This window comes from Parapedobacter sp., from assembly GCF_035556095.1.
Lineage (GTDB): Bacteria > Bacteroidota > Bacteroidia > Sphingobacteriales > Sphingobacteriaceae > Parapedobacter.
The window spans coordinates 1-48537 of the sequence record NZ_DATMFT010000020.1 but is presented as its reverse complement, the minus strand read 5'-3'; the positions used below and the strand labels follow the sequence as shown (position 1 = coordinate 48537).

Below are 48537 nucleotides of genomic sequence, written 5' to 3'. Positions count from 1 at the left end.
CTTCGATCTCGGTGATCGCCTTTTTGCTGGCTTCCACACGCAGCCCCTGGTCAATATCCTGTTGGTATACGTTGACGAAGAAGGCTTTGTCGCGATCCAGGTCGGCATGGCTGCCATAGCTTTCGCGTATCTGTTTTTTAGCCATTTCAAACTGGTGGAACAACACGTCCACATTACGCTGGTGGAATGCGATGACCTGCTTGAAAGCCGTTATACGGCTTTGGTCGTTGACATGTTCCTTTTTCACTTTATCGCCCGGCCGGGCGATACCGGTATTGGCAACACTGGTCCCTACTGCGGCTGCGCAAATCATGGCGCTTAATACTAACGATTTCATAACTATACGATTTTGTTTTTCCTTTTTGTTCGCTTTTATGGATAAGACGACAAAGGGAAAAAAACGTTGCACCACGCCGTGGTGATAATAGACAAATCGCCGATAATCATCGACCAATGACAGCCCGATTAGACCAAAGGGCATTTTTTATAGATAAACGGTCATTCTTCGCTCCCATGGTAGAGATACAGTGCACCGTATGTCCAATTCGGGCCTTCCAACCCGGGGTAGTTGAATCGATCCATCATCAACGCCACATACCGGAAAGGATAGCCTTCGGGCAGCTCCACCACATTGGGCCAAACGCGCGTACCGGAATCCCCATCCCAAGGGGGGAGATCCATTTTCAGTGTGCCTACTTCCTGAAGGTCTGGATAGGAATAAATGAAAATCGCCCGTTCGCTGCTTCCCGAAAAACAATAAGGTATCCCGCCAATGTGTTGGATGGATGTTCCCGTCGAATTGTGGGCTACCGGACCGGCGATACGCTGGTAATCCCTGTCCCACAAGGCCGATTCTAACATGATCGCTTTATAGCCGCCGTTGTTTTCGCAGATGAGGATACGCCATTTCCCGGCCTTTGCGTCATACAGGATATGGGGGTCTTCGATGTCGCCCACCACCCCGAAAGGCGCGGCCCGCATAACGGAAAACCCGAAGCGGGGGTCTTTCGTACTTTCCACCGCCAGCAGTTGCTTATGCTCCTGTGGGTTGGCGTAGGCACTGAATCCCGTAGTGATACCCCGCCACACCCGATCCTGCCGGTCGTAGAAGATATGGGAAGCCACCTCATTGCGGAGTATCCCATCCGCCCGGTCGAACACGATAACCCCTTCGAACCGGAGGTCGAAGACGGTGGGATCCATGCTGAAAACCCCCTGTACGTGGTGCGGCAGCGCCCGCCCCCGGATGGTCATCGTATACCACAGCCGGCCTTGGTCTAGCAGCGGGCTTCCGTCTTCGTAGGTTATGGCTCGGATATCCGCAAGCCCCATGCCACTGGTCAACGCTGCGGCGGCACCGTTGATTCCCACTGCACCATGCTCCAACTGCACCGATACGCGCGATTGAAAAGCATGGAGGTACCGCTTTTCGCGGAGGTCGAGCTTTTGGCTGAAATCCGATTGGGCAATCGGTTGCGGTAAGCCCTCGTTTTGGAGGTAGAGCGTCAAACCACTGCCCAACAGTTGGAGGATAAGCTTGCCTTGCAGGTGCTCGTCCGGTGGGATATGGGTAGCGATCGATTCATCGGCTATTACGTCGCCATCCTTCACGATCCGAAGCCGTACATCAGCGATGCGGCGCTGTCGATACCGGACGGCTATCGCGAATTGCTCGGCATTTGCAGCGTCTGCAAACTCAAAGCCTACGGCACCTTCCCCTTCGCTTGAGGCGACGTCTATCGTATAGGTCGCAAATGGGTTAAACCCACCGAACCAAACGGCCGTGTGTGTTTCTGAGTCGGAACCGACAAGCAGTCGGCCGTGATCCACGGCCACCCGCGCATGACCGTCCAAATGGTGGGTTACCGGGTACATGGCCGTCATCCCAACCACTTCCGCGGGCTTCAGGGCGGCCAACGGGATGGTGTGCGTAGGATCAAAAACAAACCGCCGGACACCTTGCCGGGTGAAGTTGATTTCGTTGGGGGCTGGCTGGCCTTGCGCAAAGCAAGGCAGCACGGCAGCTGCTATAAAAAACCGGGAAACGACTTGACGTAATGAAACCATATGCGATATATTGGGCATCTAATATAATTAATTTGGGCTACTCCCGTACCGCGGGCTACTTTCAATAAAGTTGCATATCAACACAACATTCACTATGTTTGTGACGGTACACAGCAAGGGGTGCCCCGTAGCGGGGCTGAGATTACACCCTAATTACCTGATTTGGATTATGCCAACGTAGGGATGCAGACCGCACAAGACCACCGTTCTTGTTCCGCTCGCCGTTGGCAATTCCTTGAAGGAGCTGTCCAACACAAAGGCGAATATGATGGAACACGAAAAAACAACACTTGAACTCATCCCCCAGCAGCAGCAGAACTGGCAGAACCGGCCCGAATGGTTTTTCAACAGGGAGCATACCGATACGTATGAGCAGTGGTACGAAGGCCGTTACAAACGTGCCGAGATCTGGCAGAAAAAGGTCATGGAGCAGTTGGTATCGAAAGACCACCGCGTGAAAACGCTGCTCGAATTCGGCTGCGGCACTACCCGCTTTACGCGTTGGTGGAAAGAAATCGGCATCGAAGCCACCGGTGGCGACATCTCGCCGCTCATGCTGTCGCAGGCCATGCACCTCTTCGAAGGCGATTTGGTGATGGCCGATTCGCACCACATGCCCTTCAAAGACCATACGTTCGATGCCCTGGCCTTCATCACCACGTTCGAATATTACCAGGACCCGGTGCGCGTAATCCGCGAGGCTGCCCGTGTGGGCCGCTACGGCATTGCCATGGGCATGATGAACCGCAACTCGCCCAAGGTGGTGCGGCGGCGCGTACAGGAGCTGTTCGGCAAAAATCCGTTCTACCTCACAGCTACGTTCTATACACCCAAGAAACTCAGCGCCATCATCGACATTGCACTCCAAGGCCGCGAATACACCATTGAGTGGACCTGCACCGGCCTCCCCCGGTGGTTCCCCGTACAGCAGTGGGGTGTGCCCTTCGGCGATTTCTTTGGTTTGTATGTCCGTTTTAACGATGTCGGCTGATGGAGAAGCAACTCGGTAAAATAAGCATACCGCTTTTTGACCGCACCGTCGCCACCATGGGCGGCCGCCAACGGCCGGAGGTACGCATAGGGCCCCGCTTCGGCGTGGACGTATCGATGATAGATATCCCCGGCGGTATGACCATGGCCATGACCAGCGACCCGCTTTCGCTCATCCCCTCGCTGGGGCTGGAAGCCTCGGCGTGGCTATCGGTGCACCTCATGGCCAACGATATGGCCACCACCGGCTTCGGCCCCATGTACGGCCAGTTTGTTTTGAACCTGCCCGACACGCTCAGCGAAGCCGACTTCAAGCAATATTGGGCATACATCCACCGGTTCTGCACCGATATCGGCGTAGCCATCACAGGCGGCCACACCGGTTTTGTTGCACACCAGCATTCCACCATCTCCGGTGGCGGCACACTCGTTACCATCGCACCGCGGAATACCATGCTTACGGCCTCGTCGGCCCGCGCGGGCGATGCGATCCTGGTAACCAAGCAGTGTGCGCTGTCATCGGCGGCCATCCTGGCCATGAGCTTTCCGGAAACGGTGAAGAATAAGGCCGGCACGGAAGTACACCAGCTGGCTTGCAATTCTTTCTACCAAACTTCCGCCCTGTCCGATGCATTGATGGCGGTTGACGGCCGGCCCGATGGCGGGCAGGTCAGCGCCATGCACGACGTTACCGAAGGCGGCGTGCTCGGGGCTATCTACGAGCTAACCGTAGCCTCGGGCCACGGGGCACTCATCGATAGCGACAAGCTGCCTGTACACGCCGTGCAGCGGCAGGTATGTCACCTCTTCGGGCTCGACCCCCGCTACTGCGTGGGCGCCGGGGCGATGATCATTGCCTGCCAGCCCACCGCCACAGCAGCCATCATCGATCGGCTGCAGCTCGCAGGCATCCCCTGTGCGGAAGTGGGCCGCCTTACCGATGCGGCACATGGCATCAAGCTCATCGAAGACGGCAGGGCAAAGGACATGCCCTACCACGAGGAAGACCCATACTGGGCTGCATTTGCTAACGCTTATCAAAACGGATGGAAATAATGAAGACACCACGCCCTATCGGCAGGGGGATTTACCTCGTTATCGACCCCGCCATGGACAAGCCGGAACTGTACGCGAAACTAGATGCGGTACTTGCCGAAGGCATCGCTGCCGTGCAAATCTGGGATCATTTCCGTGGCGACGACGATATCCACACGCTGATCGGCGAGGTGTGCCTGCGCTGCCACGCCAAAGACGTACCGGTGCTCATCAATAACCAGTGGGCTTATTTGAGAGACACCCCTTTGGATGGTGTGCATTTCGACACCATCCCCCGTGATTACGAGGTTATCCAAGCCACCATCGGCCGCTCCTTCCGGTGCGGCATCACCTGTACGAACGATATGGAGCCGGTACGGTGGGCGCGCAACTACCACGCGGATTACATCTCGTTCTGCTCCATGTTTCCATCCACTACCGCCGGCAGCTGCGAATTGGTAACCCCCGATTCGGTGCGCCAGGCAAACGCCATCTATGGTGGTGCCGTCTTTCTGGCCGGCGGTATCCGGCCGGAGCATATCGGGAAACTCCGCGAACTCCGTTATACCGGCATCGCGGTCATCTCAGGAATCATGGGCAGCAACTCCCCTGGCCAAGCCGTCCGCCAATATCAAAAACACATCCGTAAATCACGATAATCCAACGACAATGACCATCGAAACCATCCATAAGTTGTGTTGCCCATTCGACCGGGCAGACCTCCAGCTCACCCCCATCCGCACCACCGTAACCGGCGATATCGACGAGGGTTACCTGCTATGCGGGCAGTGCAACCGCATCTACCCCATCATACGGGGTATTCCCATCATGAGCCCGGATGAATACCGGGAATTCGGGCTGGAGAAGCCGCTACTAGACCGGTGGAAAACACACCTCAACGGCAAGACCATCGAGGGATTCCGCTTGGTAGCCGGCGGGGAACCTGAATGATTTTGGAGCCGATTATGGCACCCGATCACGCCGGCGATGGAATTTCAAGTAACTTTAATTAAGTTTGTGATATGAAACTCCATTACAAGCCTATCTGTATCACCATGGTCCTATTGTCTATTGCCAGTACCAGTGGCTGGGCACAGCGGCACGATGTCAATTACGATGAATCGAAAGTGCCCACCTATACACTTCCGGCACTGCTCACCACCGAAAGCGGGCAGCCGGTAACCACGGTTGCACAATGGGAGCAGCAACGGCGGCCGGAGCTGATCAAGTTGTTCAGCACATATATGTACGGACACACACCTACCGATCATGTTGCCGTACGCTACGAGGTGCTCACCGAAAACCCGCAGGCGCTGGGTGGCAAGGCCACAAGCCGTCAAGTCAAGTTGCTATTCGGCAATGGCACCAAAACGTTGGAGGCATTGCTACTGGTGTACCTACCCAACAATGGCGCTAAGAAGGCCCCCATGTTTGTAGGCTACAATTTTAAGGGCAACCACAGCACCACGCTAGACACCACCATCCTGTACTCCAAAAATTTCGCCCTGGTGAAGGAAGAGGGGCATCCTGATTGGGAACGGGGTTGCCAGGCCAGCCGCTGGTCGTACAACGACATCATTGAGCGCGGCTATGGCGTGGCCACCATGTGCTACCACGATATCTTCCCTGATAAAACCGGGTTGAAAGACCACAGCATCGTTTCCCTCTTCCCCGGCTACGGTTCTGGCGATGAGGCGCCGGATGAGTGGCAGGCCATTGGTGCGTGGGCATGGGGTTCCAGCCGGATTGTCGACTATCTGGCCACCGATCCGCGGGTAGATACCGCCCGCATTGCCATCATGGGGCACTCCCGCCAGGGTAAGGCCGCCCTTTGGGCGGGTGCGCAGGATACACGCTTTAAAATCGTCATCTCCAACAATTCGGGCGAAGGCGGTGCCGCGCTGTCGCGGCGCAAGTACGGCGAAACGATCGCCATCGTGAGCTCCATCAAGCCCGCCTGGTTCTGCCCAGCGCTCGATGCCTACCACGGGCGCGAAGAAGACCTCCCCATCGACCAGCATCAGCTGCTCGCATTGATGGCCCCACGGCCCGTTTACGTGGCCAGCGCGGAAGAAGACCGGTGGGCAGACCCCAAGGGCGAGTACCTGAGTGCCTACCACGCGGGCCCGGTATATGCACTCTATGGCCTCGATGGACTTCCCACAGCCACACCGCCAACCATTCACCAGCCCATCATGAATGATGTAGGCTACCACATCCGTGCGGGGAAACACGACGTTACCCAGTATGATTGGCGGTCTTTTCTAGATTTTGCCGATAAGCACTTTAAAAGCCGCAGCAAGTAAATCCGTTCTTCTCAACAACGCCATGGATACACGACGCGCATTCCTGAAAAAAGCCGCATTCCTCGCCGGTGCCGCATCCTTATCAAACACCCTGCCGCCGGCTATAGCGCGGGCATTGGCCATCAACCCGGCATCCGGAACCAGCTTCTACGATGCGGAGCATATTGTACTGCTGATGCAGGAAAACCGGTCGTTCGACCATGCCTTCGGTACGCTGCAAGGCGTACGGGGGTTCAACGACCCGCGTGCCATCATGCAGCCCAGCCGCAATAAGGTATGGCTCCAAACCAATAAAGACGGGCAGACCTTCGCGCCCTTCCGGCTAGCAATCCGAGACACGAAGGTGACGTGGATGGGCTGCCTACCACATGGCTGGACAGACCAAACCGATGCCTACCACAACGGTAAGATGGACCGCTGGCTCGATGTGAAACGGTCGGGCTTCAAGGAATTCTCGGATATGCCCCTCACCATGGGCCATTATACCCGCGAGGACATCCCCTTTTACTATGCCCTGGCCGATGCGTTTACCGTGTGCGACCAGCATTTCTGTTCGAGCCTCACCGGTACCAACCCCAATAGGCTCTACTTCTGGAGCGGCAACATCCGGGAGGAGCTAGCTGGCAAGGCCCTGGTATGGAATGGCGACTCGGAGTTCAGTGGCAAGGCCAACTGGCGCACATTCCCCGAGCGGCTATCCGAACAGGGTGTAGCCTGGAAGGTATACCAAAACGAGATATCGGCCAGCAGCGCCGGCTATTCGGGCGAGGAAAACAGCTGGCTAGGCAATTTTGGCTGCAACGCGCTGGAATATTTCCCCCAGTATGCGGTTAAGTACAGTGCAAGGTACAAATCACTGCTCGCCCAGCAACGCGAAAAGCTGTTGGCCCAACTCGCCGCGCTGGACAGCGGCCAGCGGCAGGGCGACGCCTATGCGAAGCTCCAAAACGCGCTGGCAGACCTGAACGAGGAGATCGCAGCATACGGCGATGCGCAGCTCGATGACTTGCCGCACCATACCCGCGAGCTGCATCGCCGCGCGTTCGTAAACAACGCCGGCGACCCCGACTACATGCAATTGGAAACCATGCAGTACCGCGATGGCGATACGGAGCGGGAACTCCGCATACCCAAGGGCGATATCCTCCACCAATTCCGTGAGGATGTCGCTTCGGGCAACCTGCCCACAGTGTCGTGGCTGGTGCCTCCTCAGCTCTTTTCCGACCATCCCGACTCACCCTGGTTCGGTTCGTGGTATGTGAGCGAAGTGATGGATATCCTCACCCAACATCCAGCAGTTTGGAAAAAGACCATCTTCATCCTTACTTACGACGAAAACGACGGTTACTTCGACCACGTGCCCCCTTTTGGGTCGCCAAACCCGTACCGGAACGATACCGGTAAGGTTTCGCCCGACATCGACGCCCGCCGCGAATTCGTACGGCATGACGAACAGTACCACCCCAATAGTGCGCGCGAGAGCAGTATCGGACTGGGCTACCGCGTACCGATGGTCATCGCCTCGCCTTGGACACGCGGTGGGTGGGTCAACTCGCAGGTATTCGACCACACTTCGCCCTTGCAGTTTCTCGAAAACTTCATCAGCCACAAACTCGGTAAGCCGGTAACGGAAACCAACATCAGCAGCTGGCGCCGGGCTGTGTGCGGCAACCTGACCTCGGCTTTCAGGCCCTACCACGGCGAACAGCTTACGCCGCTTGCCGCACCCGAAAAAGCGCCCTTCATGGCGGGCATCCACCAAGCGAAGTTCAAAGGTTTGCCGGTAGGGTACCGTGCATTGAGCCACGACGAGATCACAGCCATCAACCACAACCCACGCCAGTCGCCCTGGTTCCCCCAGCAGGAACCCGGGGTGCGCAATGCCAATGCGCTGCCCTACGAGCTGTATGTCGATGGACGACATGACCCATCCGGGCATTATCACATCACGTTCCGGTCGAGCCGGTCCTTATTTGGCGATCAAGCCGCCGGTGCGCCATTCAAAGTATATGCACAGGCCCCTTTTGATGGCGAAGATGGGCGCACGTGGGATTATGCCGCGTCGCCTGGTAGTACGGTGGCGGATTCGTGGCCCCTCACCAGTTTTGCTGACGGCCATTACCAACTGGCCGTTTATGGCCCCAATGGCTTCTACCGTCTATTCAAGGGCGGATATAACCGGCCGGCCATCCGGATAAACTGCACCTACCGTACGGAAGCCGATGGCCGTGCAACGTTGCTGCTCACCTGCACCAACACCGGTAACGACGGCTACCGATTACGTGTGGCCGACAACAGCTATGGCGGTAAGTCCCAAACGGTAAATATGCGCGTGGGTAAGGAATCCACTATTGAAATCGACCTATCGGCCAGCTATCGCTGGTATGATGTAAGTGTGGGCTGTGTGGGTGTTGACGGGTTCGAAGAGCGGTTTGCCGGCCGGGTGGAAACCGGTGTCGATGGCATCACCGATCCGCTTATGGGTGTGGGGTAGGAATGTGGCCCCGGGTACGTGATCGGGGTAAAAAAAGAAAGGCTTCCAAACGGGGAGAATGGAAACCTTTACTAACCAATTATAAACCTAAATTATGAAGTCACAAACTTCGCGATATTTTTTCAAACAACTGTACTGCACCCTCCTGCCCTATGGCCGACATTTCGATAGTCCCTCCCCAATGGCCCTTCGGGAATAAAAAATATGGAGCGGAGGTATGGCGGGTTAAGCCTCGGAGCGGGGTAAAAAAGAAAGGTTTCCAAACGGGGAGGATGGAAACCTTTACAAACCAATTATAAACCTAATTATGATATGGCAAATATCGGCATCATTTACCGAACAACCGTTCTGTACTCTCCTGCTCCGGCACCGTTAGTTGCAACCCGCCTGTAGGCCGGCTTTTACGCTTGCCCAAGACTCCCCTGATAGCTCGATATCGTGGGTACTTCCTGAAGGCGTCGTTGCTGTATAGAAGCTATTCCCTTCGGTATAGCAGTATTTCACGGTACCCCCACCGGCATCACAAGAGAAGCAATCGTTTTTGTCTTTCTTTGCACATGAAGACAATCCTGTAGCCAACGACACGGATGCCATCGCGACCACAAAGAGGCTGAGTTTTAATTTCTGGTTTTTCATACGTATTATAATTTTTATGTTTTGACGAGTCAAAACTTCAAATAATTCATCAGCCACAAAATACCCTTCACAGGGTATTTTGGTAAACCTTCCCATTTTTTCGTATCATTGCATATCAAAGCCGATGCGTCATGAAGATTACAATCCCATTGCCCAAGCTAATGAGCACGCTGCTAATCGCCGCCACTTTTTCGTTCCACGCCTGCATGACGGTTTCGTACGTGGGCGACCGCTACCAGCCAACGCAACAAGTAGATGTCTATTATGCAGAAAAAGACGTCAAGGCCCAATACCGGGTCATTGGCCATCTCGCTGAAAAAGTCAGTGGCTTAAAAGGTGAGGAACGTGCAAAGCAGCGGATTGTTGCCAAATGCCGTGAGGTAGGTGCCGATGGCGTTATCATCCTCGGGTTTGAATACGGCGGCACCAAAGAAACCGAGCAATACCAGAAAGCCCAAGCCATTAAATATACCGAGTAAAGGAGGGCGGAGGTCCTACTCCAAAGTCGGGTCAAACGGCCCGCCCCAGTTGCTGTTCTGCTCGATACTCGGATTCCGATCGATTACGCTTTCCTGGACTGGAAAGAAATAATAGGTTTCCGGCACCGAATTCACGCGGACTCCGGACAATGGAACCTGCAGCAGGCTATACTTGAAATCATCCTCTAGCAGCGTATAGGCTGCTGCCTTTGTGCGTGCTTCGGTAATAGACATTTCCGTGCCGTCGTCTTTAATGGCAATCGCTTCCACACCATGCTTGATGGTGCCATCCAGGCGTTCCAGCATCCGCAGTCGTCTCAAGTCCCAGAACCGGTGCCCTTCAAAGCAAAATTCGATATTCCGCTCCGCCAAGATCGCTTCCCGCATTTCCGTTCTCGAAGTGACTGCTATGCCGTAATTACCATCGGCACCGGGTGCTATGCCAGCCCGTTGCCGGATTTCCTTCAGGATCGCCAACGCTTCGTCCATCCTACCCGTTTCATTGGCGGTTTCCGCATAATTGAGCATGACCTCCGCAAAGCGCATCAATACGAAGTCTACATCGTATTGCTGCACTTCTTCCTGTGTTAGCCGCAATAGGCTATTCTTCACAATGAAAAAGCCGCTGTACCGATCAAGATTGGTGGAATTTACGCCTGCACGCGGATTGACGCCGAAGTCATCCAGCTCATGGGCCACGCCGAGTGCCGTATACTGCCGTCGACCGGTTTTTCCGGATACTTCATACAGCTTGCCGTTCCAAACGACCGACTTCTCAAACCGGGGGTCGCGGTCTTCCCAATAGCTTTGCAGGAGTTCATCCTCGGTTTTGTAGTAAGCGCCCGTGGGGTCGTCAAACGCCTTCCCGTCTTTCATCGGAAACATTTTGACGAACTCCCACGTCGGACAGGCATTGGCCGCGCCGCGGCTTTCCGAGCCCGGTCTCACACCGTGGTCCCACACAGCGACCTTGTTGGGGTAGGCGTTGATCACCGCAAAGACCACTTCGGGGCCGCGTTCTACCAGCGCGATGTTTTCATAATCTTCGGTCAGGGCATATCCGTTGGCCGACAGTGTTTCGTATGCCTGCTTATTGACGGTATAAGCCGCGTCCCAATGGGCATTGTCCCAAGGATTTGAAGGATGGAACTGCGGCGAGGCCATATACAGCCGCACCTTGGCTTTAAAGGCTAAAGCAAACATACCATCAATTTTGCCATAATCGGCAGAACTCTTCTCGATTTTTTCCGGCAACTTCGCTATCGCCTCATCCAAGTCTGCAAGGATAAGCTCAAAACACTCGGCCGTCGAATTACGCGGTACATAGAGGTCATCTTCATACCGATCCTGCGGAATCGTTACATACGGCACGCCACCATGGTACATTACCATCTGGAAATAGGCATAAGCACGCATGAACAAAGCTTGGCCGGTGATGCCGTCTTTCACGGCCTGGTCCAGCGATCCGCTATTGACGTCTCTGATGGCTTGATTGATCAGGCGGATACGATTATAATCCCACGACTTATACTCGCCGTTGGAGATCGTGATCCGGTTGGGGTAAAAATGGATACCGATCAGCTGCTCGCTCTGCTGTTCGGCCGTTGTGTTCCAGTTGCCAAACATTTCGTATACATTGGCCATGTAAGCGTTGGCCAGGTTGGCGTCGTTCCAAACCTGATCAGGGTCGTAACTCGTTAAATCGTCAATGTCCAATACATCATTGCAGGAAGTAAAGAGGCTTCCCACTCCAATAAGCATATAAACTATCTTCTTCATCGTCATAAGGGGTTAGAAGCTAACATCCAATCCGAAGGTGAACGTCTTCATGACTGGGTACGAATCGTAATTCTCTTGTTCCGGGTCATGGAATTCGCGCATGGCCGACAGGAAAAACAAATTGGTGCCGTTGAAAAAAACTTGCGCATTGTCTACGCGTAAGGCTGACATCCAGCTTTTGGGCAACGCGTAGGCTACATTGAGTGTGCGCAACCGCAGGTACGCGCCGTTCCGTATCCAGAACGATGAGGCACCGGTGCCCGATTCGTACCAGTTCTGGCCGATCGGCCGCGGGTATTGGCCCCCCGGATTATCCGGCGTCCAAACATCGTCCGATGCCCATATCGGATAATACGGCCGTATCGCTCCGCCGTGTTGACGCATGCCTGCCCCTTCCTGGTTGCTGATGATGCGGTCATATCCCATCACCCCTTGGAAATGAGCCTGCAACGAAAACTGCCCATAATACAAATCAAGCCCAAAGCCATAGTTCATCAGCGGCGTCGCTTTCGTAGACAGGAGCTGAATATCGTTGCCATCAATTTTGCCATCGGGCCCCGGCGCAAACCCGTCGCCCCGCACGTCTTCAAAATACAGCCCACCCAAGTAGGGATCGCGTCCGTACTGGGTGAGCCCCTGCGCGAGCAATTCGTCCAACTGCTCTTGGGTACGGATGATGCCCAGTGCTTTCAGCCCGATGATCCGCTCATGGGGCAACCCGATGCGCGACTCGAAATGCCGGTTCCCGCCCGGGGCGTAGGCTGCGCTTTCATCGTAGATATCCCACCGGTCTTTAGCGAAGCCGAGGTTCGCATTCACCGCATAACGAAATTCATTATCTGCAGCTATTTGGTCGTTCCATTGCACGGTGAGCTCCCCGCCGCGCCACGATCGTGCCGCGTAATTTTCAGGCGCCAGTGCCTGGCCGTAATTGTCTGGAACGGAGACCAGCCGCGGGCCGAGTATATTGGTTTCTTTCCGTAGGAAGATGTCGAGCGCCGCGGTCAGCCTACTGTTAAAGACACCGATATCCAACCCCGCGTTATACGTGGTGGAAGTTGCCCATGTCAGATTCGGACTAGGGGTAGGCCCCGGCGCAATTGCGCCATAGAAGCGGTCTCCAAATATATACCCTCCCGAATTGATATAGCGGTCGCGATAGGAGAAAGCCGGTATCCTATCGTCCGTGCTGATCATCAGGTCATTGCCCGTGGTGCCATAAGAAGCCCGTAGCTTCAGCTCGTTAATGGCGGTTTGTATATCCTGGAAGAAAGCTTCCTCCGAAATCCGCCACGCCGCCGAAACGGAAGGGAAGAATCCCCACCGGCTATGTTCGGGGAAAAGTGTATTCCCGTCGTACCGGAACGAAAACTCAGCGATGTAACGGTTGCCGTAGTTGTAATTCAACCGGCCGATAAACGATTGCCTGGACCCGATTTCCTCCCAGCCGTTTGCCTCGCGGAATTGGCGATCGGTTGGATAGGCAAACATCTGGTCGTAATCGGTGATCGGGTTTTCACCCCGTGCATAGGCCGCAAACAATCCATCCTCCGCTTGTTCATATACCGCCAGTGCATCTATGGAATGGTCGCCAAACGTGCGGCTGTAGTTAAGGAACCAGTTGAATTGATATGCCCAATTGGTGTGGATCTCATAATCCATAAACGGTTGGTTCTGGCTGAAATTAAAGGTGTTGGTCCGTTCGGGATCGGGCGCAGCCGGAATAAACCGGTTCCCATCGGGGTCGGCGGGGATGAACTGATAATTCGTTTGGAACGTCAGGTATTTTTTCCGCATGAAGTCTTCGCCCAAATAGCTGCCCACCACCTTCGTGGATAGGCCGGGCGTTACCTTATCCAGGTTGATATTCACGGATAGAATGGGGTTGAATTGCCGCTCCCGGGTTTTGATGTACCGATCACCGATCACCTGGTCAATCACACTCCAGGCGAGCCAGCTCCCCATGGGTGTCTGCACCGGATAATCCGTCACATAGTTGGCCGGAGTGCCGTCTGCCTCCGTATAAAAAGGATACGTTTTCGGCCAGTTAAAGGTAACTCGGTACAAATCCGACACGTTGTAATCGTCGTCGCCGGTAAACGGCCAGTAGAATCGGTCACCATTCTGCTGGTACGCCGAGAGGTTTAGATCGACGGATATGCTTTCATTGATCTTTGCCGAGACATTACTGCGTAGGTTAACCTTGCCATGCTCCAGCGACTTATACGAACCCTGCTCACCGCGATAGCTCAACAGGGAATAATAGGTGATGCGTTCGGATCCGCCGTTTACACTGAGGGACTGCCGGTTGCTTACCGGATTGCGCCAGATGAAATCATGTACATTATAACTCCGGTTGCGGAAATATTCAAATTCCTCCTCACCATTGGGCAGCGGTGTACCGTTGAATTCCGCTACGCGGTTTTGGTAAACCAGCTCATCGGTTGCAGTGGTCAGATCCGACAGCAACGCCATTGTGGGCTGCCCGAGGGTGTAGTTGGATTGGAAGTTGAATGTTGGCTTTTGTGCCGTCCCTTTCCGGGTGGTAACCAGCACCACGCCGTTTCCCGCCCTCGATCCGTAAATCGAAGCCGTTGCCGCATCTTTTAGGAAACTCATCTGATCCACTTCAAAAGCCTCAAGGGCATCAAACGCCGCTTTATCGCGTACCACGCCATCGATTACATACAGTGGCTCGCCAAAGCTGCCGCGGATGCGGATATTGGATGTGGCACCACTTAGACCGGAAGTGTTGGTCACATTCACGCCCGGAGCCCTCCCCGCCAACGTATTGGATAAATTGGACGGCGAGATTTTGGTAAGTTCCCGTGCGTTAACGGCTGAGACCGCGCCGGTCAGATTTGACCGCTTCTGCGTGCCATACCCTACAATGACCACTTCTTCCAGATCCGTGGCCCCCGCAGTGACCAGCGTCACCCGAATGGATTGATTGTTTTCGATTACGCGGGTGGACGGTTCGTATCCCAGAAAAGTGAAGGCCAGCGTATCGCCAATCGAAGCGAGGAGTTGAAAATTCCCGCTTTCGTCGGTTGCTGTCTGTACGTTGCCCGGCTGCCGGGTTACGGAAACACCAGTCAGCGGCTGGCTATTTTCATCCAACACCATACCGCGAATCGTTTCCTGCGCAAAACCCGGGGAGAGACCAACCATGAAACACACCGCTAAACCTGCCAAAAAACGGAGTGAGAAACGAGCTAATTTTAATCCATACGAATTCCTTCTGGCGTGTAATCCGCCAATAAAAAGTACCGACATTTTTTCCAAGTAGTTTGTTTCATTAGTAGCTACCGTCTGATGAGCAGAGACGGATACCCAAGAAACAGCCTTTCTACCGGAAAGGTTTTATTTTTTTATAAAAAACATACGAGATGCGATTTTCCACCGTCAGCGCCAAAGCGAATCCGGTGCCACGGGCTTAGCCATAACGGCTTATGGTATGCGCATACTCAATATTTATGCGATATTCGCGTTATCAAATAGAGCAGCAATGAAGACGTTATGCGAAAAGTAATTTTAGGTTTGGCCGTTACATTGGATGGCTATATTGAGGGGCCAAACGGCGAATATGACTGGTGTTTCACCGACCAGGACTATGGGTTGAAGGAATTTTACGCGCGTATCGATGCGGTCTTCATCGGGCGGAAAAGCTATGCCATTGCCCAAGCATACGCGGCGGCAAACGATGGCCAGCTTGTGCCGGGTATGCCGCCCGTAAAGGAATATGTATTTTCGCGTACGCTAACAGCTGTGGAAGGAGATGCCGTGCTGTTATCGGACAACGCAATGGCCGAAGCCCGGAAAATCAAAGCGCAGCCCGGTAAAGATATCTGGTTATATGGGGGTGCCTCGCTTACCGACGCCCTGATGGCCGAAGGTCTGGTGGATGAGCTCTGGATGTCGGTGCATCCGATCCTGCTGGGCGGCGGTACGCCGCTGTTCCGCACGCAAGATAGCCGCACGCCGCTTACGTTACTGGAAAGCAAAACGTATGAAACCGGATTGGTATCGTTGCGGTATAAAATTGGTGATGGCAAGTTCGGCCTATAAATATACCCACTACTAAGTATTCCATTTGATCTGCCGTGTTGTTAGGTTTGCAAGGAGAATTTTGAACATGATTACGTTTACTGTAAACTAACAACCATGAAGACTCCTTCACTATGGAACAAACTTGCGCTGATGGCGTTGGTTTTGGTCGCATCTGCCTGCGCAAAGAATGAATTGCCCGAAACCGACGAGGGAAAGAAAGGCTACTACGTGACGATGACCGTCAATGACGAACCGATTCAATTTAAATCGGGCCTAACGGCATCGCTGAGCAGTCCGCCCAACCAAGACATCGATTACCAGCAATTCAGCCTGACGATAGCAGGTACGGGGGCTATCAAGGGAAAAAACGCGCTTTTATTGAACTGTTTCGTATACGACACGTGGCAAACAAATAAAAAGTACATCAATACGTTTGAGCCGGACGAGACAACGGGTAGCGCTGACAAACAGGATCAAATAAGCTTGACTTACCTCGACGACGCAGTGGCGAGCCAGTATGAGTATATATTGAACGATACATTTGAAACGGGCTCGGCCCACGTTATTTTGGAAGAGATTACCTCAACATCCATAAAAGGGACGTTCCGTGGTGTAATGAGTGGCGCGCTATTGCCCTATCTGACGCCCCAGGGGAATGTCGTCGACCTGGAGCCCCCCTTTGTCATCGAAGGGGAGTTTTACGCACCGAGATGATGATTTGATGATTTCACCTACTGATAAACCCGCACATAGTCTATAATATACTGCTGTGGGAATACCGATGGATCGATCTGGCCTCCCCAAGCACCTCCCAAAGCCAGGTTGAGTAGCAGGAAGTGGGGTTTTCTAAACGGGTTATCGTTCCCTTGTCCTGCGTCATCAATAGCAAAGGAATGATACTTTTGGTCATCAAAATAAAAGTCGATAGCGGACTCGGTCCATTCAATAGCATAGACATGGAATCCCTCGGCGGGCTGAACATTACTGAGGGTGCCCATTTTCGACGTATGCTTTTTAGTGGTTTTATCTTCATAGTGTGCGTTGCCATGTACGCGTAAAGAATCATGCCCCACAAATTCCATCATGTCGATTTCTCCGCAGCGGGGCCAGCCGATAACCGGTTCGTTATCCCCCAGGGTCCATATAGCAGGCCATACGCCCAATCCGCGGGGCAGTTTCGCCCTGACTTCAATCCGGCCGTATTTCCAAGAAGCTTTTCCCTGGGTGACCATACATGCGGAAGTATAAGCGGCCTGTTCCGGCATAAACCTCCAATCCTTACTTTCCGGATCATGAAACTCGTTCGTCCACGCTTCCTTTCTACCTTCAATAATCAGAAAACCCTGTGCTACCCTGGCATTTTCTTTACGAGCTACCGTGTAATATTGTTCTTCGTTATTTCTTACAAAACCGGTCTGGTAACTCCACCGTGCCGTATCGGGCAGTCCGTCTAGATCAAACTCGTCTGCCCATACCAGCTTTTTGAATTTTCCGCTACCGCCCTTATACGGCTGCTGTGCCGGCACCGCTGAAATGAACAGCCAGCACATAGCGGTAATGCCTATCGTTTTAAACATAACTCTTTTTTCATACACGCCTTTTGTCCAAAGGCTTCAACGCTCGCTGATTTTCAAATGTAACGACTTCCATTGGCAGCTACAATAAATTTTGGATAAAACCACGGGATAAAAAAGGTTAGCGCCAAAAACGAAAAATCTCGTTATCTTTAGACACTAATCATACATAAAATGGGACTATTTGATAAGCTCCGGAACGAATTTATAGATATCATCGAGTGGGTCGATGAGCGGAAAGACACCCTTGTGTGGAAGTTTCCACGCTATCAAAATGAAATAAAGATGAATGCCAAGCTCACCGTGCGCGAGTCGCAGGTAGCGGTATTTCTCAACGAGGGCACCATCGCCGATGTGTTTGCGCCGGGCATGTATACGCTCACGACGCAGAACATGCCGATCCTTTCTACCCTCAAGGGCTGGAAATATGGGTTCGACAGTCCCTTTAAGGCGGATGTGTTTTTTGTGAGCACCCGCCAGTTCACCAATCAGAAATGGGGCACAAAAAACCCCATCATGCTGCGCGACCAGGAGTTTGGCCCTGTACGGCTGCGTGCCTTTGGCACCTACGCCTTCCGTGTACAAGACGCGGCGCTTTTCCTGAAAACCATTGCCGCGACCAACCCCACATTTGCCGTAGACGACATCAACGAGCAGCTGCGCAACCTAGCCGTCAGCCGGGGCATGGATGCCATTGCCGAGTCGAAAATACCGATACTGGATCTGGCGGCCAACTACGACGAGGTTTCGCAGTTCATCACCGACAAAATCAAGCCCGAGTTTGCAGAGCTGGGGCTGGAGCTGACCAAATTCCTCATCGAGAACATTTCGTTGCCCTCGGAGGTCGAAGCAGCGCTAGACAAAAGGAGCAGCATGGGCATCGTGGGCAACCTGGGTGCTTATGCACAGTTCCAGGCAGCCAATGCCATGGAAAAGAGCGCTGAAAACCCCGGCAGCGGAGGCATCATGGGGGCGGGCCTCGGCGCAGGTTTTGGTGCCGCCATCGGCGGGCAGATGGGCAATGTGTTCCAACAAAACACGGCACCGGGTGGTGGCGCACCACCAGCGGTCCCAACCGCCGCCACATACTACGTGGCTAACAATGGTCAGCAAACCGGCCCTTTTCCACTGAGCGAGATCCAATCGCGGATCGCTTCCGGTACCGTTGGTCGCGACACGTTGGTCTGGACCGCTGGCATGGGTGGCTGGGCGGCGGCAGGCGAGGTAGACGCACTCAAGACGCAATTTGGACAAACACCTCCACCGCTGCCCGGTGAATAACTGCCGCGCGGATCCGACTTGCCTACGCCGTGGAAGAGAAAAATACCGTCATCAATGATACACTAACGTGCAACAACTGCGGTGCATTGCTGCACTTTGCCCCCGGCACCACACAACTGCGCTGCGACTACTGCGGCACTGCCAATGACATTGCCCCCGCTGTACCGACGGAAATCCGGTCGTTCGATTACCTGGAATTCATCCAGACCGACGGCTTGCCATCTACCGATACGGTAGTAGCCGCTGTTGTCCAATGTGATAACTGCGGGGCAAACACCACGCTATCCACCGGGGTAACCAGCGATACGTGCGGCTTTTGCGGCTCACCCCTGGTAATTGCCAAAGTCCGGCATGAGCGGCTGCTGAAACCACACTACGTGCTCCCTTTTCTGCTGGATGGCCGCGAGGCGGAGCAGCTCTTCTTCCGATGGCTTGGCAAGCGCTGGTTTGCCCCAAATGCGCTTATCAAAAACGTCAAGCAGATCCACAGAGACCATTTCAAGGGAACTTACCTTCCCCATTGGGCCTACGATACCGAGACAACGACCACTTACAGCGGTCAGTGCGGCATCTACTACTGGGAAAATGAATCGTATACAACCACCGAAAACGGCCGTACGGTACACCGCACCCGCCAGGTTCGACATACACGGTGGCACGCCGCTTCGGGCCAGGTACATTGTTCTTTCAAAGACATACTCGTATTGGCTAGCCACAGCCTATCACGGAAAGTTGCCGACCGGCTGGAGCCCTGGCAGCTGGAACGCCTACAGCCTTTTGACGAGCGATACCTCAGCGGCTTCCGGGCCGAAACGTATGCTGTCGATGCCCGTGCAGGCCTAGCGCTAGCCAAGCAAAAAATGCAATCGACCATCGAGATGACGGTCCGGCAGGATATTGGGGGCGATGAGCAGCACATCGAACAACAGCAGAGCGACTATGCCGACATCCGGCTCAAATACAACCTGCTACCCATCTGGATATCGGCCTTCACGTTCAAAGGAAAAATCTATCAGATCGCCATCAATGCAAGCACAGGTGAGGTAATCGGCGAACGCCCGTACAGCATCGCCAAGATTATCCTGGCCATCGTCTTCGGGATTATCCTGCTGGCTATATGCTTCATACTCCTGCAGGGCGTGTAAAACAGCACCCTCTTTGCTATAGATTGCCCCTGTGCCGGGCTTGAGCTACACGCCGGTATCTGCTGAAGACAACACGTGCATACCGGCTCCGCTCAATCGTTCCAGAAATCGGCCACTACACCAATTCCCACAGACATGGTACTCATGTTGAACCGTCGTGAGGCCACATCTTCCCAGCCTGTCCCTAGGTCGCCCTGGTATTCGGCGTTACGATTCCGCAGCAGTGGGTGGTAGAAGGTATAGCCCGCGTAAATAAAGAAGATATTATCGAACAACGCTTTGACACCCACCGTCTGCGCCATGCCTCCGCCGGAGAAAAAGTTTGATATATGCTCGTTTTCTTCGTTGAACCAACCGTCAAACATCCCACCGGTACGTTCGGAATCAAACGTATACGAAAAATCCAACCGATAAAAGGGCAACAGCGATACACCATCCAATCGCCACGCCTCGTACTGCCATTCGGGGCCTGCCCGTAGGTTCATGAGCGTTTCGGTATAGCTGTCGCCATCCAGCGAATGAGCACCCCTGGTTACCCCGAAATTAAGTTTAATCCACAGCCGATCCGCCGTGGGAAAGCCCCACCGGGGGCCCAAGCCAAAGCCCCACGTTACTGGGAATACCGCGGCCATTGGTTTCGCCGTCGCGATTTGCAGCCCTACATCACCTTCGATGTCCCTGCGCCGTTCCTGCCCCATAACATCGCTTGTGCCGAACAACAAAAACACAAGGACCGGTATAGACATGACCTTTGTCATCAAACAGGTTTTATGATCATACGTGGAGAAGCAAAATATTACCCCATTTCGCACGCGTGCAACAACGGTTCGATATGTAGGAAAGCGCCCGACGCGCCAGCCTCAGGACCCCTTCCTGAGACTACGCGCGGGCATACAAACACATACTCTTTAATGCATTCTGCTGAAAAATCTTGCTAACAGGCTTATAAAGCTACGAACTAACTTGACAAAAGCAAAATTTTCCGGCAAAAACACGACTATTTATTTCATTCTCGCAGTCAGTCGTCCAGTTTAAGCGCTTCCTCCACGCGATCCAGGCAATCCTGTACGTGGATTTTTGTCATCACATCCGATATCGCTGGCATGGAAGCATCCAACGCCGATTTTAAATTCCGGAGCTGGTATTTTGCCAATGACCGGATATCGGAGTTCTCCACGTCACTCCCACTACGGATTACACGGACCACTACTCCATTGGGCACATTCGAAGCGGTCGCTACCGGTTTGGGCTTAGCAAGCTCCACCAGTTTTGCGATATAGCTTTTCTGCAGATTACGCCTGTAAACATCCGGTGCTTCTCCGGCATCCATATTTCGCCAAACCATGGCGTGTACATCGCTAAAATAGGCTAACATGCCATAAGCCTCTTCAGGATCGTCAGCCGCCACTTCGGCCTCCATCAACCGTTGTAACCTATCCGTATTCAACAGGTCGTTGATCACCCGCTGCTGGTGGGCGCCGACCGTGGAAAGCGGGCTTCCGCCGATGCGCTCAAAGATTCCCGGCACAATCAGCCACTCCGGTGTGTGGAGCACCTGTGCCTCCAGGAATGCCAGTGCCTCCTTCTGGGTGGTTTTGGGCACGGCGCTGTACACCGGTCCCTGCTGCTCCACCGTTTTGGGCGTTTCGTATACCCCACCGATATTTTTGATGACATGCCCAATATAGCGGCCAAATTGGGTATTCACTTCCCTGTACAGCTCGGCGAGCCCCCCATACCCCTCATTATCGGTTTTGGTCCATTCCGGCAGGCTTTCAACCACCCGCTTCAGGTTCCGTATGCCATAGGTACTGGCCAACATGGCGTTGTCGCCCATATCTTCGCTCTGGCTTCGCGGATCCGACGGATTCGACTCATGGCCAAACCACAGGCGCGGATCCTTGTTCTTTTTAATCACCCAATTGTTCAGGTGGCCCAATTCCGCGTCGGCGTCTTCAAATTGAGGGAACAGCCGATACCCCCACTCAATGGCCCAGGTATCATAATCGCCTATCCTGGGGAAGAGCCCCTTCTGCCCGATGTTATCTTCCGGCTGGGCCACGTAGTTAAACCGTGCATAATCCATGATGCTGGGCGTATGTCCATGTGTTTCCACCCACTTTTTGTCGCGCAACTTCTCCACAGGCGTAGAACTGGACGAACCGAAATTGTGGCGGAGCCCCAGCGTATGCCCTACCTCATGGCTGGACACGAACCGGATGAGCTGCCCCATCAGTTCGTCGCTGAACGCCAAGCGCTGCGCCCCTTTGTCATTGGGCGACGCTTGTATGAAGTACCAGTTGCGCAGTAGCCGCATCACGTTATGGTACCAGTTGATATGGCTTTCCATGATCTCGCCCGTGCGGGGGTCGGCAATGCTGGGTCCGCTCGCATTCGGCACGGACGACGCTTTGTAAACGATCGCCGAATACCGCGCATCTTCCAGGCTCCAGGTACTGTCTTGCACTTTGGTAGGCGCTTCCAGCGCATAAATAGCATTCTTGAAGCCGGCCTTTTCAAACGCCTCCTGCCAGTCGTTTACGCCCTGGATCAGGTAAGGCACCCATTTTTTTGGGGTTGCCGGGTCGATGTAAAATACGATCGGTTTGACCGGTTCAACCAACTCCCCGCGGCGGTATGCTGCCCAGTCTTTCGGTACCAGCCGCCAACGCTTCACGAGCCGGACCTGCTCCACCCCTTGGGGATCCTTGTCAAAATCGGTATACCCCACCGTGAAATAGCCGACACGATTATCCGCATAGCGCGGCTGCATGGGGTTCTCGGGCAACTTCACGATGGATGTATTCAATTCCACCGTCGCCGTGCCACCCTCGCTGCGCGCGTACGTTTTCACCGTCTTTATCTCCGTATTCATCGGATAGGTCGTTACCCCTTCCGTGTACGACTTATCCGCTTGGTACCCCCCTAACTTCAATGCTTTTTTGATATCGGCAGATCCGAAAAACAACAAGTCATTGTCGCCCTCTATAAACTTGGTTACATCGATGACGCTACCCGTGCTATCCTCAGCGAATGCCTGGATATCGAACGAGGCGGCAATCGGCTGCAAGTTAGAACGTGTCACTGCCTGGTACATCGACTGGGTGCTGTCTTTGGAATACTCCGAAAAGGACACCTTGCGGATAAATAACTTGTGTTTCGCTCCTTTTTCAAACCGGATTACCGTTTGGTTCACCGGGTCGCCCGCATAGCCGCTCATGCCCGAGCGCATATTGGCACCCGCCTTGGCCAGCCGGGTAACCAGCAATAGGTCTTTGCCCAGCACACTGTCGCCCACCTCGAAAAAATACTTGTCGTCCAACTGATGTACGTAGATCAATCCCTTTTGGGACTTTGCCTCGGGTTTGATCACTTCCGAATAGGGCTTGGGCCCCTTAGGTTCCTCCTTTTTCTTCTTTGTCGAGTCGGCCGCGGCGGTATCCACCCGGATGGTGTCGGTACGGTGTTTTACGGTATCCGTCTGCCCGAAACCCTGTACGGGCGACAACATACTGCAATAAAAAACAAAAAGGGCAAAGCCTAGTGATGATACGGTTAATTTAAGATTCATGTTTAGTTGTGCATTGATTAAACTGCGGTGAAGGTACTAATTTTTGTCACATTCTTCGAAACCGATCCATCCGTTTACCCCGTTTGGTGGTGGCCGGCACGGATTTTAACACATTTTAACAGATATTAATTGTATGGGCACCGCGTATTTCCTAATTTTCGGCCCCAAAAAAATTCAGTCTGAATGGAAGAAACAACGATCAACACACCGCCGACCGGCTTACCTACGGATATCCGGGCACTGAACGAGCGGATACAGCAAGAGAGCGCTTTCATCGACCTGTTGCTGCTGGAGATGGACAAAGTAATCGTGGGCCAGCGCTACATGGTGGAACGGCTCATCATCGGCTTGCTGGCCGACGGGCACATCCTGCTGGAAGGAGTGCCCGGCCTGGCGAAAACCTTGGCCATCAACACGCTGTCGAAAGCTATTGACGCCGGGTTCAGCCGCATCCAGTTCACGCCCGACCTCCTACCCGCCGACGTACTGGGAACGATGATCTACAACCAAAAGCAGGAAAGTTTTATCGTGCGGCAGGGCCCCATATTCTCCAATTTCATCCTCGCCGACGAGATCAACCGCGCACCAGCGAAAGTACAAAGCGCCCTGCTGGAAGCCATGCAGGAACGCCAGGTGACCATCGGCGACCAAACGTTTCCGCTGCCGGCACCGTTCTTGGTACTCGCTACACAGAACCCCATCGAGCAGGAAGGCACCTACCCCCTGCCCGAGGCACAGGTCGACCGGTTTATGCTGAAGCTGGTGATCGGCTACCCCAAAAAGGAGGACGAAAAGCGCATCATGCGGGCCAACATCGCCCCGCAGGGGATGCCTCAGCCGGCGAAAATCCTGCATCCCGACACGATCCTGAAAGCACGGCAGGTGGTGCGTGAGGTGTATATGGACGAAAAAATCGAACAGTATATCATCGACATCGTCTTCGCCACGCGGTTTCCCGATCAGTACAACCTGGCCGATTACCAAAACCTGATCGGCTTCGGTGCGTCGCCCCGGGCCAGCATCAGTTTGGCAATGGCCGCCAAGGCCTATGCGTTCATCAAGCGGCGTGGGTATGTCATCCCCGAAGATGTGCGGGCAGTGTGCCATGATGTATTGCGGCACCGGATCGGGCTTACGTATGAAGCCGAAGCAGAAAATGTGACCACCGAAACGATCATCACCGGGATTTTGAATGCCGTAGAAGTACCGTGAAACCATGGATACGAAGGAGCTGATAAAAAAAGTACGCAAAATCGAAATCCGTACCCGCGGACTCAGCAATCAGATTTTTTCGGGCGAATACCACAGTGCCTTCAAAGGCCGTGGCATGGCGTTCAGCGAGGTGCGTGAATACCAGGTGGGCGACGAAATCCGGACCATCGACTGGAACGTGACCGCCCGCTTCAACCACCCCTACGTGAAGGAGTTCGAGGAAGAGCGCGAAATGACTGTGATGCTGCTGGTCGATGTGAGTGCTTCGGGCAATTTCGGCACCACCAACCAGCAGAAGCGTGAGCTGGCCACGGAGCTATGTGCCGTGCTGGCCTTTTCGGCCATCCAGAACAACGACAAGGTGGGCATCCTCTTTTTCAGCGATCGCGTGGAGAAATTCATCCCACCGAAAAAAGGACGTAGTCACATCCTGATGATCATCCGCGAGCTAATCGATTTCCAACCGGCCCATTCCGGCACCAACATTGCCGAAGCCCTGCGCTATTTCACCGGTGTCATCAAGAAACGCAGTACCGCATTCCTCATCTCCGATTTCATGGGCACCGCCTTTGAGAAGGAGCTGAAAACGGCCAACCGGAAGCACGACCTCGTGGCCCTGCGCCTATACGATCGGCGGGAAGAGGAATTGGCCGACCTGGGGCTCATCCCGGTAACGGATGCCGAATCGGGCCAGATGCAGTGGGTAAATACAAGCAACAAAAACGTACGTGCGGCGTTCAACAAAGCGGCACTGGAGCGAAACAGCACGTTGGATACGCTATTCAAACACTCCGGGGTCGATTTTGCCCGCCTCGGCACCCATGAACCCTACACGAAACCATTGATGACTTTATTCAAGCGACGTGGAGCGAAACGATAACCCCATGATGCAAATTATACGAAAGCAGTTGTTTTTTTATCTGATGGGCGCCTGTCTGCTGCTCACGGTGGGTGGGCGTGCCGGGGCACAGGAAATCCAGGTGTCGGCCAAGCTGGATACGGCCACCATCGCACTGGGCGACCAGACCACCTTGCGGCTGCGTGCCGACGTGCCCGAAGGTACCGCCGTGCGCTTCCCGCAACTGGCCGATACGCTGTCGGCCAAGGTGCCTATCGTGCAGGTAGGCGCGGTCGACACGTTACGGGGTGAGACCGGCCGACAGGCCGTGTCGCAGACCTACCTCATCACTTCTTTCGATGCCGGGGTGCAAGTCATTCCTGAACTCGAAATCACCGTAGGCGACTCGACCTACCGCACCGAAGCGCTGCCGTTGCAGGTGGCGTCGGTAGCAGTGGATACGACCAAGGCTATCTACGACATCAAACAGCCGCTGGAGGTCTCCTACAGCTGGCTGGACTGGCTGCGTGACAACCTCCTGTGGGTGTTGCTGGCCTTAGCGGTACTTGTGCTCGCGGGCGCGCTGTGGTTCTACCTGAAGAAACGCCAGAAAACACCCGTACCGACGCCAGTGGAACCTGCCCCAGATATCCCGCCGCACGAGCTGGCGCTGGGCAAATTAACGGCATTGCGCGACCAGAAACTGTGGCAGCAGGGTGCGGTGAAACCTTATCACAGTGAACTGTCCGACATCCTGCGTGATTTCCTGGAGCGCCGCTACCGCATACCAGCGATGGAGCAGACTACGGACGAGATTCTTACGGCGCTGGCTGCTACCGACCTGCCCGACAGGCAAAAAGCCCGCCTGCGGCAAGTGCTTACGCTGGCCGACCTGGTGAAGTTTGCCCGCGAGCAGCCCCTGCATACCGATAACGAGCAAAGCATGGCACAGGCTATCGAGTTTGTAAAGGAGGCCGCGGTATGAACCTGTTCGATGGTATTACCTTTGCCAACCCGGACATGTTCTGGCTGTTGCTCCTGTTGCCCCTACTGCCCATCTGGGCATTCTGGCGGCGCAAGAAACAGCAAGGAAGCCTCATCGTCTCTACCCTGGGCGGTTTGCAGCACGTCAAGCCTGCCTATCCCGTTTTGCGCTATGCAGGCCTCGTGCTCCGGTTATTGGCGGCGGCGCTGCTCATCGTGGCACTCGCCCGGCCCCAGTCGGCCCTGAGCTGGGAAGATTCCACCACGGAGGGAATCGACATTGTCATTGCTACGGACATCTCCGGCAGCATGATGGCGGAAGACCTGAAGCCCAACCGGCTGGAAGCCGGAAAGCAAATCGCCATGGAGTTTATCAAGGGGCGCCCCTACGACCGCATCGGGCTGGTGGTGTTCAGTGGCGAAAGTTTCACCCAATGCCCGCTCACCATCGACCACGACGTGCTGATCAACCTGTTTAGCGATATCAGCAACGGCATGATCCGCGATGGCACGGCCATCGGCATGGGCTTGGCCACGGCAGTGAACCGACTACAGGAAAGCGACGCAAAAAGCAAGGTGGTCATCCTGCTCACCGATGGATCCAATACCACCGGCTCCATCGCACCGGCCACCGCCGCCGAAATCGCACAGCAATTCAACGTGCGTGTCTATACCGTAGGGGTAGGGACTGAAGGCTATGCCCCCTACCCGGTGCAGACGCCGTTCGGTGTCCAATACCAACAGGTACCCGTAACCATCGACGAGGAAACGCTGACCGAGATTGCCGACGTTACGGGCGGCAAATATTTCCGGGCTACCGACAACGAAAAGTTGAAAGCCATCTATGCACAGATCGACCAACTCGAGAAGGCGAAGATCGCCGTAACGCATTACCAGCAGAAAACCGAGCGCTTTTTCCCGTTCGCGCTGGCCGCCCTGCTGCTTTTACTGCTGGATTTCGCGATGCGCCACACCCTATTGAAAGGAGCGTTAACATGATCCGATTTGAACATCCGGCGATGCTGTGGGCCCTAGCCCTGTTGCCTGTCCTGCTGGGGGTATTCCTGCTCTACCGGCGTTGGCGGCGGAAAGCCCTCAAGGACTTCGGCGACGACCCGCTCGTGAAACGCATCATGCCCGACGTGGCCTTCAGTCGGCCCGGATGGAAGTTTTCGCTGTACCTGCTGGCTGTTGCTGCCCTCATCATGGGGCTGGCCAACCCGCAGATCGGCACCGTAACGGAAGAAGGCGAGCGGAAAGGAGCCGACCTGATGATCCTGCTCGACGTATCCAACAGCATGATGGCGGGAGACCTGCCCCCGAACCGGCTGGAAAACGCCAAGCGGGGCATTTCACGGCTGATCGACCAGCTGCGGAGCGACCGCATCGGCATCATCGTCTTTGCCGGCGAGTCGTACGTGCAGCTCCCCATCACATCCGATTATACAGCTGCAAAGCTCTTCCTCAACCACATCAGCACCGACATGGTTCCCACGCAGGGTACGGCCATCGGCACGGCCATCGACATGGCCATGAAAACGTTCGACCAGGTAAGCGGCACCAGCAAGGCCATGATCGTGATGACGGATGGCGAAAACCACGAAGATGACGCTGTGGCGGCGGCCCAACGGGCACGGCGCGAGGGCGTCGTGGTTCACGTGGTGGGTCTTGGATCGCCCGAAGGGGCACCCGTACCGACCTTCCAGGGGGGCAACCCGGTGGGCTTCATCAAAGATGAGAACGGGCAGACGGTAGTGAGCAAGCTGAACGAAAGCATGTGCCAAGAAATCGCTGTCGCTGCGGGCGGGATGTACGTGCGGGCTTCCACGGGAGGAAGCGGCCTGGACGTCATCATGGAGCAGGTGGATAAAATGGAAAAGAAAGCCGTGGATGTCCGGCTGTTCAAGAGCTACGAAGACCGCTTCCAGCTCTTTCTAGGATTTGCCCTGTTGCTACTGCTGGTGGAGTTTTTCATCTCCAACCGCAAAAGCCGTAAACTGGGCGCGTTGAATTTATTTGAGGTAAAGAAGAAATGATGTACCGCAAGCTATTTTGGTTAATGACGGCCCTGCTACCCATGGCGGCGCAGGCCCAGCAGGACAAGAAGTCGATCCTGGAAGGAAACGAATACTATCGCCAGCAACAATACGACGACGCGGCGGCGGCCTACCAACGGTCACTGGGCCACGGCCAGGAATCCGTGGTGGGGAATTTCAACCTCGGTGCGGCTTGGTATAAACAAAAGAAGCTGGACGAGGCCATCGGGCAATTCACGGATATCGCCGGATCGGCCACCGACAAGACCCTCAAGGCAAAGGCTTACCACAACCTGGGCAATGCCCTGTTGGAATCGCAGAAACTGGAAGAGAGCATCGAAGCGTACAAGCAGGCGCTCCTGAACAATCCCAAAGACGACGAAACCCGGTATAACCTGGCTTACGCACAGGAGAAACTCAAGCAACAGCAACAGCAGCAAAATAACCCCGATCAGAACAAAGATAATCAGGATCAAAAGAACAAAGATCAAGACAACAAAGATCAAGACAACAAAGACAACAAGGACCCGAATAAGGATAATCAGGACCCCGATAATAAAGATCAAGAGAAGAAGGACAACAACGAACAAGACCAAGGCAAAAACGACCAGCAATCCCAACCTGGCCAGCTGTCGAAGCAGGATGCCGAGCGTCTATTGGAGGCTATGGCCCAGGAAGAGAAAAACACCCAAGAAAAGCTGAAGAAGAAAAAAGGCACCGGCCAAGGAAAGGTGGTAAAACAATGGTGATGCGTTATGTCGTGATCCTTTGTTTGCTTTGGGCGTATACTGCCCGTGCACAAGACCTGACGGTGACGGCTTCCGTGAGTGAAACAACCGTTCCGACCGGTGCGCCGTTTGAGGTTCGCTTCACCGTAAATGGCCAAGCCGAACAATTCAACCCGCCATCTTTCGACGGTTTCCAGGTGGTTTCCGGTCCGAACCAGTCAACCAGTATGCGCTCCATCAACGGCAAAACCACGGTAAGCACGTCACTCGGATACCGCCTTGTGGCTGCAAAGGAAGGCAAGTATACGATTGGCCCCGCCGAGGTAACGGCCAACGGAAAGACATACCGTTCCAATGCGCTTACCCTTACCGTGGAAAAAGGCACTGGGAACAACAGTGGAGCCGGCGGTGATAGCGGTCGCGCAAGCACCCGTACCGCTGCCGATGCGAGCAAGCAGATTTTCATCCGGGCCGTTCCGGATAAGCGCACCGTTTACCAAGGCGAGCAGGTGACCGTTTCATATAAACTATATACCAACGTACAGCTCGTTGGCAATATGCCCGGAAAGATGCCGGCCTTCAACGGCTTTTGGAGCCATGCGTTGGAACCAAATAATCAGCGGACGGAGTGGACGCAGGAAGTGGTGGACGGGGTGCGTTACCAAGTCACCGTATTGCAGCGGTACGTCCTGTTCCCCGAGCGGAGCGGCCAATTGCAGATCGACCCGATGGAGATGACGTTCGTCGTCCGGGAGCCGGTAGCCACCAACGACCCCTTCGAGCGGTTCTTCGGCGGTGCGTACCGCGAGGTGGAGCGGGAGGTAAAGAGCCCGGTTGTGCCCATCACGGTGCGGGCGCTGCCTTCGGCGGGCAAGCCGGAAGGTTTTGACGGTGCAGTGGGCAACTTCTCGTTCACCACCACGGTAGACCGCACGGAGCTGAAAGCAAATGAAGCCGTGAATTATACGCTGAAAATTGCTGGATCGGGCAACCTGCGATTGATTAACGCGCCCAAGGTGCGCATTCCCGAAACCATCGAACGGTACGATCCCAAGGTCGACGATCAAGTGTCCGAGACGGTGTCGGGCGCATCCGGCAACCGGCAATTCACCTACCTCCTGATTCCCCGGCACGAAGGGACCTATACCCTACCACCGGTTTCATTTTCCTATTTCGACCCGAAGGCCGAGCGCTACGTCACCCTTCAGGGCGACCCGTATACGCTGCACGTGGCCAAGGGCGATGGCGCGCAGCCCACCGTGGGCTTCACTCCCGGTGCACAGCGCGACGTGAAATTACTTGACAACGACATCCGTTATATCAAAACAGACACGCCACGGTTCAGCAGGGAGGACAGCGGATTGTGGGGTTCGGTCTGGTTTTTCATATGGCTGTTGGCAGGGCCCGCATTTTTCGCAGCCGCGTGGGTGTATAGGAACCGGCAGCGCGCGCAGGACCGCGACGTAGGTGCCGTCCGCAACCGGCAGGCCAACAAAGTGGCCAGCAAGCACCTCGCCGTTGCACGCAAGCAGCTTGATGCCGGCAACAAGTCCCTGTTTTACGAAGCCGTATATAAAGGCCTTTACGGATATATGGCCGATAAGCTGAATATCTCAGGGGCGTCACTCAATAAGGATTACATTGCCGAGCAGCTACGGGGGCGCGGGTTAGCGGATGAGCTTATCGCGCGGATGGAAGAAACGTTTGAGCGGTGTGAGATGGCCCGGTTCGCCCCCCTTACGGGGATTTCAGAAGCCGACGTGTACGAAAAAGCGAAGCAGCTCATCAATGACATGGAACATAGCAAGATCTGATCATGGGAAGATTTAATTTACTCGCTGTTTGGCTGTTCTTGCTGCCGGTATGGGGGGTGGCGGCCGAACATCCAGATTCGTTGTTTTCTAAAGGCAACCGCCTGTATGCCGCAGGCGACTATCAAGGAGCGGCAGCAGTTTACGAGACGCTCGTGAACGATGGGTATGTGGAAGTAGCGGTGTTTTACAACCTCGGTAACGCCCATTTCAAACTGAACAACCTCGCCTCCTCCATCCTGTATTACGAAAAAGCGCGGAAGCTCGACCCCAGCGACCCGGATATCCAGAAAAACCTGGCCTTTGTGAACCTCGGCATCACCGATCGCATCCAGCCGCTTCCCGAATTTTTCATCGATTCGTGGTGGCGCGGACTGCTGTTTTCGGCATCGCTCACTACGTGGTCAGCCATTGCGTTGGTCTGTTGGGGGGTCGCCTTCGGGCTGCTTATCGTTTACCTATATGCGTGGAAGCCGCGGCTTAAGCGGACGGCATTTTACAGTGGTGCGGCCACGGCGGGGCTTGCATTATTGCTGCTGGTGGTAGCCTATTCGCAGCATCGCATGCTGGTTGACGATGACAGCGCCATTGTTTTCAGCAGCCAGGCGACGGTGCGGAGTGCCCCTTCGGAAAGTGAAAAGACGTTATTCGTTATCCATGAAGGCACCAAGGTATCGATCATAGAACAACACGCCGAATGGCTACGGGTTGCGTTGCCGAATGGCCACGAAGGGTGGATCCAGTCGGAAGCGGTGAAAAGGATATAGCCTTTCGCCACAACATGATCCCATCACTGGTCGCCCGGCGAGCACTTCCCGGCGGGATACCGGTATTCCAAACCAAATCCCGATTCCCAGCGAAGCGGGTCAATCCACGAAAACCTGTAAAAAATCAAAGCGCCAAGCTGGGGAAGGTCACCTAATGCGCGGAATTTGGCAGAAAAATTGTATCTTAGATTTGCTAACCCCGAGAATGCACGCCTGGATTCGTCATATCGATGCCGCGCGAACAGCTTATTTGGTCTATTTGGCGGTGATTGGGCTTGCTGGATGCAAGCCGAGCACGCACCATATGGAGTCCCGGCCAGCTATTGTTTCCGCATTCGATACGGTTTGGCAAGTCATCAACTTAGAGCGGTTCACCGAATCTACCAAAGCAACGATCGACAGCATCGTTAGCCAATACAAACCACTGACCAAGCCTGAACAGCTGTCGTATTACGAATTACTTCACTGGTACTACACCACCTTTCGGTTGGGCGACTACGAATCGGCAAACGAGGTTGCCAACCGCGCTTTGGCTTTGTTTGCCGACCCCGAGTTTAAGCAGGGGAATCTGGATAATTATGTATCGTGGATGCTATATAAAGGTGACGCATTGGTACGCCTCAACCGATTGAACGAAGCGTACATTTACTATTATCGGGTAAAATCGGAATTCGAGGACGAATGGAATGCCCGAGAACTGTCGCAGTTCGCTGCACGGTTGGGCCGGGTCCGCTATCAGCAACATAATTACCATGATGCCATCCAATATTATCAGGAAGCTTTCGCCCTGATCAAGCGCCACCTCGAAACTGAACCACTTGAAAGCAATTATTATTATGAGGTTACCGAACCCCAGGGGCTCCTGAATGGCATCGCATGGTATTATGAGCTACTGGGGAGGTCCGATAGCGCGGCTGTGTATTACGAACGTGCCCTCGAGTTCATCGACCGCGAGTCCAAACGCTTCTCTACCCATGAAAAAGCAACAGCTATTGCCAAAGCGGTCATTTATGGCAACCTGGGTGGCCTGCACAACAAACTCGGCCACTACGATACTGCTGAATATTACCTAACCCGAAGTATCGTCGTGAACACCCAACCCGGCTACGATCAACGAGACCTGCAGACGGCGCAGATCAAGCTGGCAGACACGTACCTCCACATGGAACGGTATGATCAGGCCAGGCAGCTGTTATCGGATAGCCGAAAGGGACTGGATACCTTATACTCAGTGGAATACGAAATCAGGTGGCGGCAGACCAACTGGAAACTGATTGAAAAACAGGGTACTATCGATCAAGCCTACGACGCACTTCTTGCGTACCACTCGCTTAAAGACTCGATCGATGCGCGCGACAGAAACATGTTCAACACAGATTTCCGCAAAGAGTTTGAAAAGGAAGAACAGCAACTGGCCTATGTAAACCTTGCGTTCAAAAACAAATTAAACTTCCTGGCCTTCGTGATGAGTTTCGTGGGGCTTCTGTTCGTGCTCGCCATCGTCTACCTCGTTTTTGCAAACTGGAAGCGATCGAAGCGCCACATACGCCGGCTCAACCAGCTCACCGACCGCATCAATCAGCGGAATGGAAAATTACAGCTGGCATTACTCGCACTTCAGGATAGCCAGCAGGAAAACACAAAACTTATCGCCATGGTTGCACACGATCTCCGCACACCGTTAAGCAACATCCAGATGGCCTTAACGCCTTTGACAAGCGCTTCTGACGTGGCCATGCCAGCAGAACATGTGCAATTCCTAAAAATCATCAAACAATCGAATGACGAGGCTCTAAAGCTGATTGGCGAACTTCTGCATAGTTTTGAGGTGAAAACGCCGGGTGATGCGGCCGACGACATCGACCTCGATGCGATGTTACGCGATTGCGTCGAATTCATGCAGCTCCGTGCCACGCAAAAAGAGCAGTCGCTGATTTTTGAGGGGGCACCCGCGGTCGTCCGGGGGAGCAGGGAGAAAATATGGCGCGTGGTAAGCAACCTGATTGACAATGCCATCAAATTCACTCCCCACGAGGGAGAGATCACCGTGAGGCTGCGGCAGGCGGAAAAGGAAGTGGTCATTGAAGTGCATGATAACGGCATCGGCATCCCACCTGAATCCAAACAAGGCCTATTCGACATCGACAAAGTACCGGGGCGACGCGGCACCGACGGCGAACCGTCAACGGGTCTTGGGTTGGCCATCGTAAAGCAGATCGTATCGGCCCACAAGGGCCGCATCCACTTCGAAAGCGCCCCCAATGCAGGTACTACATTTTTTGTACACCTTCCCCATTAAAAAGATCCCTAGCATCCGCCCCACCTACGGCCGATAGTTCGTACAATTGTACTTCTGGCTCGACAGCCAACTTACCACGATGTCGTAAAAATTCACCCCGTAATTTAAAGATAACCCAAAATGTATTATCTTACCCCATGAGCAGATCAAACATCGTGTTAACCGTGGTGGCAGCCATCGCGGTTATCGTATCGCTAATGTTCGGATTACCGAAATACAAAGTATGGCAGCAGGAAATGTCGGGTAAGGCCAGGTTGGCCGAGGCCACACAAAGCCGGCAGATACTTATCGAGCAAGCCCGTGCCGAGAAAGAAGCCGCTGTATTACAAGCCGAAGCAATCAAAATCATGGGAGAAGCGGCACAGCGGTACCCTGAGTACCGCAAGCAGGAGTTTATCGGCGCGTTCGGCGAAGCGCTCAAATCCGGCAATATCTCGCAAATCATTTATGTGCCCACCGAAGCGAACATTCCGGTTATGGAAGCCGGAAAAAGAATATTGGATTCGCAATAACTCTTTCTTAAAGCAGGCAGCCGCCATTCCGTGGCGCCTGTACCGTGCAGCCAAGGTCTGTCCATACGGCCTACCGAATCGTTCTCGTCCGAAGGAATGGCTTTCCAGCTAACCGCGGGACACCCTTTACCGGTGGCGCAGAACCGCCTGTCGCGGAATTCCGATACGGTGGCCATCGGCCCGGGCACATCGCTGCCGCAGGTTTTCCAGTTTACCGACCTCGTCCGCGTTTCGGGCGTGGTCCGCATCCGGTATCAACAGGCAGCTGCGGCTGGCCATGACGAAGCGAACTTATGGGTTTTCGCACAACCCGCACCGGGCGAACCCTTCCGGCCGATGGCCAGCGTACGCGATACCGTTGCTCGGTATGTGCAATCCTCCTTAGATAATCAACAGGAATATGCACTTTCCCTGGCGGATCCCACTAAAGTGGGTTATGTACTGGCTCCACCAACGCCCCACACGTCGGCCATCACCCCAAAAGGACTAACGCTGTCCTGGCCGCAGACGGGTCGTGTATGACGATGTCCGATTTACCACCGCCGAAAGTCCTGCCTCCCCCTTACAGTTCGCGCTATACCATACGATCTTTGAATAAACTAATACGGAGCGAACGTGCAAGTCAATGCAACCAACGATGGTTTCCTCTCATCACACGACGGAACCGCGATTGCTTACCAGCGATCGGGACACGGCCCACCGCTCATTCTGGTGGGCGGCGGACTGGATGATGGCGGGGAGCATGCCCCGCTGGCGGCAGCACTTTCCAATGCATTTACAGTGTACAACTACGCACGCAGGGGGCGGGGGCCTAGCGGTAATACGCTACCCTATGGTGTACGCCGCGAGATCGAAGACATCGAGGCCCTCATCGGCGCCTGTGGCGGTAGCGCAAACCTCTTCGGTGCCTCGTCGGGCGGCACCCTGGCCTTGCTGGCCGCTTCGGCCGGACTGGCAGTAACCAAGCTGGCGGTATACGAAATCCCTTATATCAACGACGAATACATGGTTCATGCCTGGAAGGACTATACGGCCGGATTGCATAGGCTACTGGAAAATGGCCAACCCGAGGCTGCCCTTGAACTGTTCATGCGCTTTGCAGGCTCGGACGACGGCACCATCCAAGAGGCAAAGCAATCCGGATACTGGCAGCCGCTTATTAGGCTCGCCCCTACGCTGGCGTACGACGCGGCATGCCTGGATGCATTAGGCCCGTTTGCCCTTTCATCCATCAAGCACCATGTTTTGATACTGACAGGAAGCGATCAGGATTTCTTCCGGAGGTCTGCAGAACAAATGACCACTTTGTTGCCCCGAGCGACCGGCATGGTGGTCGACGGCACGTCGCATGTACCTGATCCCGGCAAACTAGCACCGATATTGATTGACTTTTTCGGATAACGACGCTATCGTGTCTGCAGCTGTATCGAAGGCATCGGGCGTTCGTCAATGGGGTATGGTGACCTGCCCCGATGTCGTAAAAATATCCCCAGTAATCCAAAATTAATCCAAATGTACTATCTTTCCGCATGCGTAGATCACACATCGTCTTAACCGTGGCGGGAACGGGGCAAGCTCAAACCTTTTACGGCTGGCGGGCTGCTACCCATGGACGAATAAACGACGACTAACCAACCAAGTTCAATGGAATCGAACAACGGAAAAATGCCTGCTGGCCGCGTCTTATCGCTTGACGTGATGCGCGGATTGATCATGCTGCTGCTTGCCGCCGAGGCGTGCGGCCTTTACCGAGCCTTAGCCCATGTGTTCCCGGCGGGCCCCGCGCATGCGGTGGTGGACCAGTTCTTCCACCACGAATGGCATGGACTCCGCGCCTGGGACCTGGTGCAACCCGGCTTCATGTTGATTGCCGGCACATCACTATACCTATCGTGGAGCCGGAAATCCCAGCAGGGCATCCGTTGGTCTACGACCCTGCGCAGTGTGGCATGGCGCTCGCTGAAGCTGTTTGCCTGTGGCGTAGGCCTGCACTGCGTATATTCCGGCCAACTGGTGTGGGAGCTTTGGAACGTGCTGACCCAGCTGGCCGCCACCACACTGATTGCCTACCTGATTATCCGTTGGCCCACGCGTTGGCAGCTCCTGTTCAGCCTGGCGTTGCTGGTGCTCACCGAGTGCCTGTACCGATTCATCCACGTGCCCGGCTTCGAGCAGCCTTTCGTGAAAGGTGAGAACTTCGGCGCCTATTTCGACTTCCTCATCATGGGCAAGCACAACGGCGGCGGGTGGGCGGCCATCAATTTCATCCCAACGGCGGCCCATACCATCTGGGGCGTATTGGCCGGCAGGGTGTTGATCAGTAGCCAACCGGTGGCTGCCCAAATCCGGAAACTTGCCTGGGCCGCGCTGGCGGGCTTGCTCGCCGGTTACCTGCTCGACTGGACCGCGGCAACGCCCATCATCAAGCGCATCAGCACCTCGTCATTCGTACTCGTTTCCGGTGGCTACATCCTGCTGCTGCTGGCGCTCTTCCGGTGGCTGGTCGATGTCCGCGGCTACGACCGGTACGCCTGGGTATTCGTAGCCATCGGCATGAACCCGATTTTCATTTACCTTTTTTTCGAAACGGTGGGTAAGCAATGGTTCAACGGCACCGTCGGTATCTTCGTAGGTGGCGGGCTGGAGCTGCTTTCCGCGCCTTCCGGACTCATTATGGTCGCAGTGGCCTGCGTTACCCTGTTTTTGGAGTGGTTGCTCTGCTACTGGCTTTACCAGCGACGGATCTTTTTTAAACTTTAGCATAATGCAGATGTGCCGGCCGGCAGCTACGAGCTGTTGCTGCCTCTGCCTGATGCCTACGAAAGCCTGTCGGGCAGGCCCGAATACAGCATCCGGTTGGCCAACGAAGAAATGTGGGAGGAATCCTCCGGCTATAACCGGCTGCATCACGAGGGGTATCAAGCTAAACTCTGTATCTCGACGGATTCTCTAGGAAAATGACAGTACCAAAAATAGCGGAACGAGGGGGTATGCTACAACAACTCCACGGATCTTCCGAAGCGATAGCCCAGCCCGATTTCGTGGGTGTTGTTATTGATGCCAAGGTTGAGCGCCTCGTTGCGTGTGCCGAACTGGTAGCTGTACCCCAGCCCGACGCTACCGAGGTTGAACTGCGCCATCCCCGCCATGTTGCCGTAGCTGCGCACGTTCAACCCCACCCCGAACACCCGCTTCACGAAAAACATCGCCGAAGCTTCCGCCTGTGGCCGCAGGCTCTCCGAGTAGGTCACCAATACCGATGGCCGGAACTGGAAGTCCGTCCCCATATTAAACAGCGCACCCGCCGTCAGGTGGTAGACGTTTGTAAAATTGTACCGGCTATCGCCACCCCCCACGCCAAGGTTGCCGAGCATCAGCCGCGGCAGGGATAGCCCCACGTAATACCGATCCGGACGGTACAGCATCACACCGAAACCCACCAAGGCATCCGTCTCCCTCACATCCTCACGGAAGGCAGGGTCGGATGGGTCCAGTTGCGAGAAGCGGCCGTCCATATTGCTGAACCCTGCGTTGAGCGATAACCCCAAATATTCCGTTTCCGAAATCCGCACGCTTTTGGCGAAAAAAGCGGAGGCCTCTGTCAGCTTTTCCACCGCCATGCGCTCGTGGCGTACGTTGAGGCCGGCGGTAGCACCCATCCCCGCAAAGCCCATGTGGCCACTGCCCCAGAATACCGTGGGCGCGCCGTCCAGGCCCACCCACTGCCGCCGGCCGATGACCGATACTTCGCCACCCATGCTCATCAGGCTCGCCGCAGGATTGATCACCGTGCGCAGTTGCCCGTGCTGCGTATGTGTCAGCGGCTGCTGGGCATGTAGATGGGTTCCTACCAATAGAACCGCAGCGGCTATCACTAATATATGTTTCATTGTTTGCTATTTTGCTTTTTACTCACTCCCATTTTAAGACATGCGATTAAGACATTTGATTCAACTTAATACCTTAATACAAACCATCCTTTCTCATACTTCCACTCCCCGTTCACCTTGATTTCTGCCACGTAGAAGTAGGTCCCTGCTGGCACGTAGTGCCCTCCAGTAACCACACCCCGGAAGGCAACCGTGCCGTTATTGTAACCGCTGGCTTCCCACACCACTGTACCGTTCCGGTTGAAGATGCTCACCCGGTTGTCCGGATATTCCTTGATGGCTTCGATAATGAGGTATTCGTTGATGCCGTCACCGTTGGGCGATACTGCTTTGTGCACCCGTACCGGTAAGTTAGCCGACGGGTCTGTCACCCGTACGGTTACCGTCACCGGCTCTGCCGGCTCATGGTTTGCGTCGCCCTCCTGTGTAGCCGTGATGCGCACCGTACCCAGCCGCAGGATGTTGAGCGACGTGCCATCCAGTGTAGCCACCTCTTCATCGTCAATGGTCAGTTCCACCGGCAGGCCGCTGCTTGCCGATATGTCCAGCGGCACCGTCCCCGCATCGCGGTTCACTTCCGCCGGAGCATTGGACGTAATGGCCTGGGCAGCTTTTTGCACCATCAGCGTACGGCTTACCGTTGGCCGCGAAGTGCACTTATTTCCACCTCCTGAGTGGATTTCGAATAAACGTCCACCCTGACGTCTATTATAGTAGACCTTTCGGTTTCAATTACCTGCTCGATATGGCCACTTGATACGCGATATACTCCCTTTTGCATGACGAATCGAACTTTACATTTCGGGAGATCGACTGGAAAGTTATTAACGATACGTGCCTTATTGGAATCATTGGATCCATCATTTAATTTATCGAAATCGAGGGTTAGGTTAAGAACCATCTCCTCTGCCGGCACCGTTGGATCTGCACAAAATCGAAGCGCATCACTCGCGGTAAAGCATGCCCCGTTTACATCCACGATACGGAAAAAGCCAAGTACTTCCTCCCACTCGCTAATCGATCCGCTCCGGCTGATGGAGCCCGGTCTCATACTTAAGGTAGGTGTATTGGCGATGTACTCTTGAAATGGTCGATGATTGTGGCCATTTAGTAACAATCCTATCGAATGCTGATTGCAAAATGCAGTATCAATCCGGTCGGGACGGTGCTGGGCCAATATGCGCAAGTGACCAGGACCTTCTTGCTTGATAAAATCGGTAAGCACCTTACCTTGCAATCCGGAGAGCGGTGCATGATCTGGAATGTCGATAACCGGGTCGCCGAGGTAATCATCTACAATCAACACCCGGGTGCCTGCGTAGGAAAAACCATGCACCCGCTTACCACAAATTGCATTCCATTGTGAAACTTTACCTTTATGGTCATTGGCAGCAACTCCATAAAAATCATGATTTCCTGTTGTAGAGAAGACCGGTGCTTCAATGCCCTGTATTCCCCTGAAGCCTGCAGCGCCTTCATAGTAATTTCTGTATTTTTCTTCGACGGTGGGCGAATCTTCCTTGTTGCGTAGCACGTTGCCCCCCCAGCCCAACTCATCGGCGTCTAGCCTAGTATAGTCGTGGATGAGGTCACCTGTCACGATCACAAAATCAGGTGCTAGGATATTTGCCACGGAAACGAAGCGGTCAAGCAGTTCGAGCTCCTTGGCATACCCGCTTTTTTGAGTGCCCACCCACTGACGGGACACATGGGGGTCTGAGATATGTAAAAAGCGATGAGATTTATCGAACTGATCAATAATCTTGACCGATTTCGGAGACAAGTGGGTTTCTCCTCCGCTATAGACCAACAAATCATACAAATCAACGACGCTAGGACGTGGAATTTCGATGACGATTTGGTTGTTCGCAGCAGTTCCAGAATAAGTGTCATATACGAAATGTCCGAAAACTACCGATACCGGAAGAAGGGAAATGCTACTGTATGGCCCCTTAAGCACGACACTGTCGATACCGACTGCTCGCGTGTTTTGATATAGAATTTTGAGCGAAGTCCCCGATTGAACGATTGCTGGCGCGGCGCGCCACGGGTAACATATGTGGCTAGCTTGAAGTTTTTGAGATTGAAAGAAAGATATAAATAGTAGGATAATCCTGCAAACGCGTATTAATTTCATACCATATATATATGATAAGGCCTCCCCAAACGGCAACTCGGTGTTCGGGGAGGACCTCGTCTAAAAACCTGAATTCTGTCGCATTTTATATGTTAAATTAACATCTATAACGGATTGCGGGATAGGGAACAAGGTGTCTCGCAGGGTGATATGCTGACCACCATTCTTATTATATTTACGCGTCCTTTCAAACCATTTTCCCGTGCGCAATAGCGTAAACCTGCGATGTTCTTCTAACACCAATTCTCTCGAGCGCTCATCCAATATGAAATCAATATCGACTTGGTCAGAAGAAATCTCGCTGGCGTTGGCTCGTCTACGCACTACGTTAATGGTCTCTGCGGCACCTGTTAAATCTCCCAAAAGGAATTGCGCCTCGGCCTTCAGAAGATAGGTGTCCGCCAAACGTAAGTAAACATGGTCGTTCCATTGCTCTTCCGCAGCTACATTGTTTGGATTCGTTCCCTCTACTTTTCTCGAAAATGGCCAATTCATCCTGGCGAGATTCGTACTAGTAATGTCATCGGTCCAATCCAACCAGATCGTATCACCAAAGTGGTAACCGTCCGGAGGGATGTCGGCAGGGTAAGGTGCATTTGCTACTTCGTCATTAAGCACGTAAAACCGCCGGATGGCAAACTCTGAATTTCGGTGATCCTGGGGCTCGTAGGATTCCAACGCCCACTTAGTAAGCGACATTCGAGATCGGCCACGCCCTCCCCTTTCATAGGTATCACGTATGGGTTTTACTCCTCCTACTACCCAATCACTAATACGACTGGCATGATGACGTCGGACGATACTGGCACCGCCGCCCACGGTTTCCAGCGCAAATTGAAATACCCACAGGGCTTCGGTGTTTCCTTGTACTCGGTTTTCGTTGCCTTCGTAGAACATATCCATGAAAGGAACGCCAGCCCTGTTCGCACGAACACCATACCGCTCCGTCACTAACCGGTATTGGGGCGTACTAATTACCTTATTAGCCCAATACAATGCACTGTCGGGCTTATGAATGGTGAGATACATTTCGGCAAGGTAGTGTTGTACTGCGCCTTTAGTGATTCTCCCGTTCATTTTTGGTTCGAAGTCGATATGAGGTTCCGCGGCTAAAAAGTCGTTTAAAATTTGCTGTCGCACGTCCGCCACTGGCGCACGCTCCCAGTCTGTTTTAATCGTCGAACCGATAGACTCTTCCAGATTCAATGGAACGTCGCCCCAGCAAAAGCTCAGGTGTCTATAAGCCCAAGCCCTGATGGCCCTGGCCTCCGCAACCACGCGGTTCCGATTATCTTCTGGCGCCGATCCAACACCCTCCCAATCTACCGCGGAATGGTTTGCTCTAGAAATAATAGTATTGGCAGCGTTTACAATGCTATATAACCAAGAAAAATTGTATTCGATCGAAACATGGTTTGGATTATTGATGTCTTGCCAAAACTGTGAAATGAAATTGAAACCTATATCGCGGTGATTGGATACCAGGTTATCGGTACCATCTATGAACATGCTGCCAATCATATCATTTGCATTTCTGCCTGCTTTTTCTTCGCGAACGCGTGCATATAATCCATTTAACCCGGCTTCGAACCCTGCTAGGTTAGAAAACAGGGTCTCACCGGTAATCAAATGGGGAGGGTGTTCTTCCAAGCGCTCGGAAGAACATGCCACCAAAGCCATACTAAATGCCATGGTTATTTTAATATAAATTGCTTTCATCTTTTCCTTATTAATTACAGCTAATTTTTGACTATCCAAAAATTAAAAATCAAAGGTGATTCCAAATACAAATTCCTTTTGCATCGGGACTATCCGACTGCCGCTCAATTCCGGATCTACACCATTCCATTTCGTTATCGTCATGAGGTTGCGAGCGGTGGCGTAAGTCCGTAGCCTATTAATTTTTAGAGCTTCTGTCCATTTAGTTGGAAAATCATAGGATAACGAAACATCCTTTAGCCGGATAAAGCTTGCATCTTGGTAATAACCAGCCGTTACACCAGACATTCTGCCAGCGTCTAAATGGTTCATAATCCATTCGTTGGTCGGGTTCTCGGGTGTCCACCAGTTTTTTTTGATGGTATTATTCCGCACTTCTGCTGTGACGTTGTCTGACATGATTGCATTATCTCTTGTCACACCATGGACGCCATGAACAAATATGCTCAAATTGAAATTGCCGTACGAAAAGCTGTTGGTAAGGCCCCAGAGTAACCGAGGGTCTTGTTGGCCAATAATTTGACGGTCAGCGGCATCCAATTTATTATCGCCATTCACATCCCTTAGTTTTACGAAACCCGGTTGGGACCCCCACTTTTCAGCCTCCGAAAACTCATCCAACTGCCATGTACCATCCCAAACAAAGTCATAATTGACCAAGATCGGCTTTCCGATGAACCAAGCATTTGCCACATCGTCGACCTCTCTCCCTTCCTCGTCACGGTATCCGTATAGCGAGGTAATCTTGTTCTTTATGAAAGATAGGTTAGCCGATGTATTCCACGTGAAAGCAGCAGCGTTAATATTGATGGAAGATAACGACAATTCAACACCCCGATTTTCGGTTTTGCCAATGTTCTGCGTAATCTCATTCACACCATGCACAGGAGAGATGGTCCGGTTCAACAACAGATCAGATGTATTCGTCTGGAAGAAATTCAAATCTCCACTGATGCGGCTTTTCAATACCGCGAAATCCACACCCAAATTTGCAGTACGCGATGCTTCCCAGCCGAGGTTGTCTTGCCCCAGAACCGTGGGCCGGTAGCCCGGAACCGAAATCTTCCCGTCTACCATATTGTAGTCACTTAGTCTGGAAATTGACTCGTAGGCGCCAACAGCCTGATTGCCATTAAGTCCAATTGAAGCGCGTAGCTTAAAGTCATTAAAAACATCTTTAAACGGAAAGAAACGTTCGTTGGCCACATTCCACCCTAGGGCTACAGATGGAAATATTCCCCATTTGTTGGATGTCCCGAAACCTGAATAACCATCTCGCCGACCGGTTAAAGTCAGTAGGTAACGACGGTCGTAAGCATAATTGAGTCGGACCATTTGCGAAATCAGAACCGTTTCCTGGTGATCAAATTAACTCAGAAGTTACCAATAAATATAGTGGAAAAAGCCATAGAGGAGGTGGGTGTCGACTGGTTGGAAAACAACAGTACTTCCCATAATAGAATAGAGAGTTGAGGGAGACATTGATTATGATGACAGGCTGAAAAGCGATGAAAAATCTAGCAATGAATCGAAAAAATGATGGTATCACAAAATGTGATGCCTAATTAAAAAGAAGAAAGTTTTGGGGTCACAATTCGTGACCTCAAAAAATAAGTATGGAACGGATAAACGTATAATTAATTTCTAAATATACTGAGACAATTGACTTCGCAAAATGCGATATCAAAACCGGTTAACCAAAATTAACAATGGCCGAAATTGTCATTACCGTTAAGCACAATTAATGAACTACAATTATTTAGAAGGAAATGAATATCAAACCTAAAGACGAAACCATAAAGTCCTTGCTAATTTCTGGAAGTCAATTTGCCATCCCAAGATTTCAACGAGAATATTCTTGGGATAAAAAGAATTATCAGGAATTTCTTGATGATATGTTGAACTGCCTAACATTAAAAGAAGGCAAGCTTGAGCCTAATAGTTATTTTTTGGGGACAATGCTATTTATAGGAGATTATTCTGATTCAAACGACCGCAACAAACCCATATCTGTTGTAGATGGCCAACAAAGAATAACAACCATAACAATTCTCTTTTCTGCTCTTTCTGATAGGTTTCGTATCATTAATGAAGAGACATTGTCTGCACCGATGTAAAGTGACCCACCATTCTTAAGTTATTTGACCCACCTAAACTTCGGGGCGGAAAGTGTCGAAAACCATCGGCATTCAGTATTAACTAAAAAGCAAACAGTGGATAATCGGGCATGGTTGCTACCGGACCGGCGTTCCCTCACTGACATTCCGGCGTAAAGTGACCCACCCGTTATTCTTAAGTTAAGTGACCCACCCAGGCGGGTTCCCCGGCCGGGGGCTTGGGTAGTTGGCGTACCTTATTCTTAAGTAACTTGACCCACCCCCAAGGACATCATCGATGGTTCCGGCGGACGATTCCTTATTTAGCCGTTTCATTTAAACGCGATAAACAAAGGATTGTACGCCGATGAGCAGGAAACCATTAGCAATGAGCAGAATCAGACAGGTACTCGGGCTGTACCAGAACAACAGGACAATCCGGGAGATCGCGCGCATCACGGGCATCAGCCGCAACTCGGTACGCAAGTACATCCGTGAATACGGTGATGGCGCGGATATCACGGCCATTGACGATTCGGCGCTGGGCAGCATCGTCCATCCCGCCGAGACGGGGTCATTCAACAGTGAACGGCACGTGGCGCTGGTGGAGCACTTCGGCAAAGAGAAAAGCCACCTGGTAAAACGGCGGGGGAACAAACAGGTGATCTGGGAGGAATACCGGCAGGCGCACCCCGACGGCTACAGCTACAGCCAGTACTGCCTGCTGTGGCGGCAGTACCTGAAGGGTATGGATATCTCCCTGCCGCAGCATTACGGCCCCGCAGAGGTGGCCGAGATCGACTTTGCGGGCAGCAAACTGGGTTACGTGGACCCGGAAACCGGCGAGGTGGTGGACTGCGATATCTTCCTCGGGGTGATGGTCTTCTCCGGGCTTGTGTTCTGCCGGGCGGTGCTTACCCAGCAGTTCCCTGATATCGCCGCATGCATCGGACGCATGCTGGCCGCATTCGGCGGCGTGCCCACGGGCTACATCATCTGTGACAACATGGCCGCGCTGGTCAGAAAGGCCGGCCGGAAAGAGCCCGTGCTGACGGATGCCTGCGAGCAGATGGCCGAACATTACGGCACGTGCTTTTCCCCCACACGCCCGTACGAACCGACCGACAAGCCGTATATCGAACGCAGCGTATCGATTGCCTACGACCGTATCTACACGCCGCTGCGCCACCGGACCTTTCACAGCCTCGCCGAACTCAATGCGGCCATCACCGCACAGGTGGAGAGGCTCAACGCCAGGCCGTTCCGTAAGTCGCCCCTGAGCCGCATGCAGCTGTTCACCGAACACGAACTGCCCTTGCTCAGGCCGATGCCCGCCACCCTGTTCACCCCGCGCCTGCTGCGCATGGGAACGGTGGAAAAGAACAACCACGTGTACATCATCCACGAGACCAGCAGGGTGATGTACCATTACAGCGCGCCCTGGCAATACATCGGCCAGCGTGTGCGGATATATTACGACCGGGATACCGTTGAGGTCTATCTGGATGACCTGACCCGCCAGCGCATAGCCGTGCACCGCCGGGAGGGCACGGCGATCTACACCACCCTTGAGGAACACGTCCCCCCGTCACACCGGGCCATCGTGGCCCAACGGGGATGGACCAACGACTATTTCCACCGGATAGCCGATGCCATCGGTCCCTGCACGCGGCTGGTCATCGAACGTATCATCGCCCGCTACCCCAACCGCACGCAGGCCTACCGCACCTGCATCGCCCTGGTCAAACTCAACCAGAAGGATGGCTTCTCCGGCCGGCTGGAAGCGGCGTGCAGGCGGCTGGAAGTATCCGCCCTATGAACTACATATTTGATTCCTGAACCATTTTTTTATAGTTCTGCGGATAGAGGTCCTTTAAGTTTTTATGGTTGATTGCCATGATGTTTTCCAGGGTGTGTTTGAGCCACTGGAAGGGGTTGACTTCATGTTTTTTGCAGATGGCAAAGAATGAATAGATCATGGCTGCGCGTTGTGCAGCCTCGTGGCTTCCTGCAAAGAGGTAGTTTTTCCGTCCAAGGGCAACCGGCCTGATGGCATTCTCCACCGGGTTATTATCAATCCGGAGGTTTCCGTCATACAGGTATGCGGATAAGGCATCCCAGCGAGCATAGGCATACCCCATGGCCTTTCCGATCTGGCTTTTGGGCAGGGTGGCCTTTATTTCTTCAAAGATCCATTTGCCCAGTTCGTTGATCACGGGCAGGGATTCAGCCAGCCGGAGTTGCTTGGTCTGTTCTGCTGTCAGCCCTTCCTGTTTGGCCCGTCTTTCTATTGCATAGAGCTGCTGGATCTGTAATAATGCTTTTCCGGCCCGGGCTTTGTCGTTATCCAGCGCGCGTTCGAACTCCCGGCGCGCATGCGCCCAGCAGGCCAGGTGCGTGACCTCCTTTTTCTTTGCGTATTTTTCGTAGACGGCGTATCCGTCACTCTGGAGGTAGCCCTTGAAGTTCCCCAATATGGGCAACGGCGCACTGCTTCCCCGGGTAGGGCTGTAATCGAACAATACCGTCCCGTCCAGCGGGGCATGGTATACCCAATAGTATCCCTGATGGGCGGCGCCTTTCTTATCGCTGTCCAACACTTTTATCGGGGTTTCATCAACCTGTAAATAACCTTTTGCTTTCGTGTCGAAGAGGAGCTGGTCATAAAGGGGATGCAATTTGAGGAGCGCCTCCTTGGTCCAGCCTTCGATGGTGGAGGAAGGTATCCGGATATTTTCCCGGGCGAATCGCTGTTTCTGGCGGTAGAGCGGCAGGTGGTCCACGTATTTATCGGTCAGGATCATGGCCAGAAGGCCGGCCCCTGGGATGCCCTTATCGATCACCCTTTCCGGCAGTTCGCCGATTTTCACACCTTCACCGCTTTTAGCGGTATATTTGTAGCGGATATAGCGCTTGATATAGAACCTGGCAGGCTCGCATTCCAGTTCTTCGGTGATTTCCTTACCGATGCACACCATATCCGACAGGTCGCCTTCGGGGTGGATCTCGATCTCTTCCACCGGTAAATGCTCCGGAAGTTTCGCCCGTCCTTTGTGGTTCGGACGTTTGCGGACATATTCGATCTTTTCCTTCACTTCTTCCTGCTGCTGTTCCACTTCGGCAGGTGCTGCATCCAGTGGAAGGCTCATCTGGTTAGGGTCGCCTTCAAAGCGTTCGCGGCTCTGGCCGAACTGCATACGCTTGTACATGGCAAGTTGCGATTCCAGGTAATCTATCTTTTCATCGCGCGCAGCCAGGGCCCGGTCACGGTCGGAAACAGCCCGTAAAAGGTCCTCTTTCGATAGCTGTTCCAGTGCCGTTTGCATGGTATAAAAATACAAATAACCAGCGGGTTACACAAGCAGAAAGTGAGGTTTTCAACTGTTTCAGACCACTTTTTCCAGACTGAAACGGTGCCGCCTGCGGCTCTTCTCCACCACGATCCCCTCCACCATCAGCACCAGATCGCTCCAGTCGATCTCCCCGCTGGGGGAACTGTCTTTGGGCAATGGGAAGGTGCCCCCCTCCAGTCTTTTGTAATACAGCACGAACCCGCCGTGCTCCCAGTGAAGCAGTTTCATGTGTGTACGCCGCCGGTTCAGGAAAACGAACACGTCACCGCCCGTGGCACCGCGACCCAAACCGGAGGATACCAGCCCGCAAAGGCCGTCAAATGATTTACGCATATCGCAATGGCCACCATACAGATAATAGCGGTGAGAGGAACCCAGCGAAAACATCAGCCCAGAGCTATCAACCTGGACAATAATCTCAAGTCAGCGGACGGGACTTCCAGCCGTACACCATTGGGATAAATAACCGATAGAACGCCATGTGTTGTACTCCCGGGAGAGCCCATCGGGATAAAACTGCCATCCCCGCCCGGCTGGGCTTCTTTAAACCGGGCAATCCAGTAACCAAACTTACTTAAACTCACGCCATGCTGCTGGCAGAATTCATTCCGTGTCAAACCGCTCTCGCGCCATTGGCGCACAACGGTAAACATGTAATCTCTACGCTCTTTCATAATCATATTATTTGTGGGCGTAAAACTACAGCCGATTAGTTAAGCATAAAAGATGTACTTGGTAGGGCGGATAC

Annotated in this window: 42 protein-coding genes, 1 pseudogene and 1 riboswitch; of the genes and pseudogenes, 27 read left to right on the top strand and 16 right to left on the bottom strand. The window is 53.6% G+C overall.

Features of this window, described 5'->3' with window-relative positions; translation table 11 throughout:
- Nucleotides 1–337 (bottom strand): hypothetical protein (locus tag VNQ80_RS10655; RefSeq protein WP_325638322.1); only part of this gene is annotated, 337 nt, incomplete at its 3' end.
- Between the two features lie 161 nt (nucleotides 338–498).
- Nucleotides 499–2067 carry a hypothetical protein gene (locus VNQ80_RS10650; protein ID WP_325638319.1) on the bottom strand — a complete coding sequence of 523 codons (1569 nt, stop codon included), beginning with the start codon at nucleotides 2065–2067 and terminating at the stop codon, nucleotides 499–501.
- A 106-nt stretch (nucleotides 2068–2173) separates the two neighbouring features.
- Nucleotides 2174–2268, top strand: a riboswitch (TPP riboswitch).
- A 64-nt stretch (nucleotides 2269–2332) separates the two neighbouring features.
- Between VNQ80_RS10650 and VNQ80_RS10645 the strand changes: the two genes are divergently transcribed.
- From VNQ80_RS10645 to VNQ80_RS10620, 6 genes are all read left to right on the top strand, one after another.
- Nucleotides 2333–3058, top strand: a complete 726-nt coding sequence (locus tag VNQ80_RS10645; RefSeq protein WP_325638318.1) for a class I SAM-dependent methyltransferase — start codon at nucleotides 2333–2335, stop codon at nucleotides 3056–3058.
- Nucleotides 3058–4113 (top strand): AIR synthase-related protein, encoded by a 1056-nt coding sequence (locus VNQ80_RS10640; RefSeq protein WP_325638316.1) that lies wholly within the window; start codon nucleotides 3058–3060, stop codon nucleotides 4111–4113. The genes VNQ80_RS10645 and VNQ80_RS10640 overlap by 1 nt, the downstream gene beginning before the upstream one ends.
- Nucleotides 4113–4751, top strand: coding sequence for a thiamine phosphate synthase (locus VNQ80_RS10635; RefSeq protein WP_325638314.1), 639 nt, complete (start codon nucleotides 4113–4115; stop codon nucleotides 4749–4751). Before VNQ80_RS10640 ends, VNQ80_RS10635 begins: the two co-directional genes overlap by 1 nt.
- Nucleotides 4752–4761: 10 nt before the next feature.
- Complete coding sequence (locus VNQ80_RS10630) at nucleotides 4762–5043, top strand: Trm112 family protein (RefSeq protein ID WP_325638312.1); 282 nt, start codon at nucleotides 4762–4764, stop codon at nucleotides 5041–5043.
- A gap of 71 nt (nucleotides 5044–5114) precedes the next feature.
- Complete coding sequence (locus VNQ80_RS10625) at nucleotides 5115–6398, top strand: acetylxylan esterase (RefSeq protein ID WP_325638310.1); 1284 nt, start codon at nucleotides 5115–5117, stop codon at nucleotides 6396–6398.
- Nucleotides 6399–6420: 22 nt separating this feature from the next.
- The gene (locus VNQ80_RS10620; protein WP_325638308.1) at nucleotides 6421–8892 is read left to right on the top strand and encodes a phosphocholine-specific phospholipase C; all 2472 of its coding nucleotides are present in this window, start codon (nucleotides 6421–6423) and stop codon (nucleotides 8890–8892) included.
- A gap of 372 nt (nucleotides 8893–9264) precedes the next feature.
- On the opposite strand, the gene VNQ80_RS10615 is transcribed toward VNQ80_RS10620, so the two are convergent.
- Entirely contained in the window at nucleotides 9265–9528 is a 264-nt protein-coding gene (locus VNQ80_RS10615) for a hypothetical protein (protein ID WP_325638306.1), read from the bottom strand.
- Between the two features lie 131 nt (nucleotides 9529–9659).
- Between VNQ80_RS10615 and VNQ80_RS10610 the strand changes: the two genes are divergently transcribed.
- Complete coding sequence (locus tag VNQ80_RS10610; protein WP_325638304.1) at nucleotides 9660–10007, top strand: hypothetical protein; 348 nt, start codon at nucleotides 9660–9662, stop codon at nucleotides 10005–10007.
- A gap of 15 nt (nucleotides 10008–10022) precedes the next feature.
- Here the strand turns inward: VNQ80_RS10610 and VNQ80_RS10605 are convergent, their stop codons facing one another.
- Together VNQ80_RS10605 and VNQ80_RS10600 are read right to left on the bottom strand one after the other, a co-directional pair.
- Nucleotides 10023–11786, bottom strand: a complete 1764-nt coding sequence (locus VNQ80_RS10605; protein ID WP_325638302.1) for a RagB/SusD family nutrient uptake outer membrane protein — start codon at nucleotides 11784–11786, stop codon at nucleotides 10023–10025.
- 12 nt (nucleotides 11787–11798) lie between these two features.
- The gene (locus tag VNQ80_RS10600) at nucleotides 11799–15062 is read right to left on the bottom strand and encodes a SusC/RagA family TonB-linked outer membrane protein (RefSeq protein WP_325638297.1); all 3264 of its coding nucleotides are present in this window, start codon (nucleotides 15060–15062) and stop codon (nucleotides 11799–11801) included.
- A gap of 243 nt (nucleotides 15063–15305) precedes the next feature.
- Here VNQ80_RS10600 and VNQ80_RS10595 point away from each other — a divergent pair, with 243 nt between their 5' ends.
- Both VNQ80_RS10595 and VNQ80_RS10590 read left to right on the top strand, forming a co-directional pair.
- Nucleotides 15306–15854 (top strand): dihydrofolate reductase family protein, encoded by a 549-nt coding sequence (locus VNQ80_RS10595; RefSeq protein WP_325638295.1) that lies wholly within the window; start codon nucleotides 15306–15308, stop codon nucleotides 15852–15854.
- Between the two features lie 96 nt (nucleotides 15855–15950).
- The gene (locus tag VNQ80_RS10590; protein ID WP_325638293.1) at nucleotides 15951–16550 is read left to right on the top strand and encodes a hypothetical protein; all 600 of its coding nucleotides are present in this window, start codon (nucleotides 15951–15953) and stop codon (nucleotides 16548–16550) included.
- Between the two features lie 17 nt (nucleotides 16551–16567).
- Here the strand turns inward: VNQ80_RS10590 and VNQ80_RS10585 are convergent, their stop codons facing one another.
- Nucleotides 16568–17413, bottom strand: coding sequence for a glycoside hydrolase family 16 protein (locus VNQ80_RS10585; RefSeq protein WP_325638291.1), 846 nt, complete (start codon nucleotides 17411–17413; stop codon nucleotides 16568–16570).
- Between the two features lie 171 nt (nucleotides 17414–17584).
- On the opposite strand from VNQ80_RS10585, the gene VNQ80_RS10580 reads away from it, so the two are divergent.
- Both VNQ80_RS10580 and VNQ80_RS10575 read left to right on the top strand, forming a co-directional pair.
- Nucleotides 17585–18691, top strand: a complete 1107-nt coding sequence (locus VNQ80_RS10580; RefSeq protein ID WP_325638290.1) for an SPFH domain-containing protein — start codon at nucleotides 17585–17587, stop codon at nucleotides 18689–18691.
- 29 nt (nucleotides 18692–18720) lie between these two features.
- Nucleotides 18721–19836, top strand: coding sequence for a zinc finger domain-containing protein (locus VNQ80_RS10575; protein ID WP_325638289.1), 1116 nt, complete (start codon nucleotides 18721–18723; stop codon nucleotides 19834–19836).
- Nucleotides 19837–19928: 92 nt separating this feature from the next.
- Here VNQ80_RS10575 and VNQ80_RS10570 read toward each other — a convergent pair whose 3' ends face one another.
- Together VNQ80_RS10570 and VNQ80_RS10565 are read right to left on the bottom strand one after the other, a co-directional pair.
- The gene (locus VNQ80_RS10570; RefSeq protein ID WP_325638287.1) at nucleotides 19929–20594 is read right to left on the bottom strand and encodes a hypothetical protein; all 666 of its coding nucleotides are present in this window, start codon (nucleotides 20592–20594) and stop codon (nucleotides 19929–19931) included.
- A gap of 260 nt (nucleotides 20595–20854) precedes the next feature.
- Nucleotides 20855–23407 carry a zinc-dependent metalloprotease gene (locus VNQ80_RS10565; protein ID WP_325638285.1) on the bottom strand — a complete coding sequence of 851 codons (2553 nt, stop codon included), beginning with the start codon at nucleotides 23405–23407 and terminating at the stop codon, nucleotides 20855–20857.
- Between the two features lie 252 nt (nucleotides 23408–23659).
- Between VNQ80_RS10565 and VNQ80_RS10560 the strand changes: the two genes are divergently transcribed.
- The 13 genes from VNQ80_RS10560 (at nucleotide 23660) to VNQ80_RS10500 (ending at nucleotide 37354) form a co-directional block, all read left to right on the top strand.
- Nucleotides 23660–24619: an AAA family ATPase gene (locus VNQ80_RS10560; protein WP_414692991.1), complete on the top strand. Its 960-nt coding sequence runs from the start codon at nucleotides 23660–23662 to the stop codon at nucleotides 24617–24619.
- 4 nt (nucleotides 24620–24623) lie between these two features.
- On the top strand, nucleotides 24624–25499 hold the full coding sequence (locus tag VNQ80_RS10555; RefSeq protein ID WP_325638281.1) for a DUF58 domain-containing protein: 876 nt from the start codon (nucleotides 24624–24626) through the stop codon (nucleotides 25497–25499).
- A gap of 4 nt (nucleotides 25500–25503) precedes the next feature.
- Nucleotides 25504–26442, top strand: a complete 939-nt coding sequence (locus VNQ80_RS10550) for a hypothetical protein (protein WP_325638279.1) — start codon at nucleotides 25504–25506, stop codon at nucleotides 26440–26442.
- Complete coding sequence (locus VNQ80_RS10545; RefSeq protein ID WP_325638277.1) at nucleotides 26439–27440, top strand: VWA domain-containing protein; 1002 nt, start codon at nucleotides 26439–26441, stop codon at nucleotides 27438–27440. The genes VNQ80_RS10550 and VNQ80_RS10545 overlap by 4 nt, the downstream gene beginning before the upstream one ends.
- A complete protein-coding gene (locus VNQ80_RS10540) occupies nucleotides 27437–28477 on the top strand; it encodes a VWA domain-containing protein (RefSeq protein WP_325638273.1) in 1041 nt (346 codons plus the stop codon). The genes VNQ80_RS10545 and VNQ80_RS10540 overlap by 4 nt, the downstream gene beginning before the upstream one ends.
- Nucleotides 28474–29226 (top strand): tetratricopeptide repeat protein, encoded by a 753-nt coding sequence (locus VNQ80_RS10535; RefSeq protein WP_325638271.1) that lies wholly within the window; start codon nucleotides 28474–28476, stop codon nucleotides 29224–29226. Before VNQ80_RS10540 ends, VNQ80_RS10535 begins: the two co-directional genes overlap by 4 nt.
- On the top strand, nucleotides 29226–31019 hold the full coding sequence (locus VNQ80_RS10530; RefSeq protein WP_325638269.1) for a BatD family protein: 1794 nt from the start codon (nucleotides 29226–29228) through the stop codon (nucleotides 31017–31019). The genes VNQ80_RS10535 and VNQ80_RS10530 overlap by 1 nt, the downstream gene beginning before the upstream one ends.
- Nucleotides 31020–31021: 2 nt before the next feature.
- On the top strand, nucleotides 31022–31783 hold the full coding sequence (locus tag VNQ80_RS10525) for a tetratricopeptide repeat protein (RefSeq protein ID WP_325638267.1): 762 nt from the start codon (nucleotides 31022–31024) through the stop codon (nucleotides 31781–31783).
- A gap of 205 nt (nucleotides 31784–31988) precedes the next feature.
- Nucleotides 31989–34082, top strand: a complete 2094-nt coding sequence (locus VNQ80_RS10520) for a tetratricopeptide repeat-containing sensor histidine kinase (RefSeq protein ID WP_325638265.1) — start codon at nucleotides 31989–31991, stop codon at nucleotides 34080–34082.
- Nucleotides 34083–34219: 137 nt separating this feature from the next.
- On the top strand, nucleotides 34220–34594 hold the full coding sequence (locus tag VNQ80_RS10515; protein ID WP_325638262.1) for a hypothetical protein: 375 nt from the start codon (nucleotides 34220–34222) through the stop codon (nucleotides 34592–34594).
- A gap of 96 nt (nucleotides 34595–34690) precedes the next feature.
- Nucleotides 34691–35116 carry a hypothetical protein gene (locus VNQ80_RS10510; RefSeq protein WP_325638260.1) on the top strand — a complete coding sequence of 142 codons (426 nt, stop codon included), beginning with the start codon at nucleotides 34691–34693 and terminating at the stop codon, nucleotides 35114–35116.
- Between the two features lie 93 nt (nucleotides 35117–35209).
- Entirely contained in the window at nucleotides 35210–35995 is a 786-nt protein-coding gene (locus tag VNQ80_RS10505; protein WP_325638258.1) for an alpha/beta hydrolase, read from the top strand.
- Nucleotides 35996–36358: 363 nt separating this feature from the next.
- The gene (locus VNQ80_RS10500; protein WP_325638256.1) at nucleotides 36359–37354 is read left to right on the top strand and encodes an acyltransferase family protein; all 996 of its coding nucleotides are present in this window, start codon (nucleotides 36359–36361) and stop codon (nucleotides 37352–37354) included.
- Nucleotides 37355–37587: 233 nt separating this feature from the next.
- Here VNQ80_RS10500 and VNQ80_RS10495 read toward each other — a convergent pair whose 3' ends face one another.
- The 3 genes from VNQ80_RS10495 to VNQ80_RS10485 all read right to left on the bottom strand — a co-directional run bounded on the left by VNQ80_RS10495 (nucleotide 37588) and on the right by VNQ80_RS10485 (nucleotide 40267).
- Nucleotides 37588–38484, bottom strand: coding sequence for a PorP/SprF family type IX secretion system membrane protein (locus VNQ80_RS10495; RefSeq protein ID WP_325638254.1), 897 nt, complete (start codon nucleotides 38482–38484; stop codon nucleotides 37588–37590).
- A gap of 65 nt (nucleotides 38485–38549) precedes the next feature.
- Nucleotides 38550–39107: a gliding motility-associated C-terminal domain-containing protein gene (locus VNQ80_RS10490; RefSeq protein WP_325638251.1), complete on the bottom strand. Its 558-nt coding sequence runs from the start codon at nucleotides 39105–39107 to the stop codon at nucleotides 38550–38552.
- 11 nt (nucleotides 39108–39118) lie between these two features.
- Entirely contained in the window at nucleotides 39119–40267 is a 1149-nt protein-coding gene (locus tag VNQ80_RS10485) for a metallophosphoesterase family protein (RefSeq protein ID WP_325638249.1), read from the bottom strand.
- Between VNQ80_RS10485 and VNQ80_RS10480 the strand changes: the two genes are divergently transcribed.
- Nucleotides 40220–40483: a hypothetical protein gene (locus tag VNQ80_RS10480; protein WP_325638324.1), complete on the top strand. Its 264-nt coding sequence runs from the start codon at nucleotides 40220–40222 to the stop codon at nucleotides 40481–40483. The two genes, VNQ80_RS10485 and VNQ80_RS10480, sit on opposite strands and share 48 nt — an antisense overlap.
- 198 nt (nucleotides 40484–40681) lie before the next feature.
- Here VNQ80_RS10480 and VNQ80_RS10475 read toward each other — a convergent pair whose 3' ends face one another.
- Both VNQ80_RS10475 and VNQ80_RS10470 read right to left on the bottom strand, forming a co-directional pair.
- Nucleotides 40682–42340 (bottom strand): RagB/SusD family nutrient uptake outer membrane protein, encoded by a 1659-nt coding sequence (locus VNQ80_RS10475; protein WP_325638247.1) that lies wholly within the window; start codon nucleotides 42338–42340, stop codon nucleotides 40682–40684.
- Between the two features lie 42 nt (nucleotides 42341–42382).
- Nucleotides 42383–43690: pseudogene (locus VNQ80_RS10470) on the bottom strand (SusC/RagA family TonB-linked outer membrane protein); the annotation flags it as partial.
- Between the two features lie 419 nt (nucleotides 43691–44109).
- Here VNQ80_RS10470 and VNQ80_RS10465 point away from each other — a divergent pair.
- Entirely contained in the window at nucleotides 44110–44457 is a 348-nt protein-coding gene (locus tag VNQ80_RS10465) for a DUF262 domain-containing protein (RefSeq protein ID WP_325638245.1), read from the top strand.
- 367 nt (nucleotides 44458–44824) lie between these two features.
- Entirely contained in the window at nucleotides 44825–46255 is a 1431-nt protein-coding gene (gene istA, locus VNQ80_RS10460) for an IS21 family transposase (protein WP_325638243.1), read from the top strand.
- Nucleotide 46256: 1 nt separating this feature from the next.
- Here the strand turns inward: istA and tnpC are convergent, their stop codons facing one another.
- Genes tnpC through tnpA form a run of 3 tightly spaced genes read right to left on the bottom strand, consistent with a single transcriptional unit; the run spans nucleotide 46257 to nucleotide 48463 of the window.
- Complete coding sequence (gene tnpC / locus VNQ80_RS10455; RefSeq protein WP_325638241.1) at nucleotides 46257–47762, bottom strand: IS66 family transposase; 1506 nt, start codon at nucleotides 47760–47762, stop codon at nucleotides 46257–46259.
- A gap of 60 nt (nucleotides 47763–47822) precedes the next feature.
- The gene (tnpB, locus tag VNQ80_RS10450; protein WP_325638239.1) at nucleotides 47823–48176 is read right to left on the bottom strand and encodes an IS66 family insertion sequence element accessory protein TnpB; all 354 of its coding nucleotides are present in this window, start codon (nucleotides 48174–48176) and stop codon (nucleotides 47823–47825) included.
- Nucleotides 48176–48463 carry an IS66 family insertion sequence element accessory protein TnpA gene (gene tnpA / locus VNQ80_RS10445; RefSeq protein WP_325638237.1) on the bottom strand — a complete coding sequence of 96 codons (288 nt, stop codon included), beginning with the start codon at nucleotides 48461–48463 and terminating at the stop codon, nucleotides 48176–48178. Before tnpA ends, tnpB begins: the two co-directional genes overlap by 1 nt.
- Nucleotides 48464–48537 lie beyond the last annotated feature (74 nt).

Excerpts from the sequence above, each read along its gene's own strand:
- VNQ80_RS10530 (WP_325638269.1), top strand. The coding sequence starts at position 29,226 with ATGCGTTATGTCGTGATCCTTTGTTTGCTTTGGGCGTATACTGCCCGT.
- VNQ80_RS10515 (WP_325638262.1), top strand. The coding sequence starts at position 34,220 with ATGAGCAGATCAAACATCGTGTTAACCGTGGTGGCAGCCATCGCGGTT.
- VNQ80_RS10640 (WP_325638316.1), top strand. The coding sequence starts at position 3,058 with ATGGAGAAGCAACTCGGTAAAATAAGCATACCGCTTTTTGACCGCACC.
- VNQ80_RS10480 (WP_325638324.1), top strand. The coding sequence starts at position 40,220 with ATGAGATTTATCGAACTGATCAATAATCTTGACCGATTTCGGAGACAA.
- tnpB (WP_325638239.1), bottom strand. The coding sequence starts at position 48,176 with ATGTTTTCGCTGGGTTCCTCTCACCGCTATTATCTGTATGGTGGCCAT.
- VNQ80_RS10475 (WP_325638247.1), bottom strand. The coding sequence starts at position 42,340 with ATGAAAGCAATTTATATTAAAATAACCATGGCATTTAGTATGGCTTTG.
- VNQ80_RS10600 (WP_325638297.1), bottom strand. The coding sequence starts at position 15,062 with ATGTCGGTACTTTTTATTGGCGGATTACACGCCAGAAGGAATTCGTAT.
- istA (WP_325638243.1), top strand. The coding sequence starts at position 44,825 with ATGAGCAGAATCAGACAGGTACTCGGGCTGTACCAGAACAACAGGACA.
- VNQ80_RS10570 (WP_325638287.1), bottom strand. The coding sequence starts at position 20,594 with ATGACAAAGGTCATGTCTATACCGGTCCTTGTGTTTTTGTTGTTCGGC.
- VNQ80_RS10465 (WP_325638245.1), top strand. The coding sequence starts at position 44,110 with ATGAATATCAAACCTAAAGACGAAACCATAAAGTCCTTGCTAATTTCT.
- VNQ80_RS10585 (WP_325638291.1), bottom strand. The coding sequence starts at position 17,413 with ATGTTTAAAACGATAGGCATTACCGCTATGTGCTGGCTGTTCATTTCA.
- VNQ80_RS10650 (WP_325638319.1), bottom strand. The coding sequence starts at position 2,067 with ATGGTTTCATTACGTCAAGTCGTTTCCCGGTTTTTTATAGCAGCTGCC.
- VNQ80_RS10625 (WP_325638310.1), top strand. The coding sequence starts at position 5,115 with ATGAAACTCCATTACAAGCCTATCTGTATCACCATGGTCCTATTGTCT.
- VNQ80_RS10615 (WP_325638306.1), bottom strand. The coding sequence starts at position 9,528 with ATGAAAAACCAGAAATTAAAACTCAGCCTCTTTGTGGTCGCGATGGCA.
- VNQ80_RS10490 (WP_325638251.1), bottom strand. The coding sequence starts at position 39,107 with ATGGTGCAAAAAGCTGCCCAGGCCATTACGTCCAATGCTCCGGCGGAA.
- tnpC (WP_325638241.1), bottom strand. The coding sequence starts at position 47,762 with ATGCAAACGGCACTGGAACAGCTATCGAAAGAGGACCTTTTACGGGCT.
- VNQ80_RS10550 (WP_325638279.1), top strand. The coding sequence starts at position 25,504 with ATGATGCAAATTATACGAAAGCAGTTGTTTTTTTATCTGATGGGCGCC.
- VNQ80_RS10540 (WP_325638273.1), top strand. The coding sequence starts at position 27,437 with ATGATCCGATTTGAACATCCGGCGATGCTGTGGGCCCTAGCCCTGTTG.
- VNQ80_RS10610 (WP_325638304.1), top strand. The coding sequence starts at position 9,660 with ATGAAGATTACAATCCCATTGCCCAAGCTAATGAGCACGCTGCTAATC.
- VNQ80_RS10620 (WP_325638308.1), top strand. The coding sequence starts at position 6,421 with ATGGATACACGACGCGCATTCCTGAAAAAAGCCGCATTCCTCGCCGGT.
- tnpA (WP_325638237.1), bottom strand. The coding sequence starts at position 48,463 with ATGAAAGAGCGTAGAGATTACATGTTTACCGTTGTGCGCCAATGGCGC.
- VNQ80_RS10605 (WP_325638302.1), bottom strand. The coding sequence starts at position 11,786 with ATGAAGAAGATAGTTTATATGCTTATTGGAGTGGGAAGCCTCTTTACT.
- VNQ80_RS10555 (WP_325638281.1), top strand. The coding sequence starts at position 24,624 with ATGGATACGAAGGAGCTGATAAAAAAAGTACGCAAAATCGAAATCCGT.
- VNQ80_RS10545 (WP_325638277.1), top strand. The coding sequence starts at position 26,439 with ATGAACCTGTTCGATGGTATTACCTTTGCCAACCCGGACATGTTCTGG.
- VNQ80_RS10630 (WP_325638312.1), top strand. The coding sequence starts at position 4,762 with ATGACCATCGAAACCATCCATAAGTTGTGTTGCCCATTCGACCGGGCA.
- VNQ80_RS10510 (WP_325638260.1), top strand. The coding sequence starts at position 34,691 with ATGGCTTTCCAGCTAACCGCGGGACACCCTTTACCGGTGGCGCAGAAC.
- VNQ80_RS10595 (WP_325638295.1), top strand. The coding sequence starts at position 15,306 with ATGCGAAAAGTAATTTTAGGTTTGGCCGTTACATTGGATGGCTATATT.
- VNQ80_RS10590 (WP_325638293.1), top strand. The coding sequence starts at position 15,951 with ATGAAGACTCCTTCACTATGGAACAAACTTGCGCTGATGGCGTTGGTT.
- VNQ80_RS10580 (WP_325638290.1), top strand. The coding sequence starts at position 17,585 with ATGGGACTATTTGATAAGCTCCGGAACGAATTTATAGATATCATCGAG.
- VNQ80_RS10520 (WP_325638265.1), top strand. The coding sequence starts at position 31,989 with ATGCACGCCTGGATTCGTCATATCGATGCCGCGCGAACAGCTTATTTG.
- VNQ80_RS10525 (WP_325638267.1), top strand. The coding sequence starts at position 31,022 with ATGGGAAGATTTAATTTACTCGCTGTTTGGCTGTTCTTGCTGCCGGTA.
- VNQ80_RS10495 (WP_325638254.1), bottom strand. The coding sequence starts at position 38,484 with ATGAAACATATATTAGTGATAGCCGCTGCGGTTCTATTGGTAGGAACC.
- VNQ80_RS10565 (WP_325638285.1), bottom strand. The coding sequence starts at position 23,407 with ATGAATCTTAAATTAACCGTATCATCACTAGGCTTTGCCCTTTTTGTT.
- VNQ80_RS10645 (WP_325638318.1), top strand. The coding sequence starts at position 2,333 with ATGATGGAACACGAAAAAACAACACTTGAACTCATCCCCCAGCAGCAG.
- VNQ80_RS10535 (WP_325638271.1), top strand. The coding sequence starts at position 28,474 with ATGATGTACCGCAAGCTATTTTGGTTAATGACGGCCCTGCTACCCATG.
- VNQ80_RS10635 (WP_325638314.1), top strand. The coding sequence starts at position 4,113 with ATGAAGACACCACGCCCTATCGGCAGGGGGATTTACCTCGTTATCGAC.